This is a genomic window from Shewanella sp. CAL98-MNA-CIBAN-0140, from assembly GCF_040309905.1.
GTDB classification, from domain to species: domain Bacteria; phylum Pseudomonadota; class Gammaproteobacteria; order Enterobacterales; family Shewanellaceae; genus Shewanella; species Shewanella psychromarinicola.
Genome location: NZ_JBEOPI010000006.1, coordinates 1 through 57,671 on the forward strand (window position 1 = coordinate 1; position 57,671 = coordinate 57,671).

Here is a 57,671-nt window from a genome sequence, read left to right on the forward strand (position 1 = left end):
GAAGATGATATCGATTCATTACTCGCCGAGTTTGATATGCCGGCAGAGTCAGATGATGTTGCTGCGGCTGTCAAAGCGCCAGAGACATCAGCCGGCTCATCAGCAGACTCAACTGAAGATGATATCGATTCATTACTCGCCGAGTTTGATATGCCGGCAGAGTCAGATGATGTTGCTGCGGCTGTCAAAGCTCCAGAGACATCGGCAGACTCAAGCGGCGAAGATGATGTGAATGAAGTTGGCCAAAATGAAGAGCCTAATAATGAGGATGTTGATGCATTATTGGCTAGCTTGAATGAGCCTGTTATTGAATCCGCAATGGCCGAAAATAGCGATGAATTACCAATAGATGAGCAGGGAAACTCGGAAAGTGATGATTTAGCAGCCCAAATTGCAGCTGAATTAAGTGATGAAGATGTCGCCGATTCTACTGATGATAATGAAACAAGTGACGAAGACATCGATGCATTGTTAGCCAGTCTTAACGAACCTGTGGTTGAGTCAGAGACATATGATCACGAAAACGCAGCGGTACAAGCTCAGATTGCCGCGGAGTTAGATGACGATACGTCCAGTGAAGCATTAATATTGGACGATGATGAGTCACTCGATGATGATATTAATGCTTTATTGGCAAGCTTTAAAGAAGATACAAAAGCCGGCGATACACCATCAACTGATACAAACAGCGAACAATCTATCAATGACAAGATTGATGATACTGAGTTGTTTGATGAGTTTGATGAATATCTTAGTGATGTCGATTTAGCTAAAACAGATAATGCAGACGATATTGATGCGGACAAAGATGCTCTGTCTGACGTTGATACACAAGCCGATAGTAAAGACCAAGATAACACCTTATTTGATGCTCAACTTGAAGCCGCGCTAGCATTAACTAGTCGTCATGATGTTAAGTCAGAGCAAGGATCCACAGCAGCATCTTCTCCTACTCCAGAAACTGAAGCGGAAGAGGCCCTTGATGCTTTGTTAGCCGAAATAGATGATAAAGACACTTCTTCGTCTACTGCGCAAAATAAAACCAATAAAGATTCCGGCTTCTTTAATGACCTAAAATCCAACAAACCTAAGCCTGAATTATTAGATTGGGAAAGTGATTTACTTAAAGCTGCCGAGTCTGCCGCTGACGAGAAAGAAGTCGATGAATCTGAGGTCAGTGATGATGATTTACTGGCCGCATTTTCACAGTCATTAAAAGAGGATGACAACGTTGACGACTATACCTCTGAAGACGAATATATCCTTAGCGATGACAATTTAACGGTAGATGAAGCGTTGGCGGCACTTGATCAAAAAGAACGTAGCCAATCAGCTGAATATAAAGCCAGTAATGATGAGGTAACGCGTTTTGAGCGTGAAAATAGCTATATCGACATCGATAAATTGTTAAACGATGCTGATGAAGATGACGATAAAACCGATCAGTATAAAGACGTTAATGTTAATATGGGTTCAGTCAATTCGTTAATAAGCAATGCAGACATGGTTGATGTTGATGATGAAGAAAACTCCGTTAATGCCAAACTTGATTTAGCCAGAGCATATATTGAAATTGAAGATCAAGACAGTGCCCGAGCATTATTAAAAGAAGTGCAAATGGATGGCAATGAACGTCAACAATTAGAAGCCAAAAATTTAATTAAAAGCTTTAATTAACTCGGATAATTAACTCGGTCAATTCATGTGGTATAGGTAAAATAAATAGCCCTATGTTAACCATATAAATGCAAACGGCGCAGATACATGCGCCGTTTTTTTGTGGTAAACTGCGCGCCATTATTGAGTAGAGGATATAGGCATGCGGGTCGCGTTAGGTATTGAATATGATGGTAGTGGTTTTTGTGGGTGGCAGCGCCAACTCGATGTCGATTCAGTGCAAGCCCAGCTTGAAAAAGCCTTAAGTTACGTGGCAAATGAGCCCATTAAAGTATTGTGTGCCGGGCGAACTGATACTGGCGTGCATGCTACTGGACAGGTGGTTCATTTTGACACCAATGTTCAACGTCCAATGACGGCGTGGACACTAGGCGTGAATGCTAATTTACCCGACAGTATAGCCGTGCGATGGATGAAAGAAGTGGATGACAGTTTTCATGCCCGTTATAGTGCCACGGCCAGACGTTATCGCTATGTTATTTATAATCATCAATTGCGCCCTGGTATTTTAGCTTCTGGTGTGAGCCATTATCACGGCGATATAGATGAAACCTTGATGCATCAAGCCGCACAGCTTCTCGTAGGCAAACACGATTTTACCAGTTTTAGAGCGTTGCATTGTCAAGCTAAAACACCCTGTCGAGATGTGCATCAAGTTAATGTGACTCGTCAAGGCATGTATGTGTTGGTGGATATTCAAGCCAATGCATTTTTACATCATATGGTGCGTAATATTGTCGGTTCATTACTTCAAATCGGTTTAGGTAATCAATCTATCGAGTGGATAACAGAACTCTTGGCATTGAAAAATCGCACTCAGGCGGCAGCGACAGCTAAGCCCAACGGATTGTATTTGGTCGATGTGACTTACCCTGAGCAGCATCAATTGCCTAGGTTAGCACTCGGTCCATTGTTTATGCTCGATTAAAGTGTTTTTCAGTCATATTTATTGGGATGTAAAACTAATGTTATGTTTTCGCCACGTCTGGTAAGGTTTGCATAAATTAAATGGTATTGAATTATGTCAATTGCGTCTGAAATTACTGTACCCAATCAACAATCAAGCTTAAATCAATGGCTGGATTATTTGCTGGCAATTCATCCTAGCGAAATCGACATGGGCTTAACGCGAGTCAGTGCTGTCGCCGAGCGACTCAATGTGATTGATTTAGCTCCAGCTAAAGTGATTACAGTCGCCGGTACCAATGGTAAAGGCACGACCTGTGCGATGCTCGCCTCAATATTACGTCAAGCAAACTTATCAGTTGGCGTCTACAGTTCACCGCATTTGCTGCATTACAATGAACGGGTGCAGATCAATCAACAAGATGCCAGTGATGCCTCTCTTATTGGAGCTTTTAGTGCCATAGAGATGGCACGAGGTGATATTTCATTAACCTTTTTTGAATATGCGACGTTAGCGGGTTTATACTTATTCAAAGCTGCTAAGCTTGATGTGATTATTCTTGAAGTGGGCTTAGGTGGCCGTCTAGATGCCACTAATATTATCGATTCCACAGCCACTATCTTGACCTCTATCGATCTTGATCACCAAGAATATTTAGGCGATACCCGAGAACTGGTTGGCAGAGAAAAAGCCGGCGTGTTCCGCTCAGGTTGTCTCGCCATTTGTGGTGAACCCGATTTACCATTGAGCGTGACCGATTATGCTCAGCAGATTGGAACAACACTTTATCGTGTTGGTTATGAGTTTCATTACCATAAAGACCAGAACCCACCTACATTATGGCATTTTGAATCCGCGCAGCAATCTTATATTGGTTTGGCTGTGCCAAGGTTACCGCTAGCTAATGCTGCTAGTGTTGTGGCGCTGCTAAGTTATATTTGGCCGCAAATAAGCCAGCAACACATCAACCAAGGATTACAACAAGCTCAACTAGCTGGACGATTAGAGCAGGTGAGTGAGCAACCATTAGTACTAGTAGATGTAGCGCATAATCCCCATGCTGCACGATATTTAGCACAGCAATTGCAGGCGTACCAAGGTCGTCGTATTGTAGCCTTATGTGGCATGCTTAAAGATAAAGACATCAAGTCGGTATTGGCGACATTGGCTGAACAAATCCGTCATTGGTATTTTGTTGGTTTAGATAATCCACGGGGCGCAACAGCGCAAGCACTGCGTCAAGCATTGCCCAATGAGCGTTGTCGTCAGCATGCCAGTGAATTTACTGACATCGCCAGCGCATGGCAAGCTATACAAGCGACGGTAGAGGCTGATGATGTGGTCATTATATTTGGCTCTTTTTATACTGTTGCAGGGTTTAAATCTTTATAAACACTATTTATGTTAGACGTCGGTTTTAGAAGCCATCATTAACGTCGTTTTGTTAAAAAAGGGAATTAGCTTTGAATCGTCAATTTCAAAATCGTTTAGTGGGTACCATCGTCTTAGTGGCCTTAGGTGTGATTTTTTTACCCGATTTATTAGACGGTAAAAAACCTCAGGTGGTTGAGGAGTTCACTGAAATTCCTTTACGTCCCGTTCAATCAAGTGCTTCAAATCGAGCCAGTTCTGCCAACATCGCCGAACCCGCGGAAGAATTCCAAGTGTTAACGATTGCTGAACCTCAAGATCTCAGTAACGATATTGTTGAATTAGGTGAAGCAGAACCAACTAAAAAAGTGAATCAAGTGGTTAAACCGTCAGCGGCAACCACTGCGGCAGTAAAAAAGCCTGAAACACCCGTTGCTAATAAAACTAAATCACCCGTTACGGCTGGTTTTACGTTGCAATTAGGCGGTTTTAATAATATTACCAATGTAAAAGCCTTAATTATTCAACTACGTAAGGCAGGATTTAATGCTTATACACTGCCTAAAGTACCTGTTGAAGGAAAATTAACCCGAGTATTTGTAGGCCCTGAAGTGTCAGAAGAAAAACTTAAAGCTCGTCAGCAACCTATATTCAAATTAACCGGATTAAAAGGCAAAATCGTAGCCTATAATCCACAGGAACAATAACCTATTCAGACGGTATTATGCTTGGGTGATTAATATTTACAATTTGATTGTTCTTAATCACGCAAGAATAATTTGTGCAATCAGAGGTGAGAAACATCTCTGTCTCTGTTAGAATCTCGCCGTCTTGAACCCTATACCGGATCCCCATCTCCATGGTTTGGATTGATTACGCAATTATTATTGTCATCGGGTTATCAACTATTATTAGTTTGATCCGCGGATTTGCCAAAGAAGCCATGTCTCTTGTGGTTTGGTTTGCCGCTTTCTTTATTGCTAGCCAGTTTTATCTTGATCTTGCTGCTCATTTAACCCAAATGCAGGACGAGTTAGTCAGAAACGGTGTCGCGATTGCCATTCTTTTTATCATTACCCTGATCCTAGGGGCACTCGTTAATTATTTGTTAGGCCAGTTAGTGGCCAAAACAGGCTTATCGGGCACAGACCGTGTTTTAGGCCTGTGTTTTGGTGCCATTCGTGGCGCGTTAATTGTTAGCGCATTACTGTTTTTTATGGATGCTTTTACGGCATTCCCTGACACGAAATGGTGGCAGGATTCTGTACTTGTACCTGAATTTGGCGTGGTTATTCAGTGGTTTTTTGACTATGTCGAAAATACCTCAAGCTTTGTACCCAAAATATAATCATAAAACACTTTACAGTGAGGAACCTTACCCATGTGTGGTATCGTCGGAATAGTAGGAAAATCAACAGTTAATCAGACCATTTATGATGCGCTGACTGTGCTTCAACATCGTGGTCAAGACGCAGCAGGTATTGTGACTGTTGACATGAATGCGTTTCGTTTACGTAAAGCAAACGGCTTAGTCAAAGATGTGTTTGAACCTAAACATATGCAGCGTTTACAAGGTAATGCCGGTATTGGACATGTTCGTTATCCAACCGCGGGCAGCTCGAGTGCATCAGAGGCGCAACCGTTTTATGTTAACTCGCCATTTGGTATTTCGTTAGCGCATAACGGTAACTTGACCAATACGCTTGATCTGGCGGAAAGCCTCGTCAGAAAACGTCGTCATGTTAACACCACCTCTGACTCCGAAATCTTGTTAAACCTGTTAGCCGATGAGTTACAAGAGACGCGCAGTTTAACCTTAAGTGCCGATGAAGTGTTTGATGCGGTTGCCAAAGTGCATGCGCAAACCCGTGGTGCTTATGCGGTAGTGGCAATGATCATCGGCCAAGGCCTAGTAGCGTTCCGCGATCCATTTGGTATTCGTCCTTTGGTACTGGGTAAGCATGAAACCGCAACTGGTACTGAGTATATGGTTGCTTCAGAAAGTGTTGCTTTGGATGCCGTCGGTTTTGAAGTGATGCGTGACGTAGCACCTGGTGAGGCTGTTTATATTTCACTTGATGGCCAGTTATTTACCCGTCAATGTGCTGTAGACCCAAGCTATGCTCCGTGTATTTTTGAATTCGTTTATTTTGCTCGTCCAGATTCGAGCATCGACAAAATCTCTGTGTATGCCAGTCGCGTAAACATGGGCGCTAAGTTAGGCGAAAAAATTAAGAAAGAATGGGAAGACCATGACATTGATGTCGTTATTCCTATTCCAGAGACATCGTGCGATATCGCATTAGAAATTGCTCGTTGTATGGATTTACCGTACCGTCAAGGTTTTGTTAAAAACCGTTATATTGGTCGTACGTTTATCATGCCAGGTCAGCAAGAACGTAAAAAATCAGTACGTCGTAAATTGAACGCAATTAATACTGAGTTCAAAGGTAAAAACGTATTACTGGTTGATGATTCAATCGTTCGTGGCACCACGTCTGAGCAGATCATTGAAATGGCGCGTGAAGCCGGGGCAAAGAAAGTGTATTTTGCTTCAGCAGCCCCTGAAATCCGTTTTCCTAACGTGTACGGAATTGATATGCCGACCTCTAATGAGTTGATTGCTCATGGTCGTGATGCTGACGAAATTGCCAAAATCATTGGTGCCGATGGCATTATTTTCCAAGACTTGAGCGACTTAATTGAAGCAGTAAGAATGGAAAATCCAGAGATTAAGCGTTTTGAAACATCAGTGTTCGACGGTCATTATATTACCAATGACGTTGATCAAGCTTACTTGGATCATTTAACCCAACTACGTAACGATGATGCCAAAGCAAATCGCTCAAAGGACATAGGCACTAATTTAGAAATGCACAATGAGTGTCATCCATAAGTTAACCACTGTTTGTTAGTGATAAAAAACCAGCATATTGATGCTGGTTTTTTTTGCTTTAAGGCCTAGAGGCTAGGACGCTTCGCGGCTAGAGGCTATAAGAGTGATAACAAGCGAACGCTGCGCCTAGATGCCTAGATACTAGGACGCTTCGCTGCTAGAGGCTATAAGAGCGATAACAAGCGATGACGAGCGATAAAGATCGATATCAAGCGAACTAGCAGGACGCAGTCCGTTCTAGGGTCTAGGCTTTTTGCTGTTATGCTTTTATAGCAGCGAAGCGATCTAGCAGGACGCAGTCCGCTCTTGGGTCTAGGTTCTTCGCTATTATGCTTTGATAGCCGCGAAGCGAACTAGCAGGACGCAGTCCGTTCTAGGGTCTAGGTTCTTCGCTTTTATGCTGTTATAGCAGCGAAGCGATCTAGCAGGACGCAGTCCGTTCTAGGGTCTAGGTTCTTCGCTGTTATGCTGTTATAGCAGCGAAGCGATCTAGCAGGACGGAGTCCGTTCTAGGGTCTAGGTTCTTCGCTGTTATGCTTTTATAGCCGCGAAGCGAACTAGCAGGACGCAGTCCGTTCTAGGGTTTAGGTTCTTCGCTGTTATGCTTTTATAGCAGCGAAGCGATCTAGCAGGACGCAGTCCGCTCTAGCTTCTAGGCTTTTCGCTGTTATGCTTTTATTGTAATGATTTACGCCGATAAGGGGTTAATTATTTCATATTTGCAGCTTGGCGTATTTAACGCTAATCTATACTGTAAATTTATACAGTTAAGTGGCGCAGTTCGGTTTGTCATATTGAACGCTAACGCCCCAACAGTGGATTATGATTTTATATATTGCTGAAAAACCCAGTCTAGGTCGTGCGATTGCCGATGTGTTGCCAAAGCCACATAAAAAAGGTGATGGCTATATCACTGCCGCCAATGGTGATTGCGTGTCATGGTGTATTGGCCATTTATTAGAGCAAGCCGAGCCTGATGCGTACGATGATGCATTTAAGTCGTGGAAACTCGAGCATTTGCCAATTGTCCCGCAAACGTGGAAGTTGCAGCCCAAACCCAAAACGCGCAGTCAACTTACGGTGTTGCGTAAACTGGTAAAGCAAGCATCATCGATAATTAATGCTGGCGATCCAGATAGAGAAGGGCAGTTGCTGGTCGATGAAGTGATTTCTTATTTGGGCGTAAAGGGTGACAAGCTTAACCAGGTACAGCGGCTGTTAATCAGCGACTTAAACCCCCAAGCGGTCAAACGTGCGCTAGGGCAGTTACGCAGCAATCGTGAGTTTATTCCTTTATCGACTTCTGCATTAGCCCGCAGCCGTGCTGATTGGCTGTATGGCATGAACATGACCCGCGCATATACCATTCAAGGGCGTAAGGTCGGTTATCAGGGGGTATTATCAGTTGGCCGAGTACAAACGCCTTTGCTTGGGTTAGTCGTACGCCGCGACGAAGAAATTACTGCATTTACCCCAAAACCTTTTTATGAAGTGTTAGCGCATTTGCTGACCGATCAGCAACAAGGTTTTAGTGCTAAATGGAAGCCTAGTGAGGCTTGCCAGCCCTATATGGACGAAGATGGACGGGTATTAGCTAAAGGCTTAGCCGAAAATGTGGTTGCCCGCATTAATGGTAAACCCGCTGAAGTGACAAAACTTGAAGCCAAAGATAAGCGCCAAAACCCGCCATTACCTTATAGTTTATCAGCACTGCAAATCGATGCCGCAAAACGCTTTGGGCTATCGGCGAAAGAGGTGCTTGATACCTGCCAAAGTTTGTATGAAAAACATAAATTGATTACTTATCCGCGCTCAGACAGTCGCTATTTACCTAAAGAGCAGCATACTTTGGCACCGAAAGTATTGGATGCTGTGCTCAAAGGCGTTTCTGCCTTGGTTGATGGTTGCGACTCACCTAATGCCAAGCTTAAATCTAAAGCGTGGGATGACAGTAAAGTGGATGCTCACCATGCCATTGTGCCTACCGAGAAAGTGGCTAACTTAGCTGCATTATCAGGTAATGAGGCAAAGTTGTACCAACATGTTGCGCGGCAATATTTAGCCCAGTTTTATCCCGCTTATATTTATGCAGAAACCGCAGTTGAAGTGACGATTGCTGGTGGCTTGTTTACCACTAAAGCGCGTCAAGACAAAAGCTTAGGCTGGAAACAGCTCTTTAAACGGGCAGCCACAGCAAATCAAGCTAATAACAGTCAAGCGAATACTGGTTCAACTCACAGTGAAGACGATAACGACGATGCCGTTCAGTCGCTACCGCCATTGGTTAACGGGCAGGTGTTGCATTGTCTGCGTGGTGAATTATTGGAGAAAACGACTCAAGCGCCGAAGCATTTTACCGATGCCACATTATTAGGCGCCATGACCGGAATTAGTCGTTATGTTACTGATAGTGAAATTAAGAAAATCCTCAAAGAAACCGACGGCCTAGGCACCGAAGCAACTCGTGCTGGGATTATTGAATTATTATTTAAGCGTGGATACCTTATTCGTCAAGGTAAATCGATATTGGCCACTCAGGTTGGCACTGGCTTGATCCGCAGCTTACCAGAATCAGCAACTACACCTGACATGACCGCATTATGGGAAAACAGCCTTGATGCCATCAGCCAAAAACGACTGAAGTACGATGCGTTTATGCAGCCATTACTCAGCCAGTTAGATGGTTTAATAACCCAAGCATCCAGCCAGTTACCATCAGCATTACAAGGTGTCGCCAGTACCACACCGAAACGCAGTTTTAAAAAGCCTTATAAAAAGAAAGCTAAAGCGAAAAGCTAAGAGGGTAACAAGTGGTGAAAAGCGATAACTAACGGTGACAAGCGAACGCTGCGCTTTTTTGTTAAGTCAAAAGTCTAGGCGCTAGGTCGCTTCGCGGCTAGAGGCTATACAAACAACGTCATAAGCTAAGAGGGTAGCAAGCGATGAAAATCGCTACAGAAAAAACTTGATCATTACAATGCGGCTAAATCGAAGAGAGTTAAATTAAAGGTGTAGATGAGTCAGCGAGTATCCAAAACAGGGATGTTTTGGATAAGCCCACAGGGATGCTGATTTAAAATCAAGAGCCGGCGTCTCGCTTAATCATCTGCACATCAGCATGCTGCAGGCAATAAGTTCAAATAAAGCTACGTTATAAATCAAGCTAAACTAATACCAAGTAAGCTGAGTTAATCAATACCTTAAATACACTTTTGTCCAAAAGTGAGTTTAAGGTATTAAATATATATCGTTGTTAGATGATGACAAAGAATGTGTCTTATTTCATTGAGATATAACTGAGAAAAGACGGAATCGGCCAATATCCTGAATCGCTCGATATCGCTCGTTATCTCTTACCACCGCATTTCATCGCACTTCCTGCTGTTACCGCTTGTTATCCCCGATAGGCTTATCAATTCAACACGCTTTTATCTACTATGCCTTTCTCAATCAGTTGCAGTAAAATATTGCGGGTCTTTTGTTTTAAGGTGTCACGCAGTAATCGGGCTGCGGGAGTAATAGACTGTCTACTGGGGAATATCAGCCAGAGTTCGGTCGCTTTGGTTTGGTATTCGGGTAAAATATGTACCACGTTTTCGGCGAGTAAATCGCTTGATATATCAAGGCAAGATTTAAGCCCAATGCCTTTACCCGATACGCACCATCGATGAACCAGTTCACCATCGTTAGACACTCGGTTGCCTTTCATTTTGATTTTATACTGTTCATCACCGCGATAAAACTCCCACACATCGTAAGTAATATTATTGAGTTGATATAACAGTCCATTGTGGGAGGCGAGGTCTTGTGGGTGTTTTGGCATGCCATGTTTTGCTAGGTAAGCTTTAGATGCACACAATAATCTGGGGACATTACAGATTTTAAACCCGTAAAGATTAGCGTCATTTGGCGAACCATAGCGCAAGGCTAAATCGACGGAGTCGCGGTAAAAGTCCAAGTTACTGTCATTAATATTGGCGCGTAAACTGACTTTTGAGTGAGTGGCCATAAACTCATCTATCCATGGCATAACCAGATTGCGGCCCAAATCCGATGACAATGCAATTCGTAAATCCCCGTCGATGATGTCTAATTCGCCTTTCATATTTTGTTTGGCTTGTTCGAGCATTAATAGTGCTTGCTCACATTGAGGAATGTATTTTTCCCCAGCATTGGATAACCTTAGCTGCCTTGTAGTGCGAATGAACAACTCAACACCTAGCGAACTTTCGACTCGTTTAACTGCGGCGCTGGCGGTTGCTGTGCGCATATCAAGATTGGTTGCTGCGGCGGTAATGCTGCGAAACTCAGCCACTTTCAAAATAACCTGCAGATCTTCTAATAACATATTGTCTAATAATATTTGATAATGTTTCAATTATTATGCTGTTTATGCGGAGTAAAACAAGGGCTAATATAGCTTCATTGAAAAGTAATCCCATTGATACCGTTTACTATAGGAAGCAGATTATGAAAGCCATCGGATACACACAATCATTAGCCGTTACTCACCCTGAGTCGTTAATTGATGTCGAGTTACCTCAACCTATCGCAACAGGCCGTGATTTATTAATCAAAGTAAAAGCCATCGCCGTTAACCCAGCAGACTATAAAGTCCGCTTGAACATGGCGCCTGTTGCGGGTGAAGTAAAAGTGATCGGTTGGGACGCCGTTGGTGAAGTGATTGCGACAGGTGAAAGTGTGAGCCCATTTAATCCTGGCGATCAGGTTTATTATGCTGGCGATATTACGCGTCAGGGTAGCAATGCTGAATACCAATTAGTGGATGAGCGTTTAGTGGGCATTAAACCTAAAAGTTTATCCGATGCCGAAGCCGCAGCATTACCGTTAACGGCGATCACGGCTTGGGAATTACTGTTTGAACATTTATGTATTAAGCAACAAGCACCCCATTCAACTGAAAAATCAAACGAAGTCATTTTGGTCGTAGGCGCTGCGGGTGGTGTGGGTTCTATCTTTATTCAGTTAGCAAAAACCTTGACAGGTGCAACCATTATCGCCACAGCATCGCGTGAAAGTTCAAGCGAATGGGTGAAAAAGTTAGGCGCTGATCATGTGGTTGATCACACCAAACCGTTACCCGCTCAAATTGATGGATTAAACATAGGGTCTGTCACCCATGTGGCCAGTTTAAACAGCACAGATGCCTATTTTGAGGCTTACACTCAGTTGCTAGCACCCTTTGGTAAAATTGCCATGATTGATGATCCAGAAGGGTTAGATATCACTAAGTTAAAACTCAAGAGTTTGTCATTACATTGGGAGTTTATGTTTGCTCGCTCGATGTTTAACGCAGTAGATATGGATGAGCAGGGACGTTTACTTAACCGAGTAGCCGATCTTGTCGACCAAGGTTATATTCAAACTACGTTAGGCCAGCACATGGGCGCAATAAATGCTGCAAATCTTCGTGCTGCACATGAGGCGTTAGAAGCAGGCCGTGCCATTGGTAAAATTGTTTTAGAAGGGTTTTAATTAATACCTTTAATTGTATTATTTAATAATGTTAAGTACTTATATTATCGAACAGGAATAAACATGTCACATTTAACGATTGTAGCCAACATTAAAGCAAAAGCGGACAAAATTGAGTTAGTAAAAACTGAATTACTGAAGCTGATTGAAGTCACACGCGCTGAAGAAGGGTGTATTAATTATGACTTACACCGAGACAATGAAAACTCAGCCCACTTTATGTTTTATGAGACTTGGCAGACCCGTGAATTATGGCGTGTGCATATGGAAAATCAGCATTTAGCCGATTTTGTGGCTGCAACCCAGGATGCTGTCGATGAATTTATTTTGAATAAAATGACCGTTATCGGCTAGTTGTATTCGAGTTGGCCATTCAATTGAGTGGCATCCTAAAGCAGAACATAGAATGTTCTGCTTTTTTGTCGATTTTTTTTAGCATCTTATGAGACACTCAAGTGATGAATCGCTTTAAAGATTAGGATAAGTGGCAAGATGGAAATCAGATTTACGCAGTTGCAGTGCCGTTCATCGAGTGTCACTGTCGACATTGATCAATGGGTGATTGAACCACAACAATCTTGGGGTGTATTTAGCACCGAAGGTGATGTCGGCGCGTTGCTTGGCCAGTTATTAACTCGGCAAATTGATGCGCCGATCTTAACATATAGTGGCGATATTACCGGTGTCGCGCCATCTTGTGTGGCATTAGTGTCATTGCTTGAACAGCAATCATTGCTTGAAGATATTTTAGAGCAAGATGACAGTGAGTCACTGGGATATACCGATCCTAAAACGACCGTATTTGGGGTTATTTTTAGTCAATGCCATGACAATGGTTTAACCCATCAATTGCTGCAGCAATTAGATTTGACTCATTTAAGCTTAAGTCCTTTTACTCAATTGTCTACGGGTGAAGGTCGTAGAGTTATGCTTGCCCGTGCTGTCGCAACCCAAGTGCCATTTTTAGTGCTCGACGAACCTTATGCAGGGCTTGATGTTGCGCACAGACAGACTCTTACTGAATATTTACAGCAATTATCACAAACGATACAAATGCTGGTGATTGTGTCGCGTGAAGAAGATATGCCTAAATGGATTGAGCATGTTGCCCTGTTTAGTCATGGCACATTAGACAGCGTAATGACTCAGTCAGAGTGGGATAATCATCCTGTTATCGCCCAATTAACCGCGCAAGCGGGCCAACAAAGCGATGATATGTTGGCGCTTATTCGTCGCCACAGACATAAGCCATTATTTGCGAACCCGGTTTTTCAGTTAAACAATGGACGAGTTGCTTACAGCGACAAAGTGATTTTTTCGGGTGTTAACTGGCGTATCGATAATGGCGTGCATTGGCAAGTAAAAGGCCCTAATGGCTGCGGTAAAAGTACTCTGCTGGGGCTTATTTTCGGCGACCATCCTCAATGCTACAGCAACGACATTGATATTTTTGGTAAAAAAAGAGGTTCCGGCGAGAGCATCTGGGAGATAAAAAAACACATCGGTATGGTGTCATCTGCCTTACATTTACAGTATCGGGTTAATTGCAGTGCACTTGATGTGATTGTATCGGGCTTTTATGACTCCATTGGTTTGTATCAACAACCGTCGAAACAACAAGTGGCCATCGCAACAGAATGGTTGGCGATTTTACACATGAGCCATTTGAGTAAATCCGCTTTTCGACAATTAGAGTATGGCCAGCAACGGTTATTACTCATTGCCCGCGCCATTGTGAAACAACCCACCTTATTGATCCTCGACGAGCCTTATCAAGGCTTAGATTATCTGGGGCGTAGATTGATTAAAAACGCCCTTGAACTCATTGCGAAAGAGCATTTAAGTCAATTGTTGTATGTGTCACATTATCAAGAGGATAGCCTCGATAGTATTAAGCACTTTATTGAGTTTATCGTCGATAAACACCAAGGTGGTTATCGTACAGTGGTGACTGAAGCTTAATGCTTTATGGCTAAGAGGTTAACGTTAATCAGCTGACAATTGTTGGCTGTTTTTATTTTCTCGTTTAATTGTCAAATAATAATTGATAATGTTTCAATTATTATGCTGTATATGGCAGCTAAAGTATCGTATATGATGGCGATATTAACGCGGTTCAACAACATTGCTAATCAATATTACTATTTGATAACCGTTTATTATTCCGAGATGAGGTTAACGATGTTACTCGATACACCCATTTGTGATTTTGGCTGGCAAGCACCTGATTTTAAGCTTAAAAATGCTAACGGTGACGTTTTTTCCATGAGTGAAAACTTAGGTAAAAAGGGCTTGTTGATTATGTTTATTTGTAATCATTGTCCCTATGTTAAAGCCATTGCAACTCGTTTAGCCGAGGACACAGAGCAGCTTATGGCCGAAGGTATTAATGTATTAGCGGTAATGTCTAATGATTATCAGCATGTTGAAGCAGATTCGCCGCAGAACATGTTGCGCTTTGCTGAGCAGTATGGATTTAAATTTCCGTATTTAGTTGATGAAGATCAACAAGTCGGTAAGCAGTATGGCGCAGTGTGCACCCCTGACTTTTTTGGGTTTAATCACCTTGGTGAATTGCAATATCGTGGCCGCTTAGACGATGCGCGTTTGCACAATGATCCTAATCGAGAGCCCGAACTACTTAATGCTATGCAACTGATTGCCGCTATTGGTAAAGGGCCTAAGCAACAAACGGCCAGTATGGGCTGCTCAATTAAATGGCGATAATGATTTTATTTAACTCATAACCTTGAAAAATTATTTATTAGCACAATAACAAGATATTAATATTTCTACGCAAATATTATTGTTAATTAATTGTATTTGTTATTTATTTTCAAGTTAAATTTATTTTGTTAATCACACTATTTTATTGTGATTAACTTGGCAGGTTAATTAATAACCATTTTATGTGTTGTTAATCGCCAACCTTTTTAATGATTGTTTCAAATCCATATGGAGTCTGACATGACCAACGCTATTATTACTGATTTAGAAAAACGTTATACAGCCAAACGCTATGATGCGACTAAGCGCGTACCAAAAGAAGATTTAGCGGTGATTTATGAGGCAATGAGACTGTCGCCTTCATCGATAAACTCTCAACCATGGAAATTTATCGTGATTGAAAGCGATCAAGCTAAGCAACGTATGCATGACACCTTTGCCAATAAATTTCAGTTCAATCAACCACACATTAACGCGGCATCTCATATTGTATTGTTTGCTTACAACCCTAAGTATACTCGTGAAGACTATGCCAAAGTGGTTGACCAAGGCATTGTAGATGGTCGTACTAAGGCTGAAGATCGTGAAGCTGCGTTTGGTGGATATGCATTTGTTGACTTAAATACTGATGAAGCGGGTAACAATGCGGCTTGGACTAAGTCACAAACCTATTTAGCCTTAGGTAACACTATGCATTCTTTAGCACGTCTTGGCATCGACTCTACTCCGATGGAAGGCGTTGACAGTGAGATGATTGGCCAAATATTTGCCAAAGAACTTGACGGTTATGTATGTGATGTAGCATTAGCGTTTGGTTATCACCATTCAGATGAAGACTATAATGCCAAGTTGCCTAAGTCTCGTTTAGCAGCAGAGCAAGTATTACAAGTATTGTAATTGATTGTTTTGCTGCAAGTATTCATTTGTATAAAATAATATAAAACGGCTTAAACATCTAATGTTTAAGCTTTTTTTTTCAATTTTTTTAGAAAAGCCACGTTTAACGCCAGCACTTTTAGCGTAAGCAATGACCACGATTAAGACTCATTAGCTTATCTAAAATGCGTTCGCCATCCATGCGGATGCCGTTGTGTTCGTATTCTGAAGTAAGCCAATATTTGAGGTTATTGACTTGTTTGGCTGTTTCTAAGCTGTATTGCATTTCAACATACATGTCGTTGCTGTAAATAGCGGCCGCAACCGGGACTTTATTATTGGCCAATTTTTCAAGATCATATAATGCTGGCCAGTCTTTTTTTGCGGCGATTAAGTCTGCAGCAGCTTGTAATGGTATCAATGCTTCGAGTTGGGCAAACATCCAGGGGTAGATCATTTCACCAGTAAACAGCAAGGGTTTATCTGGACGGTAATTGAATTGATTAAACTGGGCCCGTACTCTATGAGCTGCCCACGATGAAGCATTATTTTGACAATAAATAGATTCGTGCATTAAGGCAAAAATAGGATTGGTATTGTAACTAAGGAATTGGCTAAATTGATGTAAAAATAGCGGGTTGAGATCAATACCGTGAGGCGTGTCAATTAAAGCTTGTTCAAGCAAGTAGTAAACGGCTTCGGGCCCTTGTTCCATGCCTATATTAACGCCTAGTAGCTGAAGCATTTCTACCGTCAACTGCTCACCTGTAGCTAAGTACACTTTGTTTTCATATAGGTGCTTTGCTAAGTTATCGACCAGCATTCGAGCGTCACTAAAACGATTAAAAAAGTCATTATTTTTGGTAATAACACGCTGATATGTCGCTTTGTAAACGTCATCAGCAGGGCGGGTTAGCGAAGGAATACCGCCAGTAATGTAAGCCTCTTTTAGGCCTTCTGGCGCGGCAGACACATAATGCAGGACACAAAAACCACCAAAGCTTTGGCCTAAAATACTCCAAGGTTCGTCTGGTGATAGTTTGGCTCGAATATATTCTGCATCGCGGATGATGTTATCGGCGCGAAAATGGCTTAGATAGTCAGCTTGGTCTGTGGCACTCATATAACTTAAGCTGGTGGCATTGACTGGGCTTGATAATCCTGTGCCTCGCTGGTCAAGTAATAGCACTCTATATTCAGTTAAGGCTCGTTTTATCCAGCCGTTGTTGCTAATCGGTCTTACGGCGCCAAACCCTGGTCCACCTTGAAAAAACACCAAATAAGGCAGCTGTTTATGTTGATTTTCAACACTGACAATTTCACGGGCAAAAACAGTAATCTGTTTACTGGGACTTTGTTGGTAGTCTAACGGCACCGAGAAAAAGTGCTTACGGGCAATAATGTCTGATAAAGTAAGGTCGATGTGCATAAAATGCCTATTCAGTGGTGATTAATGGCGATACTAATACTATCCAATCTTGATTTGTCATTGACGACAATCGCACCGTAAATGTGAGCTAATTAGTATGGTATTAAAGACGCTTATGTCGATGCGAATCACACATATTTTATGAGTCATCTTGTATATTAACAATCAGTAACTTGATGGAGATTAAGTTTAATAGCTATCTAGACCCAATCTGCCTAGATAAAATTAACCGATAATTATCTTAATAATTATTAAGGACGAGGTTGTCGATGAAATATCAAATCATCCCTGTAACGCCTTTTCAGCAAAATTGTAGTGTCATATGGTGCGAAAAAACCTTGAAAGCTGCCGTGGTCGATCCGGGTGGCAACATTGAACGAATTTTAGCTGAAGTGGACAAGTTAGGCTTGAGTGTTGAAAAAATATTATTAACCCATGGTCATATTGATCATGTTGGCGGCGCAGCGGCATTAGCAGAAAGATTAGCGATCCCGATCGTAGGTCCGCACATTGACGATAAATTTTGGTTAGAAAATTTAGTGAAACAAAGTCAGAACTTTGGTTTTCCGCGTGTTGAAGCCTTTAAACCCACCCAATATCTTAATGAAAATGATGACGTGAGTGTCGGTGAGCAGCATTTACAAGTATTGCATTGCCCCGGGCATACCCCTGGACACATCATTTTTTATAACAAGACCGCTAACTTAGCATGGGTGGGGGATGTGCTTTTTCGAGGCTCTATTGGTCGTACTGATTTTCCGCAATCTAACCATCAGGACTTACTTCACTCTATTACCACCAAATTGTGGCCATTAGGGGATAATGTGAGTTTTATTCCTGGCCATGGACCCATGTCGACGTTTGCCGATGAACGACAACATAACCCTTTTGTTGCCGATCAGTTATTTGATTAATAATTTGTTATGTAATCAGATCATTGAGGTTATTTATTAATAAGTTGAAACCATTGATTCTTTGCATTGTATAGAGAGTCTGTTAGCTTAATAGACTGCGTTTACCTATGATGGACAGTTCAAATGGTTCAACACCTCGTTGATTTACTCGATACCTGGTTACCTTCTTATCAAGAAGACTGGGTAGTCGCCGTTCTTACTCAAGTGCAAGGCTCTTCTTACCGTAAACCTGGCGCCATAATGCTATTTCATCCAATGGGTAAAAGCTTGGGGATGTTAAGTGGTGGATGCCTTGAAGCGGATCTACGTCGTCACGCCCAGCGTGCAATTCAAACCCAGCAAGTTATTCAGTTAACCTATGACGCAACCGATGAGTCTGATACCAGTTATCAGCTGGGTTGTGGTGGTATCGTTAATATTATGATGGTGTCGTTAAATAAATCGAACAATTATCTTGGTTTAGTTCGTGTTCATGACGCTTTAATGCGTGGTGATGCAGGTGAATATCAACTTGATATCGTGGCGGATGGTACGCCGGCCCACCAATTGGCAGGTCACTTTGTTGAGCAAGATGCTGAGCGACCTGCGTCGATCACTCTCAATAGTAAAACCCGCACCGTGATCGATCAAGCTAGCTCTGTGTTGCATATTCCGCTTAGACCGCCAGTACATATTGGTATTTTTGGTGGCGGTTTAGATGCACAACCGATTACACAAATGGCGCAAACACTAGGCTGGAAAGTCAGTGTGTTTGATGAACGTACCGCCTATGCGCGTACTTATGATTTCCCAGGATGTCAGATTATTAAAAAACCGACGGCAGCAGTGTCAAAAACACTTTTGGCCAGTTTAGATGCCGCTTTTGTGATGAGTCATAATTTACAAATCGATGCTAAAACATTACAGGTACTCCAAACCATACCGTTGGCTTATATTTCGTTATTAGGTCCAACTCATCGTCGTGACAAAGTGTTGAACATGGCTGAGTTAACGGTTGACGACTTTAGTGGCTATTTTTCGGCGCCAGCAGGGTTAGCGCTAGGTGGCGAGCTGTCTGGTTCGGTTGGACTGAGTATCTTATCCCAATGCCATGGCGTGCTTTATCAAAGTAAGTTAACCAGTCTTGATACGGTAATGCTGTAATAACAACCTAGAGAATGCGCCATTGATAATGCCAAAAATTATTACGGTGATCTTAGCCGCGGGTGCAAGTAGTCGTTTTAACGGCGCTAAAATTGTCGCCAAAGTGCAAGGTGAACAAAGCTTACTCGCATATTGCCTGCAAACACTCGATCACGTCACCCAAACAGCGGGCATTGCCCCAGCGGTGGTGATGTTAGGTGCGCATCAAACAGATGAAGTGTTAGCTATTACCGCCAAGCATCATCGACTTATCAACCATGATTGGCAATTAGGTTTGTCCAGTTCGGTGAAACTCGCCGCGCGCTATGCTCAAAGCCAACAGGCGGATGCGTTGTTAATTGTGTTAGCCGACCAAGTCGCACTGCAAGGCGATGATTATCTGCAATTGATCCAAGCATATAGGCACAATAACTTAACCAGCAGTGCTTTTTACCGGCACAGTGTCGGCGTTCCAGCTATCTTTTTAGCTAAGGATATTAATGCTCTGTTGTCGATTGATGGCGATAAAGGTGCAAAAAGTATTTTAAAACAGCATGATAAAAATAATAGCTTGAATATTATTCATATGGAACAAGCCCAATTTGATATTGATACACCGGCTGACTTAGCACGTTGGTTGGACAGTGCCGGCTGATCTTTTAAGATGAATCTTGTAGCCGTTTGTGGCGATGTTATCCAAGTCAGAGCGAATAGCGGGTCGTTATTTTAGCTGCACAAACGATTACGAAGTAGAAATAAGCAACCAATGTACCCTGAAAGATCCGGCTAAACGGCTGCACTTATTTTGTAAACACGATTTGTAAACATGTTATGTAAACATGGGTCTTTGTTGCAAGGTATTAGCCAGCTTAGAGACTTTGTCTCTAAGCATTGGGCGCATCATACATTCACAAAAAGAGCTAGCCTGTTTGTGTCGAACAAACGTTAACCACAAAAGATCAATAGACCCTAATTAAGGAGTGATTATGACAACCCCAACACAAAAATTGATGGTAAATGGAAAGGATTTTACCCTTGATGCCGACCCTAATATGCCTGTGCTATGGGCATTGCGTGACATCCTTGGCCTGACTGGGACAAAATTTGGTTGTGGAGCTGGGCTATGTGGTGCATGCACTATTCATGTTGACGGCAGCCCGATGCGCGGCTGTTTAACCAGCTTAAAGCAAGTACAAGGCAAGCAGGTGACCACTATTGAAGGTCTTGAGGCTGAAAAGCTAAAGCAAGCTTGGTTAGAACATAATGTACCGCAATGTGGCTATTGTCAGGCGGGACAATTAATGTCTGCCGCAGCATTATTAACCACCACGCCTAAACCCACTGAAACCCAAATTGCTGATGCGATGTCGGGCAATATCTGTCGTTGTGGCACTTATCCACGGATAAAAGCTGCGATTCAATCGGCTTCGGAGGCGTGATCATGACCACATTCAAAGCGATTGAAAATATTAGCCGCCGTAACGTATTAAAGTTATTTGGCGCGGTCGGTGGCGGACTCGCATTAGGGGCCACGGGTTTAGGCTGGAGTCCAATGGCCTTAGCTCAAGATAAGCAAGCGCTGATGAACTTGTTTGTCGCCATTGGTGAAGACAATAAGGTGTACTTGACTTGTCATCGCTCTGAGATGGGACAAGGGATCCGAACTGGCATACCGCAAATTTTAGCCGACGAATTGGAGGCTGATTGGGACAATGTTGTCGTGGTTCAAGGCTTAGCAGATAAACGCTATGGCAGCCAAAACACTGATGGTAGCCGCAGTATTCGTAAGCACTATCATCGTATGCGCCAAATGGGCGCAACGGCTAGAACCATGCTCGAACAAGCCGCGGCTCAAGTGTGGCAAGTTCCGGTGACCGAGGTGTACGCTAAGGCGCATAAAGTCCATCATAGGGGCAGTAACAAAAGCCTTAATTACGGCGAGTTAGCGATCACGGCGTCGACATTACCGATGCCAGAATTAGATTCGGTGGTGCTCAAGCCTGAAAGTGAATTTACCCATATTGGTCAATCGCACACCATTGTCGACATGGATGCGATGCTAACAGGCAAAGCAATATACGGTTATGACATTAAACTCGATGGAATGTTATATGCCAGTATCACTCGTCCGCCAGTGTTGGGCAGTGATGTGGTTAGCGTTGATGAGACTAAAGCCCGTAAGATAGCCGGTGTAGTCGATATTATTACCTTGCCTGTACCTAAAGGGGCGCCATTATTTCAGGCTTTAGGCGGTGTTGCTGTGATTGCAACTAACAGCTGGAGTGCGATTGAAGCGCGTAAAGCATTAGTCATCACCTGGTCTAAATCGATTAATGATAGCCATAATTCAGACACCTACCTGCAAGGTTTGGTTGAGCGCGTTAACCTGCCGGGTAAAGTGATGCGCCAATTAGGTGAGTCAGTCACTGATTGGCCACAAGCATCAACGGTTAAGGCCGTTTACACCGTACCGTATTTAGCCCATGCAATGATGGAGCCGCCAGTGGCAACGGCGAGTGTGACTGCTGATGGTTGCGAGTTGTGGGCCTCGAGTCAAACACCACAAAGTACTCAGCAACATGTAGCCGGCGCACTCGGGCTTAAAGAAGATCAAGTTACTGTTAACGTGACGTTATTGGGCGGTGGCTTTGGGCGTAAATCTAAGCCTGATTTTAGTGTTGAAGCGGCAATTTTATCGCAAAAGCTCAATAAACCAGTCAAAGTATGTTGGAGCCGTGAAGACGAAATTCAAAATGGCTATTACCATGCGATCAGTGCGCAAATGTACCAAGTCTCACTCGACAGCAATAAGATGCCAACCGCATTGTTAGTGCGTACTGGCTTTCCGTCAATCAGCTCAACATTTGCTGAAGGGGTTGAATATCCTTCAGCTGGCGAACTGGATTTAGGCTTTAGTGATGTGCCGCTAGCCCTTAAACATATTCAACTTGAAGCGGTTAAAGCACCGGCGCACACACGTATTGGTTGGATGCGATCAGTCTGCAATATTCAACATGCTTTTGGTATTGGTAGTTTTGTCGACGAAATAGCGGTAAATGCCAATAAACCCTGTGTGCAAATGTGGCGTGATTTATTGGGTGACGCTAGGCTAGAAGCGTTTGAAAATCAAAATTTCACCTATGGAAATTACGGTGAAGAGTTAGCTGATCACCCGGTGGACGTGGGTCGTTATCATACTGTGTTGGATAAGTTAGAAGCGGTAATGGCTGATGCGCCGAAAGCGGCTAAAAATCAAGGTTGGGGTATGGCTGTTCATCGCAGTTTTGTCAGTTATGTTGCGGTCGCAACTTTAGTTGAAGTGGTGGATAAACAGCTTAAAGTATTGAACTCCATAGCGGTGATTGATGCCGGTAGAGTGATAAATCCAGATCGGGTGAAATCACAACTAGAAGGCGCTATCATTTTTGGATTAAGCTTAGCGACCATGGGCGAAATAACCTTTAAAGATGGCAAAGTTGAACAATCTAATTTTCATGACTATCCGTTATTACGTTTACCGCAATGTCCAGATATTGAGACTTATATAATCGAGTCTACGGCAAAACCTGCTGGTGTTGGCGAACCAGGGGTGCCGCCAGTGGCACCGAGTTTAACCAATGCCATTTTTGCTGCCACGGGAGTAAGATATCGCGATTTACCGCTTAATAAACATTTATCGGTGTAGCCATTTACCTGAGCTATGGTATTTAAGTTTACCCATCTTAAGCCGATAATATATTAGCCTATGCCCAAGTATGTTCGCACTTGGGCATTATTATTATGTTGGGGCAACAATAGTTGATATTAGGTTAAGTTGAATAGCGAGTGAATGTGAATGACCAACCTCAACTCGGATTAACTAGGCTCGTCTATATTATTGATTAATTTACTTTTGTGTAATGTAATTTTCGTTTTTAATCTTATTCTCGTTTGTTGAGATAGTGGTAAATTGCCTTAGGAAGCTTATATATGAAGCAAATCCAGTTTAGAAAAATAGATGCAATTTTGATTAAATTTAGCCTTAATGGAAAATTTTGGGTTGTTTGCTCACTGGTTGCATTGATCACCAGTGTTGTCGCACTAATGAATTACCAACAAACTCAGGACTTAATAGAGCAAACATCGTTACAGCGCGTTAAAGCAAGTGTTGCCAGTTATGCCTCTGTAGCCAATAACCAAGACTTAGACAATGATGCCCTTGAGCAATTTGCACAAGATAATCAATTACAGCTATCTGGTGGCGACAATACTTTTCGTCGCGGTGATCTAGTGACGGCATCTGCGAGCGTTGGTAATCAGTTTTTAACCGCGAGTCAAAATGTTCAACAGTGGGAACAAGAGCCGTTAAGCCAAACGAGTTTTATGTTGATAATGGCACTGGTTGGTTTATTGCCCTTATTCCAATTGAGTTACTGGATCTCAACCTCATTAGGCGGAGGCTTATGGGACATGTACATGGCAATAAAACGTCTAGCCGATGGTGATTTAACGTTGAGATTACACTTTTTTGGCACTGATGACTTTAGCTTAATCGCCACCGAAATTGATCGCTGTGCTGATAACATGAGTGAAATGGTGCGGGCGATCCGCAGTAATGCTGAAACATTGGCGGTTGCTGCCAATGAGTTTACTCACCAAGCCAGCACCAATGATGAGTTAATTGATCAGCAGCATCACTTCTTAGACTCGGTGGCACACGCCATGGATCAAATGACAGCAGCCATTGCAGATGTGTCACATCACGCAAGTGATACGTCATTAAATACCAAGCAAAATGCTAAACAAATGGATCAAAGCCAAAGCAAGATTAATGATGCGGTTAAACGTATTAGTTATTTGTCTGAGCGTATTGCCGAAGCATTTTCATCGGTAGATCAACTCTCCCGCGATGCGACCCAAATTAATGCTGCCGTTACCACTATTGAAAGTATTTCAAAGCAAACCAATTTATTGGCATTAAATGCAGCCATTGAAGCGGCGCGTGCAGGTGAACAAGGTCGCGGTTTTGCGGTAGTCGCGGATGAAGTGCGTACCCTCGCAGGACGGACCCAAAAAGCGACCGTTGAAATTCAAAACATGATTGAAGACTTACAACAAGGCTCTAAAAAACTGACCAGTATTACTAATGTGATTGTTGAAGAAGCAGATCAAGGTAGTACGAGTATTAAAGCCGTCGGTGATGATATTACTCATATGGCACAGTCTATCAATGCTGTGTTTGATATGAGCAGCCAAATAGCGGCATCTGCCGAACAACAAAGTGTGTCTGCCGGAGATATTGGCTCACAGCTCAATCAAATTCGGCAGCAATCGGACACTATTCGCAGTACTTCCAAAAAAGCAGGCGCATTAGCTAACGATTTGAATCAATCGTCTAAGGGATTAGCGTCGATTTTAAGTCAATATAAAATCTAGTTTTGACTGACTGTTTATCAAATCCAAGATCATGGATATTTTTGATTAGCTGACATAAAGCACCCAGGTATTTGTTATCTTACCCAGTTTTTGAGTGGTTGTTTTTAAGTATTAGTTTTTGAGTATGATTTTTTAGTATTAGTGTTTAAGTAATAGTTTTTGAGTGGTGGTTTTTGAGTTAGTTGACTTGTATTAGTCATGTTGAAGCAAACTGGCATTTGCCTCATGGTGTCAGTTTACCCCGTCAATTTATCTAAGCAACCCGCTTAATGAACACCACGGATGGCTATCTGTGGTGGAAAAGGATTTTCAATCGAGCGATATCTTACTCAGTAAAGATTATTCGCAGCACAGTATAATTTACCTGTTGAGGATTTTTGGTTACCGGCAATGACACAAGACTTGGTGGTGATGATAACCAAGAAGGCAAATTATTCACGTTTGCTTATCAATACTCACTTAGCTGGCTAGGGTTTATTCAATTTGAGTACAATCTTATCGATTCAAATTGACCTTTTAGAGGATATCCTATCTAAATTATTGATTCTGTTAAGTGTGAATGCAAGTGTCGAGTCGAAACTTATTGTGAATAAGTGAATAAGTGAGTAAGTGAATAAGTGAATAAGTGAAAAATATAGTACCAATATGTTAGACCCGTGAAGGCGGCTCGTTACCAAGGGTTAGCATTAGCCTGTTGAGGTGAGTCGGTTCTGAGGGGAGCAGTACTGGTAAAAAGTAGCTATAAGCGAGACACGCTCATAGCTTTTATCGTTTCGAGTAGCGAAGCGATTTAGTTGTTAGGCTATTTGTTTTTACCTATCCGCTTTTAGCTAAAATCACTCCAAATAGGAGCATGATCTGACGGTTTATCGATAGCCCGTAAATCATAATCAACATCAGATTCAATTAAGCGTGGTACTAATGATTCGGTCACTAATATGACGTCGATCCGAAGACCACGATTATCAACAAAGCCTTTACTGCGGTAATCGAACCACGAGTAACGTTCCGTGCGACTTGGGTGTAATTGACGGAAGCTGTCGATAAAGCCCCATTGCTGCAGACGCGCTAACCATTCACGCTCTTCAGGTTGAAAACTGCATTTACCGGTTTTTAACCAACGCTTGGCGTTCACTTCTCCGATGCCGATGTCTAAATCGGTTGGCGAGATATTAATGTCGCCAATAATCGCGATGTCTTCACTTGGGTTATGATGTTTTTCTAAATGTAACATCAAGTCTTGATAAAACTTACGCTTAGCTGGATATTTAGTTTCGTGATGGATACTTTCACCTTGTGGGAAGTATCCATTGAAGACCGTTAATATACGACCGTTAGCTTGGGTAAATTTACCAATAATCAATCGGCGTTGAGCATCTTCAGCATCAGTTTCAAAACCCTTAATGATTTCAATAGGTTCGGCTTTTGATAGCATGGCCACACCATAATGGGCTTTACCGCCGTGAAAATGCACCTGATACCCCATGGCTTCTACATCAGCGACAGGAAACGTTTCGTCATGAACTTTGGTTTCTTGTAAGCCAATAATATCAGGAGAATGACTGTCGATTAGGGCTTGCAATTGATGCAAGCGCGCACGTATACCATTGATATTAAAAGACACTATTTTCATTAAGGAAGCACTCGCTTAAATGGCTTAACGATAACGCTTTTGTACACGCCAGCACCAATATAAGGATCCACATCAGCCCAAGCTTGTGCATCTTCCAATGAAGGGAAATCAGCAACAACTAATGATCCTGTGAAACCGGCTTCCCCCGGATTTTCATTATCAATGGCAGGATGGGGGCCGGCGGTTAATAAACGGCCTTCATCGGCGAGCGCTTGTAAGCGGGCTAAATGTTCGGTGCGGACGGATAAACGCTTTTCTAAACTATTTTCCACGTCTTGAGATGAAATCATATACCACATATCACTACTTCCTTTAATCGTTGTTATAAAATAAGTTATTGGTCATCATTGGGTTGAGTGGTGTCTTCTTGCATATGTTTATATAAGTACAATACCGTGACAACCGTGTTAATTAAGGTGAGGGCGGTTAGGCCAAATACTTTGAAGTTTACCCACATTTCTAGCGGTAGGCTAAACGCAACATAGATATTGGCGATGCCACATACTACAAAAAAACTGACCCAATACCATGTTATTTGTGTCCATATTTTATCGTCAACTTTCATTTCTTTGCCTAACATGCTCTTTAGCGCAGGTTTGCCCATCATTTGAGAGGCAATTAATCCTATAGCAAACAAAGCATAAACAATGGTTACTTTCCATTTAATAAAGGCATCATCGTGAAAAAATAGCGTAAGTGAACCAAACACAGTGATCATGGCAAAGGTAGCTAGAAGCATTTTTTCGATGTGTTTATACAATAGGTAAGTGATGACGAGTTGGATCGCGCTTGCCGCAATCAGTACAGCCGTTGCGGCATAGATGTCATACAACTTGTAGACTGCAAAAAAAATGACCAGTGGTAAAAAATCTAACAGTTGTTTCATAAAAAATCTCAGGCTAGGAAAATACTATTGCATAATGTTGGTGTTATGTTGCCACCGTAATGATGGCCGATTGTAGCATGATGTCATTGCCATTCGCATTAATTAAGGACAGTGATGGAGTGGATTATAAACTATTGCGCTAGGCTATTTTGCAAGAGGATGTAAATTCCGCTAAGCAGCTTAGTGAGCAAGCTATTCTTGCTGTGAATTTGACTCTGTGACACGTTTAGCTTATTTAAATGACCTTATGTATGCTTAATCGATAGGTGCTAAGCAGTTGAGCAGAATGTTTTTTCAAATACCGACTTATCGTCATATCGTCTTATTGTCTTATCGTCGCGAGGGTATTGCGCCAAGGTTTATCAATAGAACCGGGTCATCGTTAAATCGATCTTTCTGTAGCATGGTGATTAAGCGGCGATCAGTAACAGGGTATGGTTAAAGCGATAGCGATGTAAAATGCTCGTGCCTGGTCAGTCTAAACCTTGAACAATAATGATGTTGTCATGCTTTCTCGTGTTGTTAGCGGATTAAATTGGTGTTGATTGCGTGACGAATAATACCAATTCGATACCAACTAATCGCCTTTAAGACGAGTATATAGGCAACTTGCAGTAGGTCTTCCCGCTCTTGCTGTTCATACTTCACACTCCATCGAGCATATTATTATCGGCTCCCATTTTAAATGCGCGGCGCTGGGGTAGGTTGATCATGGCGACTTGCATTTTATCGCGACGGTAATAATCGGCGCTTTTATCTCAGGCAAGAGCTAACAGCGACATAAAAGAGGCCTGTTTGGCAGCAATACTTTGAACCGAGGAATTATCATTAATCACCCTGGGTTGTACACCGGTTGCTAAAGTCTGCTGAATAGAGACTCAACCCAGTACGGCAAGTGTTAGCAGCTTTATGCAGTTACTTTCATACTGCGCCGAGTAATAGGTTGATTAACAATCGATATAGATGACGATAAAAAGAGCCAAATTTATGGCTCTTTTTTGTTTTTAATGAGTAGGTGTTTTATCGTTGGAACTGATAAACACTGCCTAACTTCAAGATTTGTGTGAGTTGATCTAATGCGGTGCGCGATTCCATAATCAATTGCGGATCGGCTAGATCGCTAACGGTCAGTTGATCACGATAATGTCTATCAACCCATGTATTTAAGCGAGTAAATAAACCGTCATTCATTAATGTGTTTTGGTTAACCGCGGCGACTTCTTGTTCGTTCATCGCCACTCGTAAACGTAAACAGGCTGGCCCCCCCCCGTTTTGCATGCTTTGTTTTACATCAAAATAGCGCACTTGTTTGATCGGCGTGCCTAAGGTAACAAGTTCATTTAAATAAGCAAATACTGCAGGGTTTTCTTGGCAATTTGTGGGTGCAATAATGGCCATTTCACCTGAAGGTAGGGTGATGATTTGGGTATTAAATAAGTAACTACGAACGGCATTATCAATTGATACTTGCTCTGTGGTGACTTTGACAAAATGCATATCAGAGTTCATTTTTCGGCGAATTTCATCGAACTTTACTTCGGTATTTAAAAACGCTTGTTCGTGGTAGAAGAGCACATTTTTGTTACCCACTGAAATGACGTCATTGTGGAACACGCCTTGGTCAATCACATCAGGGTTTTGCTGCATAAATACGCAGCTTTCCTCTTCAAGTTGGTGTAAACGTGCTACTGCCTGAGAAGCCTCTAATGTCTGTCGAGCAGGATATTTTGTAGGTTTTGGAGCGTTAGGGTGAGTGGCTGACTGGCCGTAAACAAAAAGTTCTACTCCACTATGACCGTATTCAGAACACAAACGGGTATGATTTGCAGCGCCTTCATCACCAAAACTTGCGTGTTCGGGTAAATGCTGATGATGTTTAAAATAGCGATCATTATTGAATGTTGACTGTAGAATGTGCCCTGTGGTGATAGGTTCAATGCTACGGTGTAATTTATCGACTAGGTTAGCTGGTGTGAAATGTACTTTTCCATCACGAGTGTCAGCACTGGGTGACACTGTCGCCGCATTAGCGGTCCACATGCTCGAAGCACTGCAGCAAGCATTAAGTAGCGCAGGTGCTTGCTGAGCAGCTTTCTGTAAAACCTCAGTGTCAGACCCAGAAAAACCAATTCGACGCAATGTGTAAAGGTCTGGGCGCTCTTGTGGGGCTAATACGCCTTGCACCATACCTAAATCTGCTAATGACTTGGCTTTTTGCAAACCTTGTTTAGCTGCCGCTTTAGGATTTGAGGTTTGGGCCGCATTACTAAATGAGGCCACATTACCAAACGATAATCCGGCATAGTTATGGGTTGGTCCTACCAAGCCATCAAAGTTCGCTTCAAAATGCTTCATTCGTGATCCTTGAGAATTTTAGTGAATAATTATTATTGTAGTTGCGCATATTTGTGTTACTTATAAAAAAGGAACGTGATTGTTCATGTCAGTTAACGCTAATTGAAGCCAGTATACTGGAGCTATAAGGGTTAACAAGGTGTGGTTAATTTGTACAAATGTGTATGAATGACTAAAAATGCACTGAAGGTGCTCGTAAGTATCATTAAGTGACAAATTACGTTTAAAAAACGCATATTATTTTTACATTTTTTATTTTTGATTAAAAAATGACTTACTAGCCGTGTAAAAGAGGGATTAACTTGAAAATCTTGTCTCAACCCTCTATATATGGAATCAATTTTCTTTTTCTCGAGACTTTTTGGCGCAAATAAAACTATGGGTAAATCGCTAGTTATTGTCGAATCGCCGGCTAAAGCCAAGACAATTAATAAATATCTTGGTAAAGACTTCATCGTGAAGTCGAGTGTAGGTCATATCCGTGACTTACCAACTTCGTCTACTTCTGACGGTACAACTGCGACTAAAACCGCTGCAGAAGTTAGAAAATTACCTCCTGAAGAAAAAGCTCAATATAAGCTGATCAGAGACAAACAAGCGCTTGTGGCGCGAATGGGTGTGAATCCCGATAAAGGCTGGGCAGCCAAATATCAAATATTGCCTGGCAAAGAAAAAGTCGTTAAAGACCTAAAAGCGTTAGCAGAAACTGCTGATAAAATCTATCTCGCAACGGATTTGGACCGTGAAGGTGAAGCCATTGCCTGGCATTTACAGGAAATTATTGGTGGTGACGCTTCACGGTATCAGCGGGTTGTGTTTAACGAAATTACTAAAACTGCGATTCAAGATGCGTTTAGTAAACCGACTGTGCTTGATACCAATATGGTCAATGCCCAGCAAGCGCGTCGCTTTTTAGACCGTGTTGTCGGCTTTATGGTGTCACCATTATTATGGAAAAAAGTCGCTCGTGGTTTATCTGCGGGACGTGTTCAATCGGTTGCTGTTCGCCTTGTAGTCGAGCGAGAAGGTGAAATTAAAGCGTTTGTTCCAGAAGAGTTTTGGGATATCCATGCTGAGTTAAATACCCCTACCGCAGCTAGCTTAAAAATGCAGGTGATGAAATATCAATCTGCTGCATTTGAGCCGATTAGTAAAGCGCAAGCGCAAGTGGCGGTTGATGCACTAGGTGATGCAACGTTTGTTGTTACTGCCCGTGAAGATAAAGCCACTTCAAGCAAGCCTTCAGCACCTTATATCACCTCTACATTGCAGCAAGCTGCCAGTACTCGTCTTAGTTTTGGTGTGAAGAAAACCATGATGATGGCTCAGCGCTTGTATGAAGCGGGTCATATTACCTATATGCGTACCGATTCAACTAATTTGAGTAAAGAAGCGGTTGAAAACTTACGTGAAATGATTGGTTCTGAGTTTGGTGACAAGTATTTACCTGCAGAACCTATTCGTTATGGTAGTAAAGAGGGCGCTCAAGAGGCGCATGAGGCTATTAGACCGTCAAACGTGGCTGTGCAGTCAGCATCTTTAACCGATATGGAAAGAGACGCTCAGCGTTTGTATGAGCTTATTTGGCGTCAATTCGTGTCTTGTCAAATGACACCGGCACAATATGATGCGACACGTTTAACGGTAACCGCGGGTGATTACGAATTAAAAGCCAGTGGCCGTACCTTACGCTTTGATGGTTGGACTCGGGTTCAACCGCAGATGGGTAAGAAAAACGAAGAAGACAAAACGCTGCCAGTGGTTGAAAAAGGTGACAAGTTAGTGCTTGAAACCCTGTCGCCAAAACAGCATTTTACTAAGCCAGCGCCTCGATATAGCGAAGCCTCTTTAGTTAAAGAGCTTGAAAAACGAGGTATTGGTCGTCCATCGACGTATGCGACGATTATTTCAACCATTCAGGATCGTGGTTATGTCAAAGTTGATAATCGCCGTTTCTTTGCTGAAAAAATGGGTGAGATTGTTAGCGAACGCTTAGTGGGCAGTTTCAAAGAGTTAATGAGTTACGATTTTACCGCCAGTATGGAGCAGACATTAGATGATGTTGCTCAAGGTAAACTGGACTGGAAAAAAGTACTCGATGGGTTTTATGGCGACTTTACCAAGCAATTATTGTTGGCCGAGTTAGATCCAGATGAAGGCGGCATGCGCCCCAATGAAATGGTACTGACAGACGACATTAAGTGTCCAACCTGTGGCCGTGCAATGGGGATCAGAACGGGTTCAACAGGGGTCTTCCTAGGTTGTTCTGGTTATGAGTTACCGCCGAAAGAACGTTGTAAGACTACGCTTAACTTAACCCCAGGTGAAGAAGCGGTTAGTGACAATGAAGATGCTGAAACTGAAGCGCTACGAGCTAAACATCGTTGTGGGAAGTGTGGCACAGCGATGGACAGTTATCTCATTGACGAGACCCGTAAATTACATGTCTGTGGTAATAACCCGTCATGTGATGGCTACGAAGTGGAAGCCGGACAATTTAAGATTAAAGGTTATGAAGGTCCGATCATTGAATGCGATCGCTGCAGCAATAATATGGAACTTAAAAACGGTCGATTTGGTAAGTATTTTGGTTGTACCAATACGGAGTGTAAGAACACCCGTAAGTTGCTGAGAAGCGGCGAAGCGGCGCCACCAAAAGAAGACCCAATTTTTCTACCTGAATTAAAATGTACTAAATCCGATGCCCATTTTGTGCTTCGTGATGGTGCTGCTGGAATATTTTTAGCGGCGAGTACTTTCCCTAAATCCCGTGAAACACGTGCGCCTCTAGTGGAAGAGTTAGTTCAGTATCGTGATTTGTTATGGCCTAAATATCAGTATCTTGCTGACGCACCAGTGGAAGATGATGAAGGTAACAAAGCCTCGGTTAAATTTAGCCGTAAGACGAAGGAGCAGCATGTTGCTACTGAAGTTGATGGCAAAGCGACCGGCTGGTCTTCTAAATTTATAAACGGTAAATGGGTCAGTGAATCAGCTAAGAAAAAAGCTAAGAAATAACCTTTAGCTTTAGTTGCTTCATCACTCTATTCATTAGCGCTACCCGATTGGGTAGCGTTTTTGTTTGTGCAACAAATGGATTTATTATTGTTTCTATAGCGAATAGGTTCGTGGGCATATTTATGTAGACTATGACAAACGAACAAACGAACAAACGAATTAAAGATAATCAGACACAAAAAAGCACTGATAATTATCAGTGCTTTTTTAGTGGTAAATTATTGCGAATTACCTCGGTGTTAAGCCGATATACCGCAATTTATTTGGCACTGTTTTGTGCTGCTTGAATGGCGGTTAATGCAATAGTGTAAACAATATCATCGACTAATGCGCCACGTGATAAATCGTTAACCGGTTTACGCATACCTTGAAGCATCGGACCGATACTGATTAAATCAGCACTACGCTGTACTGCTTTGTATGTTGTGTTACCCGTATTTAAGTCTGGGAATACAAATACGGTCGCTTTACCCGCAACTGGGCTGTTAGGCGCTTTAGATTGAGCGACGTTAGGCATAACGGCTGCATCGTATTGCAACGGACCATCGATGATTAAATCGGGACGTTTTTCTTTGGCAATTCGAGTGGCTTCACGCACTTTATCAACACCCAACCCGGTGCCAGAGGTACCTGTTGAGTAACTGATCATCGCGACACGAGGTTCAATCCCAAAGGCTTTAGCTGATTCCGCTGACTGAATCGCGATTTCGGCTAACTGCTCAGGATTTGGATCTGGATTAATGGCACAATCACCATACACGAGTACTTGATCTGGCATCAGCATAAAGAAAATCGACGATACCAAGCTAGAACCTGGTGCGGTTTTAATTAATTGCAGTGGTGGGCGAATAGTTTGTGCAGTAGTATGAACCGCACCAGACACAATACCATCAACTTCATCTTGTGCCAGCATCATGGTTCCAAGCACCATGTTGTCTTCTAGTTGCTCTCGGGCTACCACTTCTGTTAATCCTTTGCTGCGACGTAATTCGAGCATAGGTTCAACATATTTGTCACGCACACTAACAGGCTCAATGATCTCGATGCCTTCACCTAAAATGACATCTTGTTGTAATGCGACACGCAAGATCTCTTCACGGTTACCTAATAATACGCAACGAGCAATACCACGTTCTGCACAAATAGCTGCCGCTTTAACGGTTCTCGGTTCTTCACCTTCGGGTAGCACGATGGTTTTACGTGCTGCACGGGCCAGTTCGGTTAACTTATAACGGAATGCTGGCGGTGATAAGCGGTGTTCTCGAGGAGAGTCTTGAGTGATGCTTTCAATCCAAGTTTGGTCGATATGGCCTGCAACGTATTCTTGTACTTTGTCAACGCGAACCGCATCATCCACAGGCACTTCATGGTCAAAACGTTGGATATTGAGTGACGTTTCCCATGTGTTTGATTCAATTAAGAACACTGGCAAGCCGGTTTCAAATGCTTGCTCACACAACTTCATAATTTCTGGCTCAGGCTGGTAGCCACCAGTAAGCAATAGTGCGCCAATTTTAACGCCGTTCATCGCCGCTAAACAAGCTGATGCGATGACGTCAGAGCGATCACCTGAAGTCACTAAAAGTGAATTGGTTTTGATGTGAGTAACCAAGTTTGGAAGACTGCGAGCACAAAATGTAACCCGGCGCATACGGCGAGTATTCATTTCACCGGCATTAATGATTTTAGCATTTAAGTGTTTTGCTAAATCAGATGCGCGCGGTGCAATTAACTCTAAATTGTATGGCACTCTACCTAAAATGCGCAGTGGACTTTTACTGGGTAGTTGGAACATGTCCGCGCTATCAGTGGCGTTAATTTGCTTATTAACAAACACTTCAGATAAATCAGGACGAGTACGACCTTCATTATCAACTGGCGCACCAATTTTATTAATGATGGCGCCAATTATGCGCTTGTTTTTTTGTCCGCCCCAAGAGTTATAGGTGATTTCTAATCGATTCATTAACCCATTAGGCGTATCAACCCCTGGTGTTGCGATGAAAATAACATCAGCATCTAGTGCTTTAGCTATTTCGTAGTTAATGTCATCAGCAAAAGGGTGGCTACGTGTCGGCACCAAGCCTTCAACGACTAAGATTTCAGTATTGCTGGCGCATTCTGCAGTGCGGGCAATAATTTGTTCCATTAAGACATCAACTTGCTCTGTGCGGATTAAGGCTTCAGCGTGTTCCATTGAAAATGGCTCTAACGGATTGACCGTTGGTGAGGTACTTAAAATGGTGGTTGAACGTTCAGGACCTGTATCACCCGAGCGGATCTGTGCAATAGGTTTAAAGAATTGTACTTTAACGCCTTTACGTTCTAGGGCGCGAACCATACCTAAGCTAAGTGATGTTAATCCTACTCCAATACCGATTGGAATAAGTAAAATATTACGAGACATAACGACCTCTTGTGTGCGTATTGTTCATGTTAATTAACCGAGTATAAGACCGAATAGGGGCTTATTTAGCTGTGACCAACTTGATTGCATCTTCAGCAATGACCCACTCTTCATTTGTCGGTATGACCATGGCAATAGGGCTGCCTTCTTTGGTAATGATACCTTGTTGGCCAAAACGAGCCGCTGTATTCAAGTCGTCGTCGACTTTGAAGTTAAATATTTCTAATAAATTAAGAACTCTTTCGCGAATAAGTTTTGAGTTCTCGCCAATGCCACCGGTAAAGATAATGGCGTCTAAACGGCCTAGTGGCACAGTGTAAGAGGCGATATATTTAGCTAAACGGTAACAGAAAATATCTAGGGCTAACGTGGCCCCTTTATGGTTGTCATGATAACCTTCTTCAATACCACGACAATCATTGGTCAATTCTGAAATACCGAGCAAACCACTTTGCTTATTCAGCAGGTTATTAACTTCATCAATGGTATAATTAAGTTGATTAACGAGATGAAAAATAATCGATGGATCTAAATCACCACAACGTGTGCCCATGACTAACCCTTCTAGTGGGGTTAAGCCCATAGACGTGTCAACACTTATGCCGCCTTTAATGGCTGTTACCGATGCGCCATTGCCTAAATGTGCACAAATAACGTTGATGTCTTTTGTGTCTTTGCCTAATACTTTGGCCGCCTCGCGACAGACATATAAATTACTCGTACCGTGCATGCCATAACGGCGAATACTATGTTCACGATACAATTTGTAAGGTAGGGCATAAATATAAGCTTTTTCCGGCATGGTTTGGTGAAATGCGGTATCAAATACAGTCACTTGTGGCAAGTTAGGAAAAGACGCTATTGCAGCACGAATACCAATTAAATGCGCCGGATTATGCAGTGGAGCTAACGACGCACAATCTTCAATACCTTGAATGACTTCAGGGGTAACAATAACAGAGCGGGTAAACTTTTCACCACCATGGACGATACGGTGGCCAACGGCTTTAATTTTAGCCGCAAGTTCTGGGTGTTCTGCCAAGATGTTATTAACGATAAATTCTACCGCTTCGCGATGTGCAGTAAAGGCACCTAAACTGGCTTCATGTTTGTTGCCATTAAATTTCCACTTAATGCGTGAATCTTCTAAACCAAAACATTCTGCTAGACCAGAAATTTTATCATCGCCTGATTGAGCATCAATGATGGCAAATTTTAATGATGAGCTACCGCAGTTGAGCACGAGTACTAATTTGTCTGACATGTTAACGCCTTTTAAGTCAATGAAACTAAATGAAAAAGGAAAATTCCATTTTGATTAAGGTTTATGATCATTCATAAACGCCATACTTCGCTGTTCTTGTTGTGATTTGCGACTGTAAGTTAAATCATTATAGTGGCAAATCGGCCAGTGCATTTTGGGCATGACACTGTATTATGTTATCGTTATACTCATGTCCTAAGCTGTAAAGGTAGCCGTATATTGAACATGAATTTGGTTAAATTACTTGGTGACGGTCAACGTTATATGAAGACCTGGCCAATGGTTAGGCAACTTGGGTTTTATTTCCCAGAGTACCGTGTCGTCAAAGCGACTCAATTAGCTATTATCGCAATGCCGATATTGGCATTGGTGGTTGCGGCCAGCCAACTCTATGTATTGGGCTGGGATTATTTACCGCAAGCATTAACGATGTTACTGTTTTTTATCAGCCTGCCATTACAAGGCTTATTATGGTTAGGTTGGCGAGCACGCCATCCATTGCCTTTATCGTTATTCGATTGGAGCAATCAACTCAGTTCAACATTGACTGAGATGGGTATCTATTGCCAACCATTAGGCTCGACAGCCTGTTATTCAGATATGGCAGCCATTTTGAAACTGGCTTTTGAACGCTTAGATCAAAGTTATTGGGATGAACTGTAATCGCTCTTTTTTATAAGTCACTGCTAATTTAAGTCTATTTTTTTTATTGTGACTAAAATGTCGCGTTAATGTCTCGATCTAAAAATACCTGCTGAATTTTCTGCATAGTTTCGGTACTCGGCGGTGAAACATCTGCCATGGTGTATGTTTCGCCAAAGGCTTGCCATTTATGCTGCCCTAAAGGGTGATACGGCAATAACTCAACTTTTTCAACGTTATTCATTGGTTTAATGAACTCAGCTAATGCAATGGCTGACTCAAGGTCTTCTGTAAATCCGGCGACGACCACGTAACGGATCCAGGTTTTGATATTTCGTTTAGCAAGATATTGGGCAAATTGTAGTGTTCGATGGTTACTGACTTTTGTCAGCTCGATGTGCTTGGTATCGTCCATTTGTTTGATATCAAGTAATACTAAGTCTGTATTGTCGAGCAACTCATCAATCACAGGTTCATATTTACGCACAAAACCGTTGGTGTCTAAACAGGTGTGTACCCCTTCAGTTTTACAGGCTTTAAATAATTCACTCACAAATTGAGCTTGTAAAATAGCCTCACCACCACTAGCAGTAATACCCCCACCACTGGCTTCTAAAAATGGTTTATAAGCAATGACTTGGTCCATTATTTCAGCAACAGAAGTTTCTTTGCCGCCGTCCAGATCCCATGTATCACGATTATGGCAATATTGGCAGCGCATAAGGCACCCCTGCATAAAAGCGATATAGCGGATCCCCGGACCGTCAACGGTTCCGAATGATTCAACTGAATGTATGCGACCTAACGTCATTGTTGTTCCTTAAATGTCTATAAAAAAGGCTGTATCGATAAGAAATCACCCATCGATACAGCCAATTTTAGCAGAGACTACATACTTTTTGTAAATGTACGAGTGATAACATCTTGCTGCTGCTCTGGGGTGAGCGCATTAAAGCGAACAGCATAACCCGATACACGTATGGTTAATTGTGGATATTTATCCGGATTAACAATAGCATCTTCTAACATTTCACGGTTCATCACGTTAACGTTTAAGTGTTGGCCACCTTCACGATTTGGCTTGCTTAAGAAGTAGCCATCCATCAGTGACGCTAAGTTAGTACGACGACCCGTATCATCTTTACCTAATGCATTTGGCACGATAGAGAAAGTATAAGAAACACCATCTTGTGCGTGGGCAAATGGCAGTTTAGCAACCGATGTTAATGAAGCAATTGCACCATTTTCATCACGGCCATGCATTGGGTTTGCACCTGGAGCAAATGGCGCACCAGCACGACGACCGTCAGGAGTGTTACCGGTTTTCTTACCATAAACCACGTTTGAAGTAATGGTTAAGATTGATTGTGTTGGGATCGCATTACGATACATTGTTTTAGTGCGAATTTTCGCCATAAAACGTTCAACTAAATCGCAAGCCATGTCATCAACACGAGGATCATTATTACCAAATTTTGGATAATCACCTTGAATATCAAAATCAACCGCAATACCATCTTCGTCGCGGATAGGCTTAACTTGAGCGTACTTCATCGCTGACAATGAATCGGCTACAATCGATAAACCGGCAATACCACAGGCCATTGTGCGGCGCACATCACGGTCATGTAATGCCATCAACGCTGACTCATAAGAGTATTTGTCATGCATAAAGTGAATCGCGTTAAGTGCAGACACATATTGTGTTGCAAGCCAGTCCATTGAGCTGTCAAAACGTGACATTACATCATCAAAATCAAGTATTTCGGCAGTGATTTTGTCAGATTTTGGCGCGATTTGGGTTTTAAGTTTTTCGTCAACACCACCGTTAATGGCATATAACATGGTTTTGGCTAAGTTAGCGCGAGCACCGAAAAACTGCATATCTTCACCCAAAATCATTGGGCTAACACAACAGGCGATGGCGTAATCATCCGACCCAAAGTCTGGGCGCATTAAATCATCGTTTTCATATTGAATTGAACTGGTATCAATAGACACTTTGGCACAGTAGCTTTTAAAACCTTGTGGTAATTGTGTTGACCATAACACGGTAATGTTTGGCTCAGGGCTTGCGCCCATGTTGTATAAGGTATGTAAGAAGCGGAAACTAGATTTGGTGACCAGTGGGCGACCATCAAGACCCATACCCGCGATAGATTCAGTGGCCCAAATTGGATCGCCAGAGAATAATTCATCGTATTCAGGTGTACGTAAGAAACGAACCATACGCAATTTCATTACGAAATGGTCAACCATTTCCTGGGCTTGCTGCTCATTAAGAACACCATTTTTAATGTCACGCTCAATGTAGGCATCAATGAAAGTTGAGGTACGACCGAGTGACATTGCTGCGCCATTTTGACTTTTTACTGCAGCAAGGTAACCAAAGTAAGTCCATTGGATCGCTTCTTTGGCATTTTGAGCCGGTGCAGAAATATCACAACCGTATTTGGCCGCCATAACTTTCATTTGGCCTAAAGCACGATGTTGCTCAGCAATTTCTTCACGTAATTGGATCACACTTGATAAATCTTCGCCGGCTTCAAACTGCGCTTGCAGTGAACTGAATTGGGCAAACTTATCTTGCATTAGGAAATCAATACCGTACAAAGCAATGCGGCGGTAATCTCCGATAATACGACCACGACCATAAGCATCAGGTAAACCGGTTAATACGCCTGATTTACGACAAGCCATAATTTCTTTGGTATAAACATCAAACACACCTTGGTTATGGGTTTTACGTAATTCAGAATAAACGTAATTAACATCTTTGTTGAGTTCACGGCCATAAGCTTTACATGAACCTTCAACCATGCGAATACCGCCATTAGGCAACATCGAACGTTTTAGCGGCTTTTCTGTTTGTAAACCAACGATGGTTTCTAGATCTTTATTGATATAACCAGCATCATGAGACGTGATAGTCGAGACCACCTCTGTATCGAAATCGACAGGAGCATGAGTTTGGTTCTCAATTTTGATGCCTTCCATTACTTTGTCCCACAAAGTTAATGTTGCAGCAGTTGCACCAGCTAAGAATGATTCGTCACCCTCATATGGTGTGTAATTTTGTTGAATAAAGTCACGTACGTTAACTTCTGTTTTCCAATCGCCAGCTACGAAACCTTCCCACGCGTTGGCAAATAGTTCGGTTTTATCTGTCATTTATTTAACCCTCTGGTTGATTTTCTACGGGCATCATCTCAAATAGTACAAGGTGATGTTATCCGTAAGTGTTTACATTCTGTCGTCTAGGCGCATTCGCTAGATTGAGCCGTTAACATGTTCTGCGACATTGGTGTCAGAAATGTTCTGCCTGACTTTTGTAATGACGCTAATCGATATTGTTTCAGCTAATGTATAATTGGTAAGACCATTTATCCATGGGTTAATAATAGCACAGCTGATTGACCATATCGGTAAAATTGATATTTAAATTCTAAAAGTGTTAGCTGTCTAACAAATCTATCTAGAATTAAGAGTTGAACATAGAATTGTCAGCAAATAGAAAGGCGAAACCCTTGTCAATCTCGCCTTTATATTTTGGTATTGCTGAGCATGACGGGATTATAAGAACCCAGGTATCCCTTCGATCATGCCTACTGCTAACATGGCCGCTAAACAAATAACAAATGCAAGACTCGGGATGACGATACGGTCGGCAAATGATAAGGTTTTAGGACGCTCTTTATCACCAATTAAGCCATTATTATCAAGCAGCATAGTCAATGCCCACGCTAATACTGGATTGGCCACAAATGAAGCAAAAATACAGATACCTGCAGCTTGGCTACTCGTGGTGTCTTTAACCATCTGCAAGCCTGCTTCAAGTAACGGTAGGAATACACCCACTAGCAGTGCAATCGCCATTACAGGGCGCCATACGGTTATATCCATTGGGTAACCCAAGATAGCAACAACAATACACATGATACCGAGTAAGATTGCTCCAGCAGGAATAGGGCGTTTGGCAATGGCGGCAGGGATCATGTAAGTTCCCCAAGAAGAGGTAATGTTACCGCCTCCGACTGCGGTGCCAACGATCTGTCTTACTGAACAAGTAGCCATGGTGTCATCGACATCCATCAGTACCTTTTCAGCCCCTTTTGGATAATTTAATTCTTGGAAAATACGATGACCAAGGAAATCAGGCGACCACATGGCAACAGCAAGAATGGCGAACGGTAATGATGCAATAAAATGCGCCATATTAGGTAAACCTAACTGCCAACCTTGATCAGTTGAGCCCCACCAATAAACAGGATTGAGATTGGGAATGCCAGGAGCTGTGGTAAATTGCAGATCTAAACCCGCGCCGAGACCAAATGACAATGCGACAGCCGCAATAGAACACAAAGGAATGGCTAACCAACGTTTACCGTATTTAGCTAGTGCGGCATAGATAATCACGTTAACTAATAATATGGCAAATGCGACATAACCGAGTGAGTAGTCAAGGCCATGCTTGGCTTGAAGTCCTCCTGCCCAAGTAAATAACGAGCCTATCTGACTTTTTGCACCCATAAACCCTAGGAACACTAATAAGCCGCCAGCCACGCCGCTACTGGTGAGGTTAACCAGTTTAGAGCCACCTTTGAAATAACTTAATAATAAGCCAAATATGCCAATGAGGATTGCCAATGCTAAGGGATGAGCACCGGCGAGTGCGATGGTACCAATTAACGGGATCATCGGCCCATGGTTGCCACCGAGATTGGCTCTTGGATTAATAAAACCAGAGCTAATGATACAAAATAGTAGTGCTGGTATTAGCATTTCTACACGGACTATTTGGATAGCAAATTCAGCCCCAAGACTCACGTGGTCCCATTTATCACTTAGGCCTGCAGCCCAAGCAGCCATTACTGCGGAATACATCACAGTAATCCCAATTGTTCCTGCAATGGCTGGAACTAAGTCTTCCCATTCAAAGCGAAAATCACGCCCAGGAAGATTGAGTCTCCAGCGTCTTGGCTTCATTATTTTGAGTTCGTTTTCTAAATAGGCATCGCGACTTTCAAATTCGCTCGCGGGGCGATGAAGCTCGCTATAGCTAGCTTCTTGAGCTTTTTTTTCTGAATTGCTGACAGTTTCTGACATAATTTCTCATTCTCCGAAAAGAACAGGTTAGTCCATCAAATGATGAAGTTTGAGTGTGTTCCTTTGAAGTGACGGCGATGTCTATGAGAGCAGCTTGCCAGCGAGCCTAAATTGGCTCATATCACTTTGTTCAGCTGCAATACCTTTGTCGCGAGGCATTACAGTGACGTCCTTATTTCGGCCTTGCTTTGGTCATACCAATTTACCTTAGTGATTTTAGCATAGCGATGAGGTTGCATCACTCAGGTTTCAAGAAAGTTACTGTTTTGTTTGCTGGAAGTGAGAGCTGGTTAACAAGTTGATGGCAAAGTTAGAACGGAAAATTGGCATAATAGTCAGCTATTCCAGCAAGACAGCCTTTAAAATATCAATCCAAATCAATAATATTGATACATAGTATCAGTCTGGTTCAATTCTACTTAATTGTTGATGGCGGTATCCTGAGGTCGCCTAAAAAAAAGGTATTTGCAGGCGTCACCATCTTGATCATGATTATAAATATAGAACATTTCAGTGCAAAAGGCGCCATGGCTGCAACCGCAATTTATGTTAACTGCAGATGTTGCCATTCTAATTCTCATTGTAATTGTAATTGTATTGAGAATAGGTAAATCAGTATTCCCTAAGAGGGCAACGTATTGATAAACCAGCACCGCAATCTAAAGAATGGCATTAAGACGATAACGGTGCCATTGAGCCACGATAAATGGCATGTTTCATTGGTGCAAGAAGCTGAATGTAAGACGGCAAAATAACGACTGTCTCCGGTTGTTGCTACGGCATTAATCGTTAATATTGTTGTCGGCTAAAATTCTGTATTGGTTATCAATGCTAAGTTGCTAAAGACGTCGTCAAAAAAAGTAACCAAATTTAAGTCCAGTTGAGCCGCAAAAAGAAGGGTTCAAACCGCGAGTACAAAACTAAAGACCGTCTCCATCCTCTTTACGGGGAAATCTTCCACAACGCTTAGGGATCGCCAACCAAGTATCTAACTATGGCTAAGGCCAGTGATATCGTGGTGTTTGATAATTTGAATGTCAAAGGGATACAGGCGTTTTATGGCCCTATGGTTAATAATAATCTAATGGGGATGGTAACAAATATTACCCAGTACCAAGTCACACATTAAGTAGCGGCATTTACTGTGTTTGTAAACACAAACATAAGCTTGATTTAACAGCGCGTTCATTTGCTGGTAATAAGTGCGGCTTGAGTCATGCAGAGCTCTATCGGCAGCTCAATCCGCTGCGGCTCAGTCCTTAGCAATAACAGGTGAAAATGATTTAATAGCGGTTGAGGAATCGTTAGGCTAACACCCCAATATCAGCATAAATCATCCAATAAAATGAACAACTTTGCGGTGTCGAAGTTTGATTTGGCAACTGAGGAAAAAAGCAATCTAGCGGTTAGTAACTCGATTGCTGAAGTCTATTGATCGACACGTAGATGTATCGATGGGTCGTTAACTGTGAGAGACACGCTTTGCTTCTGCAATGAGACAATCTCGTAGTGGGTTTTCACCGGTATCTTGACGCCAAATAAACGATAAATGGCGGTTTAAGTTTAACTCTGGCGTGGTCAGCATGACTAATTCTCCTTTGGCCACGTCTTTTTCTACATCTAAATAGGGCAAGCAGCTTAAATAAACCCCATTCTTGACTAAAGCCTTTAATAGCCCGACATGCTCATATTCTTTCCAGACATTTAATTTAACGATTAAGCCGTGGATTGCTGCATCAAAAATACGTCGCGTGCCAGCCCCTGGCTCTCTTAGCACCCATTTGGCTTGTTCTAATTGGGCAATACTAGTGCGTTCGTTTTGCGCGAACGGATGATTCGGTGAGGCGATAACCACAAGGTGATCATCAATCCAAGGTTCTTGATGTAATCGACTATCGTCATTGCGGCCTTCAATCACGCCTAAATCAAATTGATAGTCGAGGACCTCTTGAGCCACTTTATCGCTATTTTCGACTGCAATTTCGATTCTAAGTTCGGGAAAATCATTATCAATTTTACTAATAAGAGCGGGGAGTAAATGCTCCGCGGCCGTTTGGCTAGAGCATAATTTTACTGTACCGCTGATGATGTGCTGTTCATGAAGTCCAGATTCAATTCGATGGGCATCTTGCAGTAGTTTTTGAGCTTTAGGGCGTAACCATCGGCCCCAATGACTCAAAATAAGTCGATTACCTTGGCGAATAAATAATGGCCGGTCTAATAAGTGTTCGAGCTGGCTTAACGACATGCTAACCGCTGATTGGCTCATTGACAGTTTTTTGGCCGCAGCGCTGACACTCTCTAAACTTGCGACGGCATCGAAAACGGCTATTTGCTTAAGCGTATAATGCATGAAATACCTTATCTGTGGAAAAACAATATATAAAACAATATGAGTATGATCTGCTATTTTTGATTGCAGGTATAGGTACTGCTTCATAATTTGTGGGCTTGATACAAGAATACTGTGTTATTGGTCGAAAAAAAACTCATTGTGCTTAGGATTATTAACAATATTAGGTATTAATTAAATTATGTAACCTCAGCTCGGATTAAGGGATGAGATAAAGAGGTAAAAGAGTAGCATTTGTTTTGTTAATAAGGCGTATTAATGTGTTAATAGCCGTGTTAATAGCCGTGTTAATAGCCGTGTTAATAGCCGTGTTAATAGCCGTGTTAATAGCCGTGTTCATAGTGGCACTATGGCAAGTCAATACAAGGAGCTTAGTAAGACAAAGGATTGCTTGATGACAGTGTATTATCCAAACTTGGGTATAAATAATTATCATCGTAAATTGAGCGGATAAATTTGAATCGCTAATATCAATTGTGTGACTGATGATTGTGTTAGTCGTTATTTCAGCCGTTATCAATGCCAATACTGATGCCAGGTGTGTTGGCCACTTTGCGGTTTCTTTTTTGCGCATACTATTGAGATAATGAGTAGATAAAAAACGGCATCTTAAGATGCCGTTTTTAACCAACCAATCAACCTACCGCTTAGAACTTATAGGTCGCGGTCGTATGGAAGAAACGGCCGACGTTATCGTAAGCTGAGCTGGTAGTATCTGTACCAGTATAGCCGTAAGGTAAGTCACGGTTAAACAGGTTGTCGATACCAAATTTCAACTTGATACCCGAGTCAAAGTTATAGGTAACTGCGACATCACTGATAAAGTAATCGCTAAATTCCATGTTGCTGTTAGGATTGGCGTTTAATGCTAATTCTTTATCGGTATAAAGGCTCACACCTTCAACATAGCGCGTTCTCCAGTTAACATCCCAGCTATCAATTGAGTAACCTAGGCTCCAGTTTGCTTGCCATTCAGCATAGCCTGCCGTGCCTGCAAGTTCCTCAAATGTATCAGGCTCATCTTGGAATGAGAAATCTTTACGTTTTAGGAGACGAGTCGCAATCAGGTTCGTGCGAACATCACCATTAAAGGCTTCAAAGATATAGCCAATATCAAAGTCGATACCAGCCGCTTCAAGCGAGGCAATATTTAACGAGAATTGTCTAATTTGAGTAATTTCGTGACTGGTTGCGTCACGAGTAATCAAACTACAGTATTCGTTATCCACACCTGATGGCGAATCAACGCATCGATCGATAATATCCTGAGCACCAACGGCGCTGATGGCGTTTTCGATCTCGATATTCCAATAATCAGTGGTGATTGATAACCCATCGATATAATCAGGTTGATAAACAACCCCTAAAGTATAACTTTTTGACTCTTCGGCCTTTAGCTCGCGGTTACCACCACTTAACCCTTCAAGGGTTTTATCGTCGTAGTCAGCATCAAAACCAGCTGGGATCCCCAATGCTGTACAATTGGCTTGGCGTAGGGTTGGATCGGCTAGGTCATTTAAGTTTTTAGCACGGCAAGAATCATTCACGTTGAAGAAATTTTGGCTTGCTGAGCCATAAAGCTCACTGATGTTGGGGGCGCGAATGGCTTCTGAGTATGTGGTACGAAGTCTGAGTTGATCATCGACTTCCCAGCTTAAACCTGTTTTCCACGTTGTCGCATTACCAATGGTGCTGTAATCAGCATAGCGCACTGCAAGATCTAGGTCTAACTGGCGAACCATAGGTAAATCGGCGAGCAAAGGAAGCGTGACTTCAGCAAAGATTTCGTTGACATCAAAATCACCTTTATCTTCGCCTAATGCATTAAAGAAAGTACCTTCGGCATTGTCAGGTTCAAAGACTTCACTTTCTTCTTTACGGTATTCAACACCAGTAGATAAACCAACATAACCCGCTGGTAGTTCAAATAAGTATGAGTTTGTTAATGTCCCACCTAATACGGTTTGCTTAATAATCGATGTACCTGTTGACGTGGTATTAATATAATCGATAGCATCTTGACTTGGCGCGCCAAAACCAAAGATGTTGACTGGGACACAGCCTTCATCTCTAGCCGTTTGATCTCGACATACCGCAACACCGTTTTCGAGCACGGAATCAAGGGCGTTGCTGTAGTTGTCATAGACTAGGTTGTTTTTATTAACTCGTTCTAGATCGGTTTGACCATAAATGGCATAAACATCGTAATCCCAATCATCAAAGACTAAGCCTTCAAGGCCGAATACATAACGTTGAGTTTCACGGGTGTCATCTTCAATACGCACACCTAAATCAGTCATAAAGCGGCGAACATTAATCGAGTCTAATGGGGCAGCATTACCATCGCTATCTTTGTTTGCTTTCATTAACGCAACCAGTTCCGGATTGATAAAAGCATTATCAATTTGGACATCGTTAACCGGGTTACCGAAGAAGAATGCAGGTTGACCTTCATCGGTGGATTGGCTGTTAACGTATTTAGCTTCAAAATAGACGTTATGGTTATCATTTAACTGATAGTTAGTTTTAAAGTTAATGTTATAACGTTCAAATTCTGGCTGTAATTCAACAAATTGGTTTAAATTGGTGAAATCACAATCAGCACAACGAATGCCATCAACATTTTGACCTGAATAAACATTTGTTAGAGAACCATCTGGATTAAAGCTCTTCCAACCATCTAAATTAACGTTACCCGCATTACTAATGGTGTAGTGTCCCGCATTAGGTGTCCAGATCTTGTCTGGATCGCTAGGGTCATTGTTATCGGTAATACGATCTGAATTTGCTAGGCTCGTAAAAGCAGTCGACGTCTGATCACGGTCAAACGCTCTCAATTGCTCTTGGGCACTGTATTCAACGGCAAAGGCAACATTACCATCGTTTTGGGCAAAATTAGTACCATAAGATAATGAAAAACGATCTTTGTTATGGCCACTATCATCCGCCCAACCTTTGGTGGCGGATACGTCTAAGCCATTAACATTTTTCTTTAAAATAAAGTTAACCACACCCGTTACCGCATCGGCACCATAAATGGCTGATGCACCACCGGTAATCACTTCAACTTTATCGATCCATACACTTGGGATGGTATTGATGTCGACAGATGAAGTACCCGCAGAACTTGATACATGACGCTTACCGTTCACCAGCACAAGTGTTCTGGCGGTACCCATGCTCCTTAAATCGAGCAAGTTAAGCCCAGAAGTACCGATAAAGCGGCCAGAATTGGCGAGCGAATAAGTATTACCTAGCGCAGGTAACTGGTTTAAGGCTTCGCCAATATTGGTCACACCCGTTGATAATAATTCGTCGCCGGTAATGACGGTTACCGGTGTTGGTGCAACAGCGCCTTCGCGAATAATACGTGAACCGGTTACTGAAATCCTTTCTACAGGCGACGCTGTATTAGCAACGTCTTCAGCATAGGTATTGAATGTGGTCGCTGCTGAAACAGCAACGCCACTGATTAGCGCAAAGCGAATTGCTTTGGCTAAATGTGAATTAACTTGCATTTTATCACTCCCAGAAATGTTTTTATTATGAGGTAATCATTCAGATCATTTTTAATATAAAAATGAAACAAAGTTACACCACTATTGATATAACCATACCTAAATAAAAAAACAATATTGGTTTAGCCGAGTGAGTATCGAGTTGGTGGTTACAATTAATAGTCACATTATTAACAATAAGAATAACAAGCGGCAACATGTGTGTGAAATTAAAAGGTAATCTTCCAAGTTGTTAATGGCGTGCTCATTATTGGTGCGACTTTGTTTTAGGATTGTAGGTTTTTTGATTTGTATTTAAGTAGGTAAAAATGAAATTGTTAATAATTTGTTTGTAAATTATTTTTAATTTTTAGATGAAAAAATTTAATCTATGATTTTTTTTGAAGTAAATCACCGTTTTAACCTATTTAAAATCTATTTATGTGTAATTGGAGAATATTAGCATTATGTTACAAACAATAAGTTTTAATTTTATTGGCCGTGAATTTCTCTTTACAGTGTGAATATTTATATGTTTTTTGTGATTTTTTATATAACCCGGAGACTCTTGACTTAACGGAATAAATCGTTTGATTTATTCCACTTTTCGCAACACACTCGGTTTATAACGTGAATTGCTGAAATAAAAATGCCAGCAATATGCTGGCATCGACTAAATACTAATAATGTAAAGAATCAATAATCATTGTTATTAGATTGATCCGTTAAGCAACGATTATTCAAACAACTGACATTACTGCACGTTTTCACTGTCGTTAAATTCACCAGCAAATAATACAGTCGATAAATAACGTTCTGCAGCAGAAGGCAATATAACCACAATAGTTTTGTCTGCAAACTCGGGTAATGCAGCGATACGGTTCGCGGCAACAACAGCGGCACCAGAAGAGATACCGACTAAGATGCCTTCTTCTTTCATTAACCGACGAGCCATCTCAATTGACTCATCATTAGTGACGGCTTCAACGCGGTCAATAATGGATAGGTCTAAGTTGCCTGGAATAAAGCCTGCACCAATACCTTGGATTTTATGAGGACCAGGTTGGATAGGTTGTCCAGCTAATGCTTGAGCAATTACAGGTGAGTCAACCGGTTCAACCGCCACAGACGTAATAGTCTTGCCTTGTGCTTTTAAATAACGGCTTACACCGGTTAATGTTCCACCAGTACCGACACCGGCGACAAATACATCCACTTCACCATCGGTATCATTCCAGATTTCTGGACCTGTGGTTTTTTCGTGGATTTCAGGGTTAGCAGGATTATCAAATTGACCAAGAACCAAGTATTTTTCAGGTGCCGATTGGCGAATTTCTTCAGCCTTATTAATGGCACCTTTCATACCTTTGGCGCCATCAGTCAAGATTAAGTTTGCACCTAAAGCTTTAAGCAGTTTACGACGTTCTAAGCTCATGGTATTTGGCATGGTTAAGGTTAATTTGTAACCACGTGCAGCAGCAACATAAGCAAGTGCAATACCTGTGTTACCCGATGTAGGTTCAACTAACTCAATATCTTTGGTTAATAGACCTTTTTTTTCTGCATCCCAAATCATGTTAGCGCCAATACGGCATTTAACGCTGAAGCTTGGATTACGAGCTTCTACTTTGGCTAACACCCTGCCATTGCTGACGCGATTTAAACGAACCAGCGGTGTGTTGCCCACAGTATATGAATTATCTTCGAAAATTTTGCTCATGGATTATTTGCTCCTATGTTTGCATTATCTAATCATAATCTGCTCAGCAGGATTTAGAAGTGAAAGTTTGTTCTGCCTTATTCTTTTTAGTTATTAATGGTAGCCTATTTATTCTAAATATCCTGTTTGCGGCGCTTTAATAGCCTTTTGAGTCGAATTAGCCTCCTTTAATGGTCTGACCATTAGAGAAATTTAATTTAGTATGCCAAGAATAAATTATAAAATACTAGAATGGCGTTAATCAGCAAAATGTTTCTATGTCGTGCCACCCAATTGACGAGTCATGATATTGATAAGTGCTTGTCAAACCTTCAATAAAACAGATCGATTTATTGATGTCGATGTGTCTGGCGCAGATGAGCTTTCGCTAACTCATTCACTAAAAATGGTAGAGTAAAATGAATAAAGTTGTGATTTCAGGAAGTGGTTTATATACACCACCTTACAGTGTATCTAACGACGAATTAGTTAACAGTTACAACAGTTATGTTGACCAGTTTAATCAACAGCATGCCGCAGATATTGAGGCTGGAAAAGTGCTAGCCTTGGCGTATTCTTCAAGTCAGTTTATCGAAAAGGCCTCTGGGATCAAAAGCCGTTATGTCATGGTAAAAGAAGGTATTCTCGATACCAACATCATGATGCCGTTAATTGCTGATAAGCCTTCTGAATCCTTGTCTATGCAAGCAGAAATGGGCATTGAAGCCGCGAAACAAGCATTACAACAAGCAAACTTAACGGCTGAAGATATCGACTTAGTGATTGTTGCCTGTGCTTATACTCAGCGAGCCTATCCGGCCATTGCGATTGAGATCCAGCAAGCCATGGGCACCAAAGGGTTTGCTTACGATATGTTAGTGGCTTGTTCATCTGCTACTTTTGCGATTGTGAATGCCGTTGATGCAATTCGAGGCGGAACCGCTAATCGGGTACTGGTAATCAATCCTGAATTAACATCACCGCAAATCAATTTCCGTGATCGTGACAGTCATTTTATTTTCGGTGATGTTGCCACCGCGGTGGTGGTTGAACGCGATGAATTATCGACATCTACTCATGCCTTTAGCGTATTGTCTACCCGTTGTGCAACGGATTATTCCAGCAATATCCGCAGTAATTTTGGTTTTGTTAATCGCTGCGATCCTGAAAATGCGACCACAGCTGATAAATTGTTTCATCAACAAGGCCGCAAAGTATTTAAAGAATTATTGCCGATGATTTACCAACATTTAGATGCCCAATTTAGCGACGAGCAAATAAAACCTGAAGAATTTAAGCGTCTATGGCTTCATCAGGCCAATATAAACATGAATTTATTTGTGGTGAAGAAGCTTCTTGGTGATAATGTTGAGCCCACTCAAGCGCCTATCATATTGGACGAGTATGCCAACACCGCTTCTGCGGGATCGGTTATTGCTTTTCATAAATTCAATCAAGACTTTAAAACGGGTGATCTGGGCTTGTTGTGCTCATTTGGTGCAGGCTACTCTATAGGTAGTATTGTACTTGAGAAGTGTTAATTGACTCGAGTTCTAGATAATAAAGCTGAATATATTGTGAGTGTTGATTGAAGACGATAGCACCACTATAACCAAAATATTAACGCATATGCTTGTTGAGGATTTTGGATTCTATGTGGATATCACCTGATATGTCGAGTGTTTTGGTAGTGTTAGGAATAATCAATAAGGCATAGTTATTGTTTTTAAAGGTTTAGAGACCATTAAAGCAAGCACATAGGTCAATAAATGTAGACCGCAATGTGGCAACAATCCCATGGGGAATTGTGCTGGAGATGTGTTTATTTCATTTAACTGTGGCGTGTCTATCATGAGTAATGAAACATTTGCACGCACATTGCTTCGCGCGGATGAGCGGATGAATAACAGCGCGCGGATGAATATTTGTCTAAAGCTAAACATGACAGTCGTTTCTCAATAAGCTATTTTTAATCAGAGAAACACAAAAAGGCCGTTGATTCTTAAGTATCAACGGCCTTTTTGTATTTAGCTTCAAGTCTGATAAAAGATGAGATAAATCGTTAACAACGAGTTTATTTCAAGTCTGCAATATCAAACTTGCCCTGTGTTTTGCTAACAAGGCCAATTGATACATCAATAGCTGGCATACGGTCAGTCGATACCAGAACGATTATTGAACAAAGCGCTGTTTGATAACCTTTATTATCCACCATTGAGGTTATTTAAGGCTTGTTGCCATACCGATCCATTAACGTCGCCATTAAATTCAATGTCTTCATCGATGGTGGGTATGTGAGATAAAACGGCTGGTTAGAAGCTGGCAACGCGGTAAAGGGGGAAACGGCTCAATACTACAGCCAGTGTAAGGTCGTTTATCTGGAGTAAGCCGTTAGCTGGGATTAAATCGTTGATCACTATTATTGTTGGCTACTCTTTTTCATTTTTATTATTGCAGACAGTTATCGCAGACAGTTGTAGCAAAAAGTTGTCGCAAAAAGTGGCGTAAAAAAGACATTAACACCTAGGCCCAACGGGAATTAAAGTATCGTAAAATTGTCTCGGAATGTTAAATCAGTGCGGGGGATATAATGAAAAAGCCCGATGCTAGGCATTGGGCTTAGGCTGTGCAATCTAGGCGATGACGCTTTGGGCTATTCTTTTATAGATTCGCCCTCTATGGATTAGTCTGGGGCGATAGCGTTATTTTTATAGGCCTCTCGATATTTATCGACCCACATTGCCGTTGCACCACAAATGGCGACTGGCATGACGACAAAGTTAACAATGGGGATCATTGAAAACAGTGTCACAGTAGCACCGAAGCTAAAACTAGACCCCTTGGTATTTCTCAGAGCAAATTTCATGTCATCAAAACTGACTTTATGATTATCAAATGGAAAGTCGCAATATTGAATCGCCATCATCCATGCTGTAAATATAAACCATAAAATGGGTGCTGCGGTTTGACCGACAATAGGTAACCAAAATAAGACTAAAAACAATAATGCTCGTGGCAAGTAGTATTTAAGTTTTATCCATTCTCGGCCAAAAATACGCGGTAAATCTTTAATCATATCGACGGAGTTACCGGTATTTAAGCTTTTCCCTGTGAGGTGTTGTTCTACCTTTTCGGCCAATAAGCCATTAAAAGGTGCCGCAATCCAGTTCATCACTGAGCTAAATAGAAATGACATCACCACTAACATCGTTAATACCGCTAATGGCCACAACAGAAAATTCAACCAGCTTAGATATTCTGGAAGTTGACTATCCATCCATGTAAATAGCTCTGTTAATTGTCCTAGCGCAAAATACATCGCGGAGGCAAATAAGACTAAATTGATCATCAGTGGAATAAAAACAAATGAGCGTAATCCCGGTTGTTTAATTAGTTGAAACCCTTGGATAAAATAATTTACACCACTCTTGTTACCGATTTTCGAATTGCTGACCATTAAGACTGCCTATTCTGTGACTTATATAATTGATTTTGACCAGCCTAGCGCAATAAAACAAGTGATAAACGGTGTCTAAAGGATAAAAATCGTTACAAAATGGATCTCAATTGCTAAAGTGAACTGCTTTTTCCATTTATAGCGTACCTGAACTGGCAACATGAAATTAAAACACATAAAACTTGCTGGATTTAAGTCGTTTGTAGACCCAACTAAAATCCCATTTGATAATGCCTTGTCGGCAATTATCGGCCCTAATGGCTGCGGAAAATCCAATGTGATTGATGCCGTGCGCTGGGTGCTGGGTGAAAGTTCGGCAAAGCAACTACGTGGCGATTCTATGACCGATGTGATTTTTAACGGCTCATCGGCACGTAAGCCTATTTCTGTTGCGGGTGTCGAACTGGTGTTCGAGAACATTCAGGGAAGGCTCACTGGCCAGTACGCCAGTTATCAAGAAATTTCGGTTAAACGACAAGTTAATCGTGATAGTGAATCAAATTATTTTTTAAATGGCCAAAAATGTCGTCGAAAAGATATTACCGACTTATTTATGGGCACTGGCCTTGGGCCGCGTAGCTATGCCATTATCGAGCAAGGTACCATTTCACGCTTAATCGAATCTAAACCTCAAGAGTTAAGAGTGTTTATTGAAGAGGCTGCGGGCATTTCTCGTTATAAAGAGCGCCGCCGAGAAACCGAAAACCGAATTCGTCATACCCGTGAAAACCTCGAACGTTTAAATGATATCCGGGTTGAGCTCGGTACCCAGTTAGACAAATTATCGCAACAAGCAACAGCGGCTCTGCAGTATCGAGAATTAAAAAATAGTGAACGCCAGTTACATAGCCAACTATTGGTTATGCGATATCAACAACTGTTGCTGCAAACCGACAGACTCGATGCCGAAACCGCTGAACGTGAGCTCAAGGCTGAAGCGTTAGCAAAGACCGCGCAGCAAGCAGATACCAGTGTTATCGAGCTGAAACAGCAATTGGCAGAACTCAGTGATGCCGAACATAAACTGGTTGAACAGTATTACCAAACCGGTAATACCATGAGCAAACTTGAGCAACAGCTTGCACATCAGCAGCAACAAGACACCCAGTTGCAGCAACAAATTCAACTATTACAGCAGCAGATCCAACAAGCTGACGATAAGATTGTCGATATGAACCATGTTCATCAGCGATTGGTTGAGCAAGTTAATACTCATCAACCCGCTTATGAACAGGCGAGTCAGGCGCTTGAGCAGATCGATGAGCAAGTCTTTGCTATTGAAGAGACGTTTGATGCTCAGCAACGTCAGTTAACCCAGTATGCCGAAACCTTAGCCGCCAATAAAATGCAGTTAGCCCTGAGCCAATCAACCCTCAGTCACCAGCAGCAAAGTTTACTTCAAGACCAGCAGCATTTATCACAATCACAGCTTGAACTGGCGGCGTTAACCCAACAAGATGGGCAACAACAGTTGCAAAGCAGTGCCACAGAATTAGCCAGTATTGAACAACAACTCAATGATAAACAGCTGCAACACAGTCAGCTTGAACTCTCATTAATCGAGCAGCAGCAGGGCGTGACTCAAGCTAGCGATACTTATCAAACACTAAAGCAATCGGTGACTCATCATCATTCACGATTGCAATTTATTGATGAGCTGCTTGCGGATCATACCCAAGATGATGGCCAACAATTATGGCAAGTAATTGAGGTGGTGCCAGGTTGGGAAAAAGCCGTCGACAACGTCTTACAAGGATTAAGTCAATTACCTGTTTTAGCGCTGGACCAAACATCCTTGTTAAGTGTTACAGAACCATTAGTAGGTTTTGAACAGCAACATCAAGTGGTTTATCCCGCATTAACGACCCCGGTAAATTTAGCGCCGTGGTTACAAACAGTGGTGTGGGCGTCGAGTGTCCGTGAAGCAAAAACGATATTGCCGACATTGCAATCTGATCAATATATTGCCACCCAAGAAGGCTTGTTGATTGGCCATGGTTTTGTACTTAACCCTACTCAGTCTGGGCAATCGGCGATTGTCCTAAGCCAAGAACGATTAAGCTTAAGCCAGCAATCAGCCGTGCTTGAGCAGCAGCTGTCATCGTCTCAACAAGCGTTAACATCGTTAACCCATATCGCCACGTCAACTCAGGTGGCACTGAGTCAATGCCAACAAAGCTGTCATCAGTTACAGATCCAACAAACAAAACTGCACTCGTTAGTGACCAGTTTAACTCAGCAAATGGTTGAAAAACGCGATAAACAACAACAATGCAGTCAATCAATCGCCAAGCTCGAACAGCAAATATGCGATAAAAAAATGCAAGTAGAGGTCTTTGAAGAACAAGTCTCGACCCAAGAAGATGCATTGTTACTGGCGATGAATCAACACGACGTTGCCCAGCAAGCTTGGCAAACGAGTCAAGCTCAGTTACGTGAAACCAAAGCCATTCGCGGTGATGCTGCTAATCGTGTTAAGCAGCAGCAAACACAAGTGCAACAACATGCCACCCAACATGCATTAAGCGAGCAGAAATTAAAGCAACAACATGAAAAACAGACAGAATTAGCAAGCCAATTATCTCAGCTACAACAAATGTTGCTCGACAATCAGCAACAACGAGGTCAACATCATTTAAGCCAATTATCAACGCAACTGGCACATGCTCTTGAGCAACAGCAAGCCCTGCAGCGACAATTACAACAAAATCGTTCCCAACAAGCAGAGCTTCAAACTAGCTTAGACAGTTTAGTATTGATGCAAAAACAACAGCTTGTAGTGTTACAAGACTTGACTCAAGCGATAAGCACGTTAAAGTTACGTCGTGAGGGCTTAAAAGGGCAGGCGAATGCGCAGCTGCAATTGCTGCAAGAACAGCAAATTCAGCTACAACAAGTCATTGTCGAAATCCCTGAACATGCATCTGTTGATGTTTGGGCGCAACAGCTTGAAAAAGTAAAACAAAACATTTTACGTTTAGGTGCCATCAACCTTGCCGCCATTGAAGAATTTGAATCGCAACGAGAACGAAAAGCCTATTTAGACAGTCAAGACGACGACTTAAATAAAGGGTTAGCGATCTTAGAAGACGCTATCCGTAAGATAGACAAAGAAACCCGAAGCCGTTTTAAGGCCACATTCGAAACGGTAAACCATGACTTAGGGCTACTATTTCCAAAGGTATTTGGCGGGGGAAAGGCTTATTTGGCATTAACCGGTGATGACCTGCTCGAAACGGGTGTTACTATCATGGCACAGCCGCCAGGTAAGAAGAATAGCACCATACATTTACTAAGTGGTGGAGAAAAAGCGTTAACCGCATTATCATTAGTCTTTGCTATTTTTAGACTGAATCCAGCACCTTTTTGTATGCTCGATGAAGTCGATGCACCTTTGGATGACGCCAACGTCGAACGTTTTTGTCGCTTACTGAAAGAAATGTCACAAAGTGTGCAATTTATTTATATCAGTCATAATAAAATAACAATGGAAATGGCTGATCAACTTATTGGCGTTACTATGCATGAACCTGGCGTTTCAAGGATAGTCGCAGTGGACATTGAAGCCGCCGTCGCCATGGCTGACGCGGTATAAATTAGGAAGACAGGGAATCTAATGAAAGATTTACAACTTGTGTTGTTCGTATTAGGCGCAATCGCAATTATTGCGGTGTTAGTGCACGGTTTTTGGTCGATTCGTAAACAACAACCTAAATCAATGAAGCAAAGTCCGATGGCTGGATTTTATAAAGACCAAGCTGAACGTACAGACTCTGAAGGTTTTGACGCAGATGGTATTGGTAAAGTGCGCGTGCGCAAATCAGATGACATTGAAGAACCCGTTGTTAAGCCGATACTTAAGACCCAGTTAAGCCAAAAATCCAATCCGAGCGAGGCTAGGTTATCGGACACTCCACTACGTGACTCGTTGCGTCAGCCTGATCCTAAAAAGTCTAAGCCTGCCCATGTTGAACCTAAAGCGGCGCACCCCACTCAACAAGCGTTATTTGTTGACGATGAGGTTCAACCCGAACCCACTGCAAACGTGTCAATGAACACCCCTAAAAAGATATTTAATCCTTCAACCAGTACGGCCAAGTTAGAAAGCTACACAGGTAAGCCTACTGTAACCAAACCGGATCCGATTAAGCCAACGGGGCAAGCTGCAGTGCCTAAAGTTGATGCTGAAGTTGATACTGAAGTTGACCCTAGCGTTAACATTAATCCGCCTGCGGATGCGCCTGTTAATGAACTTGCTGAGCCTACCGATGTATTAGTGCTGCATATTGTTGCTAAAGAAGGTGAGCAAATTCAGGGAGCAGAATTACTGCCAAGCTTGTTATCGCTTAATTTTAAATTCGGTGAGATGGATATTTTTCATCGCCACATTGATAATGCCGGCACGGGCAAGGTGCTGTTTTCACTCGCTAACATGTTAAAACCTGGCATCTTTGACCCAGATCAAATGGAGCAGTTTGTCACTCAAGGCGTGGTGTTATTTATGACATTACCTTGTTATGGTGA

At 42.1% G+C, this 57,671-nt stretch carries 38 protein-coding genes (1 of these 38 running past the window's edge); 23 read left to right on the forward strand and 15 right to left on the reverse strand.

Going from position 1 to position 57,671, the window contains the following annotated elements:
* The 7 genes from AAEY93_RS04545 to AAEY93_RS04575 all read left to right on the forward strand — a co-directional run.
* Positions 1–1,677 (forward strand): FimV/HubP family polar landmark protein (locus AAEY93_RS04545; RefSeq protein WP_351075184.1); only part of this gene is annotated, 1,677 nt, incomplete at its 5' end.
* Positions 1,678–1,819: 142 nt separating this feature from the next.
* Positions 1,820–2,605, forward strand: coding sequence for a tRNA pseudouridine(38-40) synthase TruA (gene truA, locus AAEY93_RS04550; protein WP_101032176.1), 786 nt, complete (start codon positions 1,820–1,822; stop codon positions 2,603–2,605).
* Between the two features lie 93 nt (positions 2,606–2,698).
* A complete protein-coding gene (folC, locus tag AAEY93_RS04555; protein WP_124011809.1) occupies positions 2,699–3,976 on the forward strand; it encodes a bifunctional tetrahydrofolate synthase/dihydrofolate synthase in 1,278 nt (425 codons plus the stop codon).
* A 71-nt stretch (positions 3,977–4,047) separates the two neighbouring features.
* Positions 4,048–4,662 (forward strand): SPOR domain-containing protein, encoded by a 615-nt coding sequence (locus tag AAEY93_RS04560; RefSeq protein ID WP_101032174.1) that lies wholly within the window; start codon positions 4,048–4,050, stop codon positions 4,660–4,662.
* Between the two features lie 152 nt (positions 4,663–4,814).
* A complete protein-coding gene (locus tag AAEY93_RS04565) occupies positions 4,815–5,303 on the forward strand; it encodes a CvpA family protein (protein ID WP_101032173.1) in 489 nt (162 codons plus the stop codon).
* A gap of 33 nt (positions 5,304–5,336) precedes the next feature.
* Complete coding sequence (gene purF / locus AAEY93_RS04570; RefSeq protein ID WP_101032172.1) at positions 5,337–6,851, forward strand: amidophosphoribosyltransferase; 1,515 nt, start codon at positions 5,337–5,339, stop codon at positions 6,849–6,851.
* Positions 6,852–7,673: 822 nt separating this feature from the next.
* Positions 7,674–9,650, forward strand: coding sequence for a DNA topoisomerase III (locus AAEY93_RS04575; RefSeq protein ID WP_124011808.1), 1,977 nt, complete (start codon positions 7,674–7,676; stop codon positions 9,648–9,650).
* Between the two features lie 613 nt (positions 9,651–10,263).
* Here AAEY93_RS04575 and AAEY93_RS04580 read toward each other — a convergent pair.
* Positions 10,264–11,199, reverse strand: a complete 936-nt coding sequence (locus AAEY93_RS04580) for a LysR family transcriptional regulator (protein ID WP_124012129.1) — start codon at positions 11,197–11,199, stop codon at positions 10,264–10,266.
* Positions 11,200–11,321: 122 nt separating this feature from the next.
* Between AAEY93_RS04580 and AAEY93_RS04585 the strand changes: the two genes are divergently transcribed.
* The 5 genes from AAEY93_RS04585 (at position 11,322) to AAEY93_RS04605 (ending at position 15,971) form a co-directional block, all read left to right on the forward strand.
* On the forward strand, positions 11,322–12,347 hold the full coding sequence (locus tag AAEY93_RS04585; RefSeq protein WP_351075188.1) for a zinc-binding alcohol dehydrogenase family protein: 1,026 nt from the start codon (positions 11,322–11,324) through the stop codon (positions 12,345–12,347).
* 63 nt (positions 12,348–12,410) lie between these two features.
* On the forward strand, positions 12,411–12,701 hold the full coding sequence (locus AAEY93_RS04590) for a putative quinol monooxygenase (RefSeq protein WP_351075190.1): 291 nt from the start codon (positions 12,411–12,413) through the stop codon (positions 12,699–12,701).
* 138 nt (positions 12,702–12,839) lie between these two features.
* A complete protein-coding gene (locus AAEY93_RS04595) occupies positions 12,840–14,309 on the forward strand; it encodes an ATP-binding cassette domain-containing protein (protein ID WP_351075192.1) in 1,470 nt (489 codons plus the stop codon).
* A gap of 219 nt (positions 14,310–14,528) precedes the next feature.
* Positions 14,529–15,074, forward strand: coding sequence for a thioredoxin family protein (locus AAEY93_RS04600; protein ID WP_124011804.1), 546 nt, complete (start codon positions 14,529–14,531; stop codon positions 15,072–15,074).
* A gap of 240 nt (positions 15,075–15,314) precedes the next feature.
* On the forward strand, positions 15,315–15,971 hold the full coding sequence (locus AAEY93_RS04605) for a nitroreductase family protein (protein ID WP_101032163.1): 657 nt from the start codon (positions 15,315–15,317) through the stop codon (positions 15,969–15,971).
* A 118-nt stretch (positions 15,972–16,089) separates the two neighbouring features.
* On the opposite strand, the gene AAEY93_RS04610 is transcribed toward AAEY93_RS04605, so the two are convergent.
* The gene (locus tag AAEY93_RS04610; protein ID WP_124011803.1) at positions 16,090–17,379 is read right to left on the reverse strand and encodes an alpha/beta fold hydrolase; all 1,290 of its coding nucleotides are present in this window, start codon (positions 17,377–17,379) and stop codon (positions 16,090–16,092) included.
* 269 nt (positions 17,380–17,648) lie between these two features.
* Between AAEY93_RS04610 and AAEY93_RS04615 the strand changes: the two genes are divergently transcribed.
* The 6 genes from AAEY93_RS04615 to AAEY93_RS04640 all read left to right on the forward strand — a co-directional run bounded on the left by AAEY93_RS04615 (position 17,649) and on the right by AAEY93_RS04640 (position 24,830).
* Entirely contained in the window at positions 17,649–18,293 is a 645-nt protein-coding gene (locus tag AAEY93_RS04615) for an MBL fold metallo-hydrolase (protein WP_124011802.1), read from the forward strand.
* Positions 18,294–18,416: 123 nt separating this feature from the next.
* Positions 18,417–19,436 (forward strand): XdhC family protein, encoded by a 1,020-nt coding sequence (locus AAEY93_RS04620; protein WP_101032160.1) that lies wholly within the window; start codon positions 18,417–18,419, stop codon positions 19,434–19,436.
* 28 nt (positions 19,437–19,464) lie between these two features.
* Positions 19,465–20,070 carry a nucleotidyltransferase family protein gene (locus AAEY93_RS04625; RefSeq protein ID WP_124011800.1) on the forward strand — a complete coding sequence of 202 codons (606 nt, stop codon included), beginning with the start codon at positions 19,465–19,467 and terminating at the stop codon, positions 20,068–20,070.
* A 331-nt stretch (positions 20,071–20,401) separates the two neighbouring features.
* Positions 20,402–20,854, forward strand: coding sequence for a (2Fe-2S)-binding protein (locus AAEY93_RS04630; protein ID WP_101032158.1), 453 nt, complete (start codon positions 20,402–20,404; stop codon positions 20,852–20,854).
* Positions 20,855–20,856: 2 nt separating this feature from the next.
* Positions 20,857–23,100: a xanthine dehydrogenase family protein molybdopterin-binding subunit gene (locus AAEY93_RS04635; RefSeq protein WP_351075197.1), complete on the forward strand. Its 2,244-nt coding sequence runs from the start codon at positions 20,857–20,859 to the stop codon at positions 23,098–23,100.
* Positions 23,101–23,384: 284 nt separating this feature from the next.
* Entirely contained in the window at positions 23,385–24,830 is a 1,446-nt protein-coding gene (locus AAEY93_RS04640) for a methyl-accepting chemotaxis protein (protein ID WP_124011798.1), read from the forward strand.
* Positions 24,831–25,656: 826 nt separating this feature from the next.
* On the opposite strand, the gene xthA is transcribed toward AAEY93_RS04640, so the two are convergent.
* The 4 genes from xthA to astB form a co-directional block, all read right to left on the reverse strand.
* The gene (gene xthA / locus AAEY93_RS04645; RefSeq protein ID WP_351075199.1) at positions 25,657–26,463 is read right to left on the reverse strand and encodes an exodeoxyribonuclease III; all 807 of its coding nucleotides are present in this window, start codon (positions 26,461–26,463) and stop codon (positions 25,657–25,659) included.
* Positions 26,463–26,762, reverse strand: a complete 300-nt coding sequence (locus AAEY93_RS04650; RefSeq protein ID WP_101032154.1) for a YciI family protein — start codon at positions 26,760–26,762, stop codon at positions 26,463–26,465. The genes xthA and AAEY93_RS04650 overlap by 1 nt, the downstream gene beginning before the upstream one ends.
* A gap of 35 nt (positions 26,763–26,797) precedes the next feature.
* Positions 26,798–27,349 carry a septation protein A gene (locus AAEY93_RS04655; RefSeq protein WP_101032153.1) on the reverse strand — a complete coding sequence of 184 codons (552 nt, stop codon included), beginning with the start codon at positions 27,347–27,349 and terminating at the stop codon, positions 26,798–26,800.
* Between the two features lie 1,020 nt (positions 27,350–28,369).
* Positions 28,370–29,704 carry an N-succinylarginine dihydrolase gene (gene astB, locus AAEY93_RS04660; RefSeq protein ID WP_351075202.1) on the reverse strand — a complete coding sequence of 445 codons (1,335 nt, stop codon included), beginning with the start codon at positions 29,702–29,704 and terminating at the stop codon, positions 28,370–28,372.
* A gap of 378 nt (positions 29,705–30,082) precedes the next feature.
* Between astB and topA the strand changes: the two genes are divergently transcribed.
* Entirely contained in the window at positions 30,083–32,722 is a 2,640-nt protein-coding gene (gene topA, locus AAEY93_RS04665; RefSeq protein WP_124011795.1) for a type I DNA topoisomerase, read from the forward strand.
* A gap of 259 nt (positions 32,723–32,981) precedes the next feature.
* Here the strand turns inward: topA and pta are convergent, their stop codons facing one another.
* Complete coding sequence (pta, locus tag AAEY93_RS04670) at positions 32,982–35,129, reverse strand: phosphate acetyltransferase (protein ID WP_101032150.1); 2,148 nt, start codon at positions 35,127–35,129, stop codon at positions 32,982–32,984.
* Positions 35,130–35,190: 61 nt separating this feature from the next.
* The gene (ackA, locus tag AAEY93_RS04675) at positions 35,191–36,393 is read right to left on the reverse strand and encodes an acetate kinase (protein ID WP_101032149.1); all 1,203 of its coding nucleotides are present in this window, start codon (positions 36,391–36,393) and stop codon (positions 35,191–35,193) included.
* A gap of 225 nt (positions 36,394–36,618) precedes the next feature.
* On the opposite strand from ackA, the gene yfbV reads away from it, so the two are divergent.
* A complete protein-coding gene (yfbV, locus tag AAEY93_RS04680; RefSeq protein ID WP_198554811.1) occupies positions 36,619–37,056 on the forward strand; it encodes a terminus macrodomain insulation protein YfbV in 438 nt (145 codons plus the stop codon).
* A gap of 52 nt (positions 37,057–37,108) precedes the next feature.
* Here the strand turns inward: yfbV and pflA are convergent, their stop codons facing one another.
* The 6 genes from pflA to cysK all read right to left on the reverse strand — a co-directional run bounded on the left by pflA (position 37,109) and on the right by cysK (position 49,711).
* Positions 37,109–37,846, reverse strand: coding sequence for a pyruvate formate lyase 1-activating protein (gene pflA / locus AAEY93_RS04685; RefSeq protein ID WP_351075206.1), 738 nt, complete (start codon positions 37,844–37,846; stop codon positions 37,109–37,111).
* A gap of 77 nt (positions 37,847–37,923) precedes the next feature.
* On the reverse strand, positions 37,924–40,206 hold the full coding sequence (pflB, locus tag AAEY93_RS04690; RefSeq protein ID WP_351075208.1) for a formate C-acetyltransferase: 2,283 nt from the start codon (positions 40,204–40,206) through the stop codon (positions 37,924–37,926).
* Between the two features lie 402 nt (positions 40,207–40,608).
* Complete coding sequence (locus AAEY93_RS04695) at positions 40,609–42,141, reverse strand: DUF3360 family protein (RefSeq protein WP_101032145.1); 1,533 nt, start codon at positions 42,139–42,141, stop codon at positions 40,609–40,611.
* Positions 42,142–43,603: 1,462 nt separating this feature from the next.
* Positions 43,604–44,494, reverse strand: a complete 891-nt coding sequence (locus AAEY93_RS04700; protein WP_124011791.1) for a LysR substrate-binding domain-containing protein — start codon at positions 44,492–44,494, stop codon at positions 43,604–43,606.
* Between the two features lie 647 nt (positions 44,495–45,141).
* Positions 45,142–48,012 carry a TonB-dependent receptor domain-containing protein gene (locus tag AAEY93_RS04705; RefSeq protein WP_351075210.1) on the reverse strand — a complete coding sequence of 957 codons (2,871 nt, stop codon included), beginning with the start codon at positions 48,010–48,012 and terminating at the stop codon, positions 45,142–45,144.
* 733 nt (positions 48,013–48,745) lie between these two features.
* Positions 48,746–49,711 (reverse strand): cysteine synthase A, encoded by a 966-nt coding sequence (gene cysK, locus AAEY93_RS04710; protein WP_101032142.1) that lies wholly within the window; start codon positions 49,709–49,711, stop codon positions 48,746–48,748.
* A gap of 398 nt (positions 49,712–50,109) precedes the next feature.
* Here cysK and AAEY93_RS04715 point away from each other — a divergent pair, with 398 nt between their 5' ends.
* Positions 50,110–51,231 carry a beta-ketoacyl-ACP synthase III gene (locus AAEY93_RS04715; RefSeq protein ID WP_101032141.1) on the forward strand — a complete coding sequence of 374 codons (1,122 nt, stop codon included), beginning with the start codon at positions 50,110–50,112 and terminating at the stop codon, positions 51,229–51,231.
* Between the two features lie 1,142 nt (positions 51,232–52,373).
* Here the strand turns inward: AAEY93_RS04715 and cysZ are convergent.
* Positions 52,374–53,147, reverse strand: coding sequence for a sulfate transporter CysZ (gene cysZ / locus AAEY93_RS04720; RefSeq protein WP_101032140.1), 774 nt, complete (start codon positions 53,145–53,147; stop codon positions 52,374–52,376).
* A 160-nt stretch (positions 53,148–53,307) separates the two neighbouring features.
* Between cysZ and smc the strand changes: the two genes are divergently transcribed.
* Entirely contained in the window at positions 53,308–56,742 is a 3,435-nt protein-coding gene (gene smc, locus AAEY93_RS04725; protein ID WP_351075213.1) for a chromosome segregation protein SMC, read from the forward strand.
* Between the two features lie 21 nt (positions 56,743–56,763).
* Positions 56,764–57,671 carry the 5' portion of a cell division protein ZipA gene (gene zipA / locus AAEY93_RS04730; protein ID WP_101032138.1) on the forward strand. The gene runs 142 nt beyond the window's last position, so only the first 908 of its 1,050 coding nucleotides appear in the window; it begins with the start codon at positions 56,764–56,766; its stop codon lies beyond the right edge, outside the window.

Bases quoted from the DNA above. Each gene is read 5' to 3' on its own strand.
- AAEY93_RS04610 (WP_124011803.1), bottom strand. From the start codon at position 17,379: ATGCACATCGACCTTACTTTATCAGACATTATTGCCCGTAAGCACTTT.
- smc (WP_351075213.1), top strand. From the start codon at position 53,308: ATGAAATTAAAACACATAAAACTTGCTGGATTTAAGTCGTTTGTAGAC.
- AAEY93_RS04635 (WP_351075197.1), top strand. From the start codon at position 20,857: ATGACCACATTCAAAGCGATTGAAAATATTAGCCGCCGTAACGTATTA.
- topA (WP_124011795.1), top strand. From the start codon at position 30,083: ATGGGTAAATCGCTAGTTATTGTCGAATCGCCGGCTAAAGCCAAGACA.
- pflB (WP_351075208.1), bottom strand. From the start codon at position 40,206: ATGACAGATAAAACCGAACTATTTGCCAACGCGTGGGAAGGTTTCGTA.
- xthA (WP_351075199.1), bottom strand. From the start codon at position 26,463: ATGAAAATAGTGTCTTTTAATATCAATGGTATACGTGCGCGCTTGCAT.
- AAEY93_RS04615 (WP_124011802.1), top strand. From the start codon at position 17,649: ATGAAATATCAAATCATCCCTGTAACGCCTTTTCAGCAAAATTGTAGT.
- folC (WP_124011809.1), top strand. From the start codon at position 2,699: ATGTCAATTGCGTCTGAAATTACTGTACCCAATCAACAATCAAGCTTA.
- AAEY93_RS04605 (WP_101032163.1), top strand. From the start codon at position 15,315: ATGACCAACGCTATTATTACTGATTTAGAAAAACGTTATACAGCCAAA.
- AAEY93_RS04695 (WP_101032145.1), bottom strand. From the start codon at position 42,141: ATGTCAGAAACTGTCAGCAATTCAGAAAAAAAAGCTCAAGAAGCTAGC.
- AAEY93_RS04655 (WP_101032153.1), bottom strand. From the start codon at position 27,349: ATGAAACAACTGTTAGATTTTTTACCACTGGTCATTTTTTTTGCAGTC.
- AAEY93_RS04630 (WP_101032158.1), top strand. From the start codon at position 20,402: ATGACAACCCCAACACAAAAATTGATGGTAAATGGAAAGGATTTTACC.
- pflA (WP_351075206.1), bottom strand. From the start codon at position 37,846: ATGACGTTAGGTCGCATACATTCAGTTGAATCATTCGGAACCGTTGAC.
- AAEY93_RS04650 (WP_101032154.1), bottom strand. From the start codon at position 26,762: ATGTGGTATATGATTTCATCTCAAGACGTGGAAAATAGTTTAGAAAAG.
- AAEY93_RS04600 (WP_124011804.1), top strand. From the start codon at position 14,529: ATGTTACTCGATACACCCATTTGTGATTTTGGCTGGCAAGCACCTGAT.
- AAEY93_RS04620 (WP_101032160.1), top strand. From the start codon at position 18,417: ATGGTTCAACACCTCGTTGATTTACTCGATACCTGGTTACCTTCTTAT.
- pta (WP_101032150.1), bottom strand. From the start codon at position 35,129: ATGTCTCGTAATATTTTACTTATTCCAATCGGTATTGGAGTAGGATTA.
- AAEY93_RS04715 (WP_101032141.1), top strand. From the start codon at position 50,110: ATGAATAAAGTTGTGATTTCAGGAAGTGGTTTATATACACCACCTTAC.
- yfbV (WP_198554811.1), top strand. From the start codon at position 36,619: ATGAATTTGGTTAAATTACTTGGTGACGGTCAACGTTATATGAAGACC.
- AAEY93_RS04705 (WP_351075210.1), bottom strand. From the start codon at position 48,012: ATGCAAGTTAATTCACATTTAGCCAAAGCAATTCGCTTTGCGCTAATC.
- AAEY93_RS04575 (WP_124011808.1), top strand. From the start codon at position 7,674: ATGATTTTATATATTGCTGAAAAACCCAGTCTAGGTCGTGCGATTGCC.
- ackA (WP_101032149.1), bottom strand. From the start codon at position 36,393: ATGTCAGACAAATTAGTACTCGTGCTCAACTGCGGTAGCTCATCATTA.
- AAEY93_RS04595 (WP_351075192.1), top strand. From the start codon at position 12,840: ATGGAAATCAGATTTACGCAGTTGCAGTGCCGTTCATCGAGTGTCACT.
- AAEY93_RS04625 (WP_124011800.1), top strand. From the start codon at position 19,465: ATGCCAAAAATTATTACGGTGATCTTAGCCGCGGGTGCAAGTAGTCGT.
- AAEY93_RS04590 (WP_351075190.1), top strand. From the start codon at position 12,411: ATGTCACATTTAACGATTGTAGCCAACATTAAAGCAAAAGCGGACAAA.
- AAEY93_RS04565 (WP_101032173.1), top strand. From the start codon at position 4,815: ATGGTTTGGATTGATTACGCAATTATTATTGTCATCGGGTTATCAACT.
- AAEY93_RS04700 (WP_124011791.1), bottom strand. From the start codon at position 44,494: ATGCATTATACGCTTAAGCAAATAGCCGTTTTCGATGCCGTCGCAAGT.
- AAEY93_RS04640 (WP_124011798.1), top strand. From the start codon at position 23,385: ATGAAGCAAATCCAGTTTAGAAAAATAGATGCAATTTTGATTAAATTT.
- purF (WP_101032172.1), top strand. From the start codon at position 5,337: ATGTGTGGTATCGTCGGAATAGTAGGAAAATCAACAGTTAATCAGACC.
- AAEY93_RS04585 (WP_351075188.1), top strand. From the start codon at position 11,322: ATGAAAGCCATCGGATACACACAATCATTAGCCGTTACTCACCCTGAG.
- truA (WP_101032176.1), top strand. From the start codon at position 1,820: ATGCGGGTCGCGTTAGGTATTGAATATGATGGTAGTGGTTTTTGTGGG.
- cysK (WP_101032142.1), bottom strand. From the start codon at position 49,711: ATGAGCAAAATTTTCGAAGATAATTCATATACTGTGGGCAACACACCG.
- cysZ (WP_101032140.1), bottom strand. From the start codon at position 53,147: ATGGTCAGCAATTCGAAAATCGGTAACAAGAGTGGTGTAAATTATTTT.
- AAEY93_RS04580 (WP_124012129.1), bottom strand. From the start codon at position 11,199: ATGTTATTAGAAGATCTGCAGGTTATTTTGAAAGTGGCTGAGTTTCGC.
- astB (WP_351075202.1), bottom strand. From the start codon at position 29,704: ATGAAGCATTTTGAAGCGAACTTTGATGGCTTGGTAGGACCAACCCAT.